Origin of the sequence: Parahaliea mediterranea, from assembly GCF_017255185.1 — a bacterium.
Taxonomy (GTDB): Bacteria; Pseudomonadota; Gammaproteobacteria; order Pseudomonadales; family Halieaceae; genus JAFKCZ01.
This window is the reverse complement of the sequence record NZ_JAFKCZ010000005.1, coordinates 346,029-403,699: the sequence shown is the minus strand read 5'-3', so window position 1 is coordinate 403,699 and position 57,671 is coordinate 346,029. Positions and strand designations below refer to the sequence as shown.

The window sequence follows — 57,671 nt, the reverse complement described above, 5'->3', positions numbered from 1 at the left end:
CCCGGGAATGCTCAAAACGCTCGAGGAGGCTGTCGCGAACGAAGCCGCCGCCGAGCTACAGCGGGCAGCCCACGCGCTGAAGGGCTCGGCCCAGCTGATCGGCGGCACAGCCGCCGCGGCCTCGGCGCTGACGCTGGAAAAAATCGGGCGATCCGGCGATCCGGCGGCGGCCCCGCCCGCGCTGCACGAGCTGCGGGACAACCTGGAGCGGCTGAAAGCGGCCCTGCACGACGCGCTCCCGGCGCGGGAAAGCTGACGCGCTCAGTCCTTGCCCGCAAGGTCGGAACGCAGGGAGTCCACCACCCCCTGAAACTGCGTGCGGTTCTCCTCGCTCAGCCCGGCCAGGGCCTCGTGCGCGCTGAGGATTCGCGCGCCCTGTTGTTGCGGGCTCAAGCTCGCGCCATCGATAAGCGCCATGTTTTCGGGCAACGGTCTGGCGTCCTGGCGAATGTGCGCCAGTACCGCGCGCATGCTCAATTCCTCGAACAGTCCGCGTACCGCGCCGGACACGCCCTGCAGTTCCAGCGCATCCGGGTTGGCGGTGACAATCTCATGCAGCGTGCCGAGACAAGTACTGTCAAGGCGCTCACAGCGCGCGAGGTCCAGCGTGAGGCGGTCATTCGCGGCCAGCAGCGTGTTCGCGGTGTCCAGCAGCGCCTGGCTGTAGAGCCAGGTCACGGCCCCCACCACGGCGATAAAACCGTGGCGCTCCACCGCGCCCCGCTCCAGGCAGGGGGTGGCTCCGCCAGGTGCGTAACTGACCGGCTCGTCGGCCTGCCGCTGTCGCGGGGGCGCCTTGTCGTCGAAGTGGCTGACCCCGTCGCACCGCTGAATCAACAGCAGGGTGATGTCGTCGCGATCCCCGCTCACCCCGCGTGTCGCCCGCTCAAACAGCCCGCCCAGCAGTTTTGCCCTGTCGGTCACCGTCGCCATGCCGGCGGCCAGGTCATCGGTACCCGGGGAGTCCGGCCCGCCCTCGAGAATGCCATCGGTGTACAGCATCAGGCGATCACCGGCCTCCAGGCGGAACGTGTGCTGCGCATAGAGCGGGTCGGCTTCCAGGCCCAGCGCGGGACCGGTCCGCTCAAGTTTTCGCGGCGCGCCGTTGTCCGAGCCCAGCAGGCAGGGAGGGTGGCCCGCCAGGGCGATCCGCCCCTCCCCGGTGCGCAGGTCCAGCAGGATATAGGCCGCGGTGATAAAGGCGCCCGACGCGGACAGCATGTCGTAGAGCCGGTGGTTGAGGCGCTGCAGCACCTCCCGGGGCTCCAGGGTGCGCCCGGTGCTACCAAATTGTTTCAGGCGCAACTTGAACAGCACCGAGAGCATCGCCGCGGCTACCCCGTGCCCCGCCGCATCGGCGATAACCAGGCCGAGGTGCCCCTCGTCGAGGACCACGGCGTCATAGAAGTCCCCGCCGACACGGCTGCCCGGCCGGTACAGGGTTTCGATGCACCAGCCGGGGATGGCGGGCGGGTCCTGCGGCAACAGCGCGCGCTGAATGGTCTCCGCCCGCTCCAAATCCGCCTGAATCACCGCGGCCTGGCTCTCCAGCACGCGGCAGACCTGTTGCAGCTGCTCCACATTTTGCGCCAGCTGCACATTGCGCTCCTCCAGCTCGGCGTAGAGCCGCTTGCGCTCGCGCACCAGTTCAATCTGGTCCAGGGCGTTGCGCACGGCCACACGCACCCTGGGCACTTGCGGCGGCTTGGCCAGGTAGTCGAAAGCGCCCAGTTGCAGCGCCTCCACCGCGGCGTCGAAGGTGTCGAGGCCGGACAGCACGATCCACAGCGGGCCCGGGCGGTGTTCCTGGGCCCATTTCATCAGCGCCAGGCCATCCAGCTTGGGCATCACCACGTCGGTGACGACAACGTCAACGGACCTTTCCCGCAGCACGTCCCGGGCGGCCAGGCCGTCTTCCTCCTCCAGCACCTCGGCCGGATTCAGCTGCCTCAGGCCCCGGGTGACAATCTTGCGTACCATGGGGTCGTCATCCACGACCAGGAACACCGGGCCACTGGACGGGTCCACGGGATCTTCGTCTGCCTGTTCGCTCGTCACCATCAATCTCACTACCCGGGGATCGCCTGCCCGTAGTGTAGGCTATCGTACCCTCCCTGGCCCGCTCTACCCCAACATAACGGGTGCCCGGAAAATCTCCTGTCGGCTAGTGCACGGCTTTCGGTATTCTGTGCGGTGTAAAGCCCTCGGCCGTCATCGCGCCAACGCTCACTCCGTTGCCGGCGGGCTTCGGCCGAATGCGAGCGTAATCCATCCGCACTTTATTGAGTGCTGTTACCGCATCGATGTCCGAAGTACCGATGGTGGTCCGTTGCCCATTGAGCGGACTGAACACTGTCAGCCTGGGCGACGAGAAGTAACTCACTGAATAGTCGTAATGAGGATCGGTACTCATGATGGTTCGGGCCAATTCCCCTTTAAACGCCTTACCGTACCGCATCAAACTCACATTGCCTGTGCCAATCTCATGCGACAGACCCAGGTTGTGTCCCAACTCGTGTGCGAGCGTGCGTATATCCTCGTGACACCGGGTCACGCCCACCTGATAGTTTTCATCGGTATCGATAACACTCAGGTAGGCGTGACCACAAAATTCATCGCCGTCCCTCCAGTTGGTCAAGGCGTGCACCAAGTCCGCCTCATGGAGCTGCTTGTGCTCCAGGAGAGATTCAAATGGCGCGCGCCCGTCTCTCATCCGCTCCAGGAGATCCAATGAGGACGGGGATTCGGCAATCGACAACTCAACCGGGACAATCCCCGCCGTGCGAAACTTGATCTTCACCCCGGACTGCCTGAAAACCCGATTGAGCAGCTTGATACGCGACTGCGCAAACTCGCCCGACTTGAAGCTGCCATTGCGAATATGGCTGATATTGCTATCGATGTACCAGAGGATATCGATGGTGTAGGTTTCCTCGACGTCCGAAACGTCGGTGAAGGAGTACGGCCTGGTTCTCTCCTCGCCATTGCAATCAAGGTACGGGTAGTCGACTTCAATGTCACCCATATAGTCCGTGCGGCAAATCGGTGCGAACCTGGGCTCCAGGAAAAAGGTCCTGTCGGGCAAGTCTTCGCCCATCACGGCGGCGTCCATCACCAGCGAGAGCTCGGTACTCCCCCCGAACAGGTAGTTGTCCCCGCGCCCCCAATGGGTGAAACGATAGCCCTCGCGCGGGCTGGAAGACACCACATGGCGGTCATCCCGACCAAATTCCAGGGCGACAGCGTCGCGGCAGTCTTCCACCCCATCCAGGGCCACGCAGCCCCTTTGGGTATCGGCGACCATCTCCACACGGCATCCAGAAAGGATGAGCCCACCGGCGAGGAAAACCACGCGTATGGCTTTTGTTAACATTGTCTCTCGCAACCCTTGAATCCGACGCACCCGCCACTACTCAGGAAGTCAATATACACAACAACGGCATGCAACTAACTTTCTTTAGCCGCAACTGCTGTTTTCCCGCAAGCCACGCACAACACAGGGCCGAGCCACCCCGGGAGCCGGCTGGGGGCAGCGGCTCGCCAGCAAGGCAGCCAAACCCACGCGAACCCGGCGCGTACTGGAAGTGTCAAGGCTCATCTTTCACCGCGTCGTCCGAATAGGTGAGCCCCAACTTTTTCCTGGCCTCAAAGCTGCCGGCCCGTGCGGCCTTGCCATAGAAATACTGCGCCCGCTGCTCGTCGGGATAGTCGCCATCCTCATCGAATGACTCCGCCAGCAACAGACTTTCAGCCGCCACCATTGACGAGAATTCCCCACGGGTGAAATCATTCAAGCCGAGTTTGCGGCGGATAAAGTCATCGATCAGCGCGTATTGATGTTGATCGCCATCATAGGTGGATTGGCCGTGCCCTTCGCCCGGGTAAAAGTGGTACTCAAAGTCTTTTCCCAGTGCCCGCAGCGTATACTTCATGCGGTTGCTGTGTTCAAAATCCGCTATTTCATCATCGGTGCCGGCGATCAAAAGAATCGGACGCTCCAGGCGATGGGCCAGGTACAACGGAGAACGGGCCCTCAGCTCGTCGAGGTCATCACCCAGGATTTCAGACATTGTCTTGCGAAAAGACTCCCCGGCCTTGAACTTGCTCGCGCTGTAGATCAATGGCAGGTCGTAAACGCCGTACATCGCCACCGCGCATCGGTAGAAGTCCGGGTCGGCCAATGTAAGCATCGTCGACGAGTAACCACCATAGCTGGATCCGACGGCACAGGCCCGGCTGTAGCCGAAACGATCCCGCACCTCGGAAACAACGGCGCCAATATCGCGCTCGATCAATTCGCCGAACTGCGCTCTACCCGCATCCGTGAAGGTTCGACCGTATCCCGCCGACCCCCTGAAATTGACGCGCAATACGGAATAGCCGCGGCTGGCGAAATATTGCAATTCCGCATTGTAGTCGTTGTAGTCACGCCTACCGATAGGCCCGCCGTGGGGCATGACCAGAAGGACGCCGTTATCCCCCGATCGCGGCCTGGTAAGAAAGCCCTCCAGGGGAACGTCACCTTCCGCAACCACCGAGATCACTTCGGTCTTCGCCAGCTTTGCATCGACGAGTGCCGGATTAATGTATTCAATGAGTTCGGCGCGACAAGTCTCCGGGTTGAACAGATAGATAGTTCCCGGGTCATCGTCCGCAAACACGCCAAGAACCCGCTGGCTGCTCGACTTGTCTTCCGACAGGGTGATGATCTGCTTGCCCGGGAAGGCGTTTTTCAACAAGCGGGATTCGCGGGACGCGTCACTGTACAGGTACTTCGTGCTGTAGCGTCCGTGGTCAAAAAACGATACCGAGAGCACATTGCCGGTCGAACGATCAATTTCCGCGTCGACCAGATCGTAGCGCTCGTGCTGGTAGAGCGGTTCCCCGAATTTACCGGCGCGCGCGTCGTAGCGATACACAGCGGTACGATCCGAGGCGATATTGGTCAGCACCGCGAACTGTTCGTTACCCAGATTGGCGAGCCACTTGAAATACAGCTCCCGGTCACCGCTACTGAACAGTTGCTTCCAGGTATCCCGTTTGCGCTCCAGGTACCAAACGCTTGAGGTCTCACTCTCCTCGTCCCAGTGGTAGGAGAAATAGGTCGACGAATCCGGGTCGTATCCGTAGCGCAAAGCCCCCTCGCGCGGATGCTCGAAAGCCGTTTCCGAGGTGAACTTTCCAATACGCATATCGCTGACCGATGCGGTAACGATTTCGCTCCCGCCGTCTTCATCGGTGCGCACGTAGAGTATTTGATCACTTTGATGCCTGAGGGGATCAAGCAGGTATCCCGGCTCGTGGATTCGACGGCCGTGCGATTTCCTGGCGAGGTTTGACGGCGTGAGATCGATAATTTCCTGCCGAAACAGGCGCCCAAAGACCATATAGCTCGCGTAGAGCGTGTCGCCATCGACCCAGGTAAAGCTCCGCAGGTCGGTGTTCCGGTCAAAATTCAGCAGCGGGTAGTAAATTCCTGTAGCCACATCGACGATGAATATGCCGCGCTCGTCGCCTTCGTTGAGGAAGGTGGCAAGGTATTTGCCGCCGGGGCTGATTACGGGTAGCGAGATCCTGCTGGGCCTGAAGAGGTCTTCACCGCTAATCGGCTGCGCCATCGCACCGGCGGGAAAAAGGCCGAAGCTTGCGACAAGCAGGAGTCCGTACAACAATCGTTTCACTCCGCAGCTCCCGAAGCCCCGGCGCGGAGGGACTGTGCGAACTCAAGAAATCCGTCGGTTCCGGGCCCGGCATAGGTGAGCGAGGTGGCAGACATCAATTGGGGAAAGTTCTCCTCCATGAACTCCAGCGCCAGCGAGGATTGGTTTATGAGCGAGAAATATGCGGTGCCGCCAAACCAGTTCGCGTTCCTGATCCTGAAATCGCCAACGTAGTTTACCGTTCCCGGCCTGACCTCAAAGGTGAACTCCGAACCGTGAACGCTGTAGTAGTAGGTACTGGTGAGCGAAACACGCGAAAACCGGTACTCGCCGGCTTTCAGTTCCACGAGAAGGTAGCGGTCCCCCTTCTGCAACTCCTCCCACGGCAGAAAAATATTCTCTTCGCCAACGACCGTTAGCTTGAGCAAATCGATGTTGGTTTCCACGCCAATCAGGACGAGCCCTTCGCCGGGCGCAAGGGAGTAGTCACCATCCTGTTTGATGCTGTTTGCCCGAAAAGAGCACGCGGAAACCAGTGATAACAGAAATACCGTCAACAGCCTAACCACAAGCCATCCTTGCCAACTAATTATTCTTCCTGCGATGGATTAGAGCAGTCGGGGGACGGGTGGTCAACCTGGCGATGCGGTGATATGCGCGCCATGTGGGATTCGCCACGGGCTATACACAACCCGGGCATCGGCGAGCACACCCATGCCAACACGACCGCAGCCAATTAATAACGCCACGGTCTTGCTTATCATACCGGAGCTGTCGCGCCGCCGGCCTTCTAACTGTTAAGGCAGCAGCGCCCGGGTAATGTTCTCCACGCCATCGGCATGCACCACGACGTTGTCTTCAATCCTGACGCCGCCATAGGGCAGCAGCCTGCTCACCAGGCCGAGGTCGACTTTCCGTTCGGCATCGTCAATTTGTTCCAACAGGCTCGGAATAAAATAGATACCCGGCTCCACGGTAAACACCATGCCGGGTTCAATGTCGCGGGTACAGCGCAACGCGGGAAACTGCCGAGGCGGAAGCTTCTCCTCACCCCAGCTATTCACGAGGTATCCGCCCTTGTCGTGGACATGCGCGCCAATCAGGTGCCCCACGCCGTGCGGCATGAAATGGTTGACCAAGCCCGTTTCCAGTGCCTCGTCCACGGCGACCTTCAGCAGCCCCATGTCCCGCATGACCCCGGCAATCGAGCGATACGCCGCCTCATGCAGCGCCGCATAACTGGAGACGCTGCCTAGCTGAGTGACAAGCCGGCGCTGGAGCGCGTCGACGGCGCTCACCAGCTCGGCAAACAAGGAATCGCCCTTGGCCATGGCGTAAGTGCGGGAGATGTCCGCGGCGTAGCCAAGGTGGGATGCCCCCGCGTCAATCAGCAAGGAGCGATTTTCGGCTGGCGCGTGGACCTGGAGCGCCATATGGTGCAGCACCGCCGCGTTTTCATTCAGCGCGATTATGCTGGGGTAGGGCAGCTGCTGGTCACGGCATTTCGTCGCGGAAAGATACTCCAGCAGCAGTTCGTATTCCGACAGTCCGCGCTCGAAACCATCCCTGACCGCGCGGTGCCCGAGCGACGCCAGCGCGTTGGCCGCGCGCAGGCATTCCAGTTCGTATTCACTCTTGACGGCGCGGGCAAAGTCGATGTGGGACAGCACAATGGCGGGATTGATATTCTCCGTTGACACCCCTTCCGGGGCTGACTCGGCGCGACCGATAAAGCCGACTTTCCCGCTGGATGCGACCAGCGCGTCCAGCTCGGCGGGCGTAGCGTATTCCCGGACCTCAACCAGGCCCAATACCCATTCGGGCAGCGGCGGGGGCGCGGTGTGCCACACATCCACACCCCCGGGCGCCAGCAGGGTTATGCTCTCATCCCCCAGGTCAATCCACAGGTAGCGATCGGGCTGGTCGATCACCGGCACCCATTCGGCGAAATACGGATTGACGCGAAACGGGTGACTGATATCGTCGCGAAACAGCATCGACTCGCCGCCAGAGGCGATCAGCAGGGCCTCGTAGCCGGCGGCGGCGCCAGCCCGCCGGGCTGTCGCCATTTTGTAACGAAGATGATCGGCGTAGGATTGCATGCTTTAGAGTCCGCGATTGATATCAGGCCTGGTATCCATAGTATTCCTTCGCCTGTGCCGGGGTCACGTATCCATTCTTGATATCACTCTCCAGCGCCTCCCGGGGCCGCTCCTCGGGACGGCCATAACCCCCCCCCGTTGCCGAAACCAGACGGATGACATCCCCCTGCCCGGCCCGGGCCATCGTACACATGTGATGGCGCTCGACGCTGCCGTCGGTTTTCAGTATCTGGGCGTAGTTGTTGGACCCGGCTTGCCCGCCGCGCATGCCCCAGGGACGCGACTGCGTGCGGCTGGCCGCGTAGGTAAGAAAGGCCTCCCGTGCCGTAACCTGGTAGTCCAGAATCACCCCCTTGCCGCCGCGGAATTCGCCGGCGCCGCCATCCTCGTCGTGAAACGCGTACTGCTGGACCTGGAGCCCGTAGCGGCTCTCGAACAGCTCCACCGGTATATTGAAGGTTTCGCCGTTCGCGCAGCAGAATTGCCCGTTGTCGCCGTCCTGCCGGTCCGAGGCGCCCCAGCCGCCCACCAGGGGTTCTCCCATGACAAACAGATCACCCGAATCCGGGTGCACGCCGGAGATAAAGGTCGCGCCAACACTGCGCTGGTGCCCCGCCGGCAGGCGATCCGGAAGCGACGGAGCCAGCGCTTTCCACATCACATCGATCGCCGCGATGAGTGGCTCGTAGTACAACGATACCGGCGCGGGATTCTGCGCGCTGAGGATGGTGCCCTCGGGACAGATGACTTCCAGCGCGCGGAAACAGCCGCCGTTGGCCGGTATTTCGGTATTGGTCACCGACTTGAACAGGCATCGCGCCCCTGTCACCAGGCCGGTGTAGGAGCAGTTGATCGGCCCCGCCACCTGGGGATCCGTGCCGGTAAAGTCGGCGACCATTCTGTGCCCGTCGATGGTGATTTTGACCTTCACCGTAAAGGGTCCGTTGCCGAGGCCGTCTTCTTCCACGATATCCTCGGCCTCGAAGGTCCCCTGGGGAAGCTTGCCCAGCTCCACCTGGGTCATCCTTTCACCGTAGTCGAGCAAACCCCGCATGGCATCGAGCACCGCGCCGCGACCGTATTTTCCTACCAGCTCCTCAATGCGCCGGGCACCGACCTTGGCCGCGGCGACACCGGCGTGCATATCCCCAATCGTGGAATCCGGCAGCCGCACATTGGTGCGTATCAGGCTGGTTAGCGCGGTGTTCTCCCGACCCTCGTCGTACAGTTTCAGGAAACGGAAATGGAGCCCTTCCTGGTAAATCTCGGTCGCGACGGTGGACACGCTGCCCGGTTGCGCACCGCCGACTTCGGTCCAGTGCGCCTTATTGACCGTCCAGGCAATCAGGTCGCCTTCACTGAATACCGGGATCATCAACACGACATCCGACAGGTGCGTACCACCACCTTCATAGGGCGTATTGCTGATAAACACATCCCCGGGACGGATGTCTTCCTTCCCATAGTGCGTAAGCAGGCTCTGCACCGCGGTATCCAGTGTCGCCAGAAAGGCGGTAACGCCGTTGCCCTGGGCCAGGAGGTTGCCTTCGGCATCCGTCGCACCGACGGCGAAGTCGGTGGTTTCATAGATAATGGGGCTCATGCTTGTCCGCACCATGGCGATAAACATCTCTTCGCCCAGCGACACGATGGCGTCCTTGATGATTTCAGCGGTAAAAATATCGGCAGTCATGGAATCAACCCTCCGCGGCGCCCTGTTCGGGAAAAATTTCAATGTGGTAATTGCCGTAGTCGTCTATGCCGGCGCGCTTGCCGGGCGGGATGACCAGGGTTACCGATTTTTCCTGGATTACCGCGGGCCCGGTGAAGGACATTCCCGGCTCCAGCCTGTCTCCGTCATAGATAGCCGATTCGTGCTCGCCGTGCTGGTCAAAATCCACCTTGCGACGGCCAATGAGGCACGCATCCAGCGCCAGGCCGTGCCGCGCCTTTTTCTGCAGATCGGGCTTCTCCACCAGCACCTTGCCAACCAGGTGGAAGTTGACGATCTGGACTCCGACATCCAGGCGATAGGTGAAGCGCTTCTCGTGTGCCTCATGGAAAGCCAGCGAGGTCCCCTCCACGTCCACGGAATCATCCCGCCAGGACACCGGCACCTTCACGGTGTGCTCCTGCCCCTCGTAGCGCATGTCGGCCAGGTACTCGAAGGAGTACTTGTCGGCCGATGCCTCGACACCGTCGGCCGCAAAACCCGTCTGCGCATCGTCCTTGAGCCGCTGGAACATGCGGTCAATGTCATCCCCGGCATCGTCACTCAGTGACATGGGAGCGGTGCGGATGTAGTCGCGACGCAAATCCGTCAGCAGCATGCCCCATGCGGAGAATACCGCCGAATTCACCGGAATAATGACCCGCGGCACCTTGAGCTCCTCCGCCAACGACACCGCGTGCATGGCGCCACCGCCGCCAAACGCCATCAGCGCGAAATCGCGTGGGTCATGACCTTTATTGGTCGATACCAGGCGCAGGGCATTGGTCATATTGGCGTTGGCGATCCTGACGATGCCGCGGGCCACCTCTTCCTTGCCCAGCTGCAATTCGTCGCAAAGCGGCGCGAAGGCCCTGTCAACGGCATCCCAGTCGGGCTCGACCTCGCCGCCGACAAAGGATTGCGGATCAATCCTGCCCAGCACCAGGTTCGCATCGGTCGTGGTCGGTTTGTCGCCGCCCTTGCCGTAAGCCGCGGGCCCCGGCATGGCCCCCGCCGATTGCGGGCCAACGTGGAGCTTGCGCCCCTCGTCGACCCAGGCGATGCTTCCCCCGCCATTGCCTATCTCAACGATCTCAGACACCGGCGTCTGAATGGGATAGCCCGGGTTGCGGCCGTCTCTCTCGATGTAGTACTCGGTGGTTATCTTGACCTCCGATTTCTCGATCAAGGTGCATTTCGCGGTGGTGCCGCCAATGTCCAGCACGATGAGATTCGGCTCGTCAATCACCTTGCCCATATAGGCGGCGGCGAAAATCCCGCTCGCCGGCCCCGACTCCACCATGGTAATCGGATTCGACTTCGCCGCTTCCACTGTCGAAATACCGCCATTTGACTGCATCATATACGGGGCATTGGCAAAGCCGCTTTCGGACAGGCGCGCTTCCAGTGACTCGATATAGGTCTTGGCAATGGGGTGAACATAGGCCGACAGCACCGTGGAACTGGTGCGCTCGTACTCCCGCCACTCGCGGCTGATTTCGTGGGACGCGAGTACCGACACGTCCGGCCAGAGCGCCTTGATACGCTCGGCGACCTTGATTTCATTGGCCGGCTCCAGATACGCATGCAGCAGGCAGACAGCAATCGCCTCGACACCTTCCGACTTGAAGTAGGCGACCAATTCATCCAGCGGCGCGAGATCGACCTCGCGCTCCACCACGCCCTTGAAATTCACGCGCTCGTCCACTTCCGCCCGCAGGTATCGATCGACGAAGGGACTGGGCTTGCGGAAGTTGAAATTGAACAGGTCGGGACGGTTGCCCCGGGCGATTTCCAGAACATCGCGGAAGCCACGCGTGGTGACAAGCGCCGTCCGCACGCCCTTGCGTTCGGTCAAGGCGTTGATCACCACCGTGGAGCCATGGGCAAAAAAATCAAACTCCGACGGCGACAACGCTGCCTTGTCAATGGCGTTCATCACCCCGCGCTCGAAGTTGGGGGGCGTGGTATCGGCCTTGACTGCCGCCACCAGGCCGGCGCCGCCGGCCTCGGAATCCGTATTGTAGTAAACAAGGTCGGTAAAGGTGCCACCGACATCACTGGCCGCTCTCATATTATGTATCCTCCGGGAGGGGTAATTGGTCTAGCCACAAAGGACCCAAAAAACCTTGCTGTCTTCCAGCGCCCGCGAAGCATGCAGTTCATTGGCTGCTATGCAGGCGGCATCTCCAGCCACGAGGGTCCGGGTTTGCTGTTCCAGCGTGACTTCCAGCCGGCCCTCGATAACGTAGGAAATCTCATGCTGGTCATGGCTCGACAACCCGCTTTCGGGTACTCGCGCACCGCGTGGAAATGCGGCAAAGCCCGAGGCGATGGGGCGCGTGCCTGTTGGCGCAACCTCCTCCAGGGTTTCGACCTGCAACTCGCGGACTTCGCGTTCTTTCAAATGGTAGATATTCATCGGTAGATCTCTGGTGTCACTGGCGCCATATACAGCCTGGCGGACCTAGCGGATCAAGTGAATGGTGTTTCCTATGGGCGCCGGCGACGCGAAAAGGCCAAAGGCTTCCAGTTCCGCCTCAGGCGGCGGACGCAGGCTTCCAACCCGGCTTGTGGCCCAGTTGAACTGCACATTGAGCGCCGCCATGTGCTCGGCGGCGCGGTAACTGGCGACAATGGGGTCGATAACCGGCACCCCCAGTTCCCGCTGAACGCGCTCGTACAGCCCGAAGGTGCAGGTGCACCCCAGGATCAGCGCCTCGGCGTGATCACGCTCCACGGCCAGGCGTCCCGCCTCGATGATCCTGTCCTCGGTATACTGGCAGTCGGCCTGGAGTTCGGGCACGGGAATGTCGATCGAGGGCATGGATGCCAATTTACTCGCATAGCCGTATGCGGCGACGCGCTCGGTCATTTGTTCAACCCACTTTTGCTGGCCGACAATAATGGAAAAGCGGTTGCTGAGCCGGGCCGCCACATCCAGGCTGGCCTGGCAGGGCGCCAGCACGGTACAGCCGCCGGATATTTCCATCGCGTCTTCCAGGCCCGGATCATAGAAACAGCCAATGACCATGGCATCGTAGGCAGACTCTCCCGCATGTCGGGCCACGCGCACGATGTCGCCGATAGCCAGTGCCTCGTAGGTGCGGTATTCCAGGTGCGCGGGCGAAGGTGACATATCGAACGAGACCACGTCGACGACAAAGCCCGGCGTCATGATGGACTCGATGAATTCCGCAATGGGCTGGTCGTATTCCTTGTAACCCAGGGGGTTCACCCAGAGTATTCGCGGCTTTTTGTTGCTTTCACTGCCAGTCATGACTCGCTGTCCTCGTTGTCTGTCAGGTTCTTGTGCAGCCATGCCGGGGCGCCGCACCACAGTAGTACCGTCGGTTTTTCACTGTGGTTGGCGGTGCCGATACCCGCCTGGTAGTCGTAGTGGATACTGTCCCCCGGCCCGAGCACGGACTCGTCACCGGCGACAGTGATAACCAACTCGCCTTCAAGGACGTAGATAAAGCCCTCGCCGTCGCGCTTCACAAAGGGAAACTGATAGCCGGGGGGTATCTCCATCGAAATCTGCTCCATACGCTGGTGGGGCAGACTGCTGCTCAGCAAGCGGTACTTGACCGGGCTGTCGATGTCCAGGTAATCGTTGGCGCCGGCTCGCTTGACCAGGCTTTCACCTTCCGGGACATCGATGAAGTAGCCGATATCGACGTCCAGCGCCTCGGCGATCGATTGCAGCGAAACCAGCGAATAGCTGCTCTTGCCGCGCTCGATCAGGGAGATGAAAGCGCCGGAAAGACCCGACTTACCGGCCAGCTGCACCACCGTCATACCCAGCTCCTTGCGCCTGGCGCGAATCGCGGGGCCAACGGAGTGGCCGTACTTCTCCTTCTTTTCAAGTAGTTCCTTAAGCACTGTAATCCCTCGGCAGGTAGGTTCTTGCGGATTAGAAGTTATACCTGAAATCCACCGACCAGGTTCTCGGGTCCGCCGGATTGGCAAAGCCACCCAGCACCCATTCCTCGTTGTACTTCTCGTCGGTCAGGTTGGCGACCGATGCGATGATAGACCAGGTCTGATCGATCGATTCGATCCCCAGCCTCGCCCGCACTAGGTCGATGGCCGAGCGGGCGGTACTGTTTTCCGGATCCCAATACTGCTCTCCGCGGTGCTCGTAATCCAGGCGAGTCAGAATTGCCAGGGAATCTCCAATCGGGAACCGGTATTGCCCACCCAGGTTAAAGGTCATTTCAGGCACGTAGGGCGCTTTGTTTCCCTTCGCATCGGGGTTCAGGGTATACGCCTTGATTTCGCTGTCGGACACGCCGAATCCGGAGTAGAGGTTCAGACCCTCGACAGGGCTCACTTGCAACTCAAGCTCACCGCCCATGACCTCGACTTCATCGATGTTTACCAGAACCTGGGCGCCGACTTCACCGACGAAAACAAAATACTGGAATCCGTCTATGGTGGTATCGTAAATCGCGCCGTTCAAGCGCACCCGGTTGTCCCACCACTCGCTTTTGAAGCCGATTTCAAAGGTTTCCGTTTCTTCCTGATCCACCACATCCACAACACCGACCACGCCGGCCGCCGCGGCGGCCTCCGCGACCCCGTTCTGGTTGAACTGGCCCGAACGAAAACCCTCGCCCCAGGAACCGTAGACCTGAACGTCGTCGTTGAATGCGTATCGCAGGGACAACTTGGGCTGCAGCTTGTCAAAGGTCGCCTTGTTCACCGCGCCCGGCGCACCGCTGGTATTGAGCGGCGAGACAAGCTGTTCGCGCTCATCCTCGTCATAGCGCGCGGCAAACGACGCCTCCAGGTTGTCGGTAATGTCGTAATTCAGGCTTCCAAAGACAGCCCAGGCCGTGTTGTCGTTGTCATCGGCAAGGAAGGACAGGGTCGGGTTGATGGCGCTGTCGAACCGGGGGGTGCTTTCGATCCTGACAATCCCCTCCCGCAAATCCATTCCCGTGGTCGTGGATACGAAACGATCGGTCTCCAGATAGTATGCCCCAACCATCCAGCGCAGCCGCTGGTCCTGCAGTGATGTCAGTCGCACCTCCTGGCTCCAGGCTTCGATGTCCGCATACTGGGTCTGCGTGCCATCGGTGGATCCGAAGATGTTGGTGGCGGCGGTATAGGGGAACTGGTCTCCAGCCGTGTACTCCGACACGCTGTTCCACGAGGTAATCGCGGTTAGATCGGCAAACCCCAACTGGTAGTCGAGTTTGAGCGACAGTTCGTCAATGTCCCTGTCGCCCTCGCCCAGGTTGTTGGCGCAGAAAGACCGGGTCGCCCGGTCGGCATCGCTACCACCCGCGAAAATAAGCGACTCGTTGGTATAACAGGGCCGCTCATCCTCGAACTGCGCGGGTTGGTACTGAAACGTAACCGCGCCGGTTTCCGAACGGCTGATGTTCGCACGAAAATCCACGGACAGATCGTCGGTGGCGTACCACTTGAGCATCCCCCGAACCGTCTTGTCCTCGTAGAAATCAACCGTCTCGTTGAGAAACTCGTTGTCGAGGACACCGTCGCCGTCGACATAGCTACCGGCCAGCCGGTACAACAACTTGTCTTCGATGATCGGGCCGCTTACCGAGCCCTGCAGGCGCACCTCGTTCCCTTTGCCCGCGCCGAGGCGCGCGTATCCCTCGAACTCGTTGCTGGGTTGCTTGGTACGGATCAGTATCGCCCCACCCGTCGCATTGCGGCCGTAGAGCGCGCCCTGGGGCCCGCGCAGCACTTCGATCTGCTCGACATCGAACAACTCCTGGGTAAACTGACGGGAGTTAATCTGCAGCACCCCATCCACGACAGTGGCCACCGGCGGTTCGCCATTGCGCACTTGCGACACGCCGCGGATGGTCATGAACGCCACGCCCTTGCTCTGGGAGTCCGCCAGTGTGACGTTGGGCGTCAGGGCGACGAAATCACCGACCTGGTCGATTTTCGCGTCCTCGATTTGGGTCGCGGTAAACGCGGTTTCACTCAGAGGCACGCTCTGCAGGCTCTCGGCACGCTGCCGGGCCGTGACGACAACCTCCTCCAGCATGCCCTGCGCCTGGCTCGCGGCCGGCGCACCGGCAATACCCATTAATGCAACCTGCACGGCAGCAGCCAGTTTTGTACTGTGATTCATGCCATTCCCCCACTTTATAAAGTTGTGTTTCGGGCTGTGCTTTTCACCAACAAGCAGTCAGTACTTATACTTTTTATATTACTTAAATTTTTAAGTAATATAATTTTTTTAAATTTGTGCCTCGGCGCCCCGGCTCGAAGGGGGCATTCACTTGTCTCACGCGGACGATCAGGATTGGAGGTGGCGGTTAAACCGGGGGATTTCAGCGACCGCGGCTCGGGACGCGCGTCGTCCGCGGCGCCCCGCGGGGACTGGCTCGAGGCCCGGCGGTGGTGCCGGGCTCCCTGGAAAATTGGCCGGGCAAAATGCCCGGCCACAAACGGTGCTAGCTGTCGGACTTGCGCTTGTCACGCTTTTCCCGACGCTTTTCCTTCAGGCTTTTCTTCGCCTCTTTTTTCGGTTTTTCCTTGCTCATATTCCAGCCTCACTGAAGAATCCGGGGCTGCCGCTGTCCCCCGTCGATGGATTGACAACGTAGCGGCAGGCTATGGGCTTCATGATCCTTTCCCCTCCTCGTCTGCAGTTAACGGTTGCTGAATCGAATTGATTTGCAGGATCAGGAAGTGGTGCGTGCGACAGCCCAACCTAACCTCTGCGATATCCCCAACCCTCAAGCCAACCAGGGCCGCGCCCAGGGGTGAAAACACCGAAATGTCCCCGGTCCCGGCCCTCGCTTGATCATCACCAACAAGACAAAAACGGCCCTTTTCGCGGTGGGCAAGATCCTCCACTTCCACCGCGCAGCCGGGGCCGGCGGACCCGGCCCGGGCCGTCCCGAGCTGCAATTTTTCAAGTAGATCGAATAAGCGCGCCAGCGCCATTGGCCGGCCGTATAGCTGCCAGACGCAGCTCATGGCGGAACGCTGAAATTCCACTCCCATTTTCATTGACACACACCACACGGATAAGCCCGGCGACAGGCATCACCGGGACTACAGGCAGATTAAAAAATTGACGGGTTAGCAAGCCAGGCGCCCAACGGCGCCTGGCCTAACAGGGGAAGATGAAGGGAGACTCGAGGAGTCCACGCACTAAACGACGCATCACGCAATACACCCGCTTAACTACGTTACAGGGAGAACAAGGGCACCATAGCCACTCCCAAGGGTAAAAGCAAATAACTGGAAATAACCGGGCAGAACCGCGCGACCAGGACTGAATGTGCCTGCTTACACCGGCCAACGCAACGATGCGCCAGCCAGCCAAAAACTAGTAGTCGTACACCCGATGAATAAGCTGCGTGCGGCTATTGACCCCCAGCTTGTCGTAGATCGCCCGCAGGTGGTTCTCCACGGTGCGAATACTGATGCCCAGCGCCGACGCCACCTGGGCGTTGCTCAGGCCGCTGGCCACCTGCTCCACCACGTCCTGCTCGCGCCGGGTGATGCCCACCTCTTGCCGTGGACGGGGCGGGAGTGCCGGCGGCTGGGCGCCATCGCGCCGCGCGTCGGGGACCACCAACACGAAGTGCGATTCCTCGCGGCCGCGCACGATGCGCAACTCCGCGCTCAGTTTGCCAGCCAGCTCGATCGGGGTGTGCACCTCCCCGCCGCGGGCCACGCGGCGCTCGAGGTCGCGGGCGGCGGCGCGCAGTTGCGCGAGCTGACGCGAACCCGCAGGCAGGTGGCGAAACAAGTCGCGCAGGCGCCGGCTGGCGCGCTGTACCCGCAGCCGCTGGTCGAGTACCGCGAACTCCACACCGGAATCGCTGCGATCCAGGGCCTGCACCAGCGCCGCCTGCTCGTTGATCGCGGTTTTCAGGCAGAGGTTTTGCAGCACCACGCGCAGCGGCCCGGAAATCGCCTCCAGCGCGGCGTTCTGCGGCTGGGTGAAGCGCGGACTCTGTTCGGAACGGTGCAGCCCCACGCAGAGCATCTTCGGGCCGTCGCAATCGATGGGCACCACCAGCCCCAGCACGTCGCCGAGATTGTTGGGGTGCAGGAAGTTGCGGAAGTAGTCGGTGCCGCGCAGCTGGGAGCGCTTTACCTGCCGGCTGAGGTGCAGCTTCATCGGCGCGTTGAACTGTTTCCAGCGCTGGGGACGCTCCATCATCGGCTTCAGCACCGGGTCCTCGGCGAAGAAGCCCGACATGTACTCGTCCAGTGTTTCCGGCCGCCGCCCGGTATAGCTGCTCTGGCAGATTGCCGGGCGCCCGTAGTCGTCGCAGTGAAATTGCAGGTAAACCGCGCTATCGGCGTTCAACAAGCGGGCGACGGGTCGCAGGATGCTGTCGGCGACAGCGGGCAGGCTCTCGCAATCGACAATGGAACGGATCGTAGCGGCCGTGGCGGCATTATGCACAGACATTGCGGGGGCACCTCCTGCTGCGTATGGGGTCATCTTATCGGTATGCAGCGGTCAGCCAAGATTAAGCCACGACGGGCGAGAGTACAAACCCCGCGCCCACGGAGGCTTCAAGTCATGGAGCGAACCGGGTCCTCTCCGTCCCAGCCGACGCTGGCGTGATGGATGGTGGTCCACAGAGTCTCGACCTCCGGCGTCATTTCCACCACCTCGATCATGCCCGCGAGGGCATCGTCGGTGTCGTAGTAGGCCGCGCGCGCGCCGACCGGCACCGAGCACTCCACCAGCCGCCGGTAGCCCTGTCCGCCCAGGCGCGCGCAGGTGCCGTCAAAATCCCTGGCCGCCACTGCGTAATGGTGGAATCCCCAGCCGCGCCGCTCGCGCGTCCGGCGATAGGGCGAGGGCTTGTCGTCCAGCGGCTGGATCAGCTCGAACTGCATGTGGCCCGAGTTCGCCAGCGCCAGGCCGATGCGGAAATCCGCGGGCTCGTCCATGTAGCGCAGTTCGCACAACTCGAATTCCTCGAAATGGAACCATGGCCCCACCCCCAGGCAGGCACTCATGTCGCGCATGGCTCGTTGCAGGTCGTCGGTGATGAAGGCCATTTGAATCACGCCTTCATCCGGCTGGCCAAAGTTCAGTACGGGCATTTCCTGGTTCCTTGTTCGCGGCGCGTGATGGCCGGGCGGATTTATATGGGCCGCCTAGGGTGCGGCGACAGGGGTAGCCAGGTGAATAGCGAAAACTACTCAGGGCCTGGGCTGCCGCCTAGGTATTTTCACTCTGTCGGGCCCGCGCGACCATCGCTACTCTGCCCGAGCATGCCGCCAGTGGGCGGCCCATCACCATCAGATTGGAGCGACAGCATGAATACCGCGGATACCTCGCAACCCAACCAGCTACAAGACCACAACCTGGCGGACGTGCCGGTGTACAAACACATCAAGAGCGCCTTTTTCAATCAAGAGGAACTCCCCTGGGCGCCCTGGGTCATGCCCGACACCTACTTCAAACTGCTGGCTATCAATACCCACTCCGGCGGCTTCACCATGATGCTGAAGGTGGGCCCCAACAATATCGCCCCGATTCACGGCCACGTCGGCGCCGTCGAGGGCTACATCCTCGAGGGCGGCTTTGCCTACGAGGATGACTGGGGGTTCAAGGACCACTACGTGTTCGAGCCCGCCGGGATCAATCACAAGCCGGTCACCGGGGACGAGGGTATGATGATGTTCGCGATCGCCCACGGCCCGCTGATGGGCTACAACGAAGACGGCAGCGTCGCCTTGGTGCTGGATGCGCGCAAGATGTACGACATGGCGGTTGAGCACAACGCAGCCGGGCATATCGACCTGCCGGACGAGTGGGACCAGTAAAGCCGGCGCCTACCCCCTTGAAAAAGCCTTGCGGGGCTTTTTCAACACCTTTTCAAGGGGCAGTTCATCACACAACAGGAGAGCACAGCATGAGCAACAGTGGACGACTGGCGGGCAAGCGCGCGCTGGTCACTGGCGCAGCTTCGGGACTGGGCCGGGCCATCGCCCGATCCTTCGTCCGCGAGGGCGCCGAGGTGATTATTACAGATATCAACGACAGCGCGGGACGGACCACGGCGGATGATATCGGAGCGCGGTTCATCGCCCAGGACGTCACCGACGAGGCACAGTGGGCGGACCTGTTCGCGACCATCGAAGCGGACAGTGGTCCGGTGAACATCCTGGTGAACAACGCAGGCTTTGCCGATGCAGGCCTCGGGACCCTGCTCGAAGATGTTGATCTCGAACACACGCGCAAAATCTTTAACGTCAACTTTGACGGCACACTGCTGGGTTGCAAATACGCCATCCGGCACATGCGCCAGGGCGGCGGCAGCATCATCAACATGTCCTCGATAGGCGGACTGTTGCCTGTTCCGTTTATCGCCGGCTACGGCGCGGCCAAGGCCGCGGTTCGCCACCTCACGCAGTCGGTCGCCCTGTACTGCGCGCAGCAGGGCTATCCCATACGCTGCAATTGCATTCACCCGGGACAAATCCGCACGCCGATGCACGACCGCCTGGTGGCCGCAACCGCGGCCCAGCATGGCATCACCCAAGAACAGGCAGAAGCGGGCTTTCTCACCCAGATCCCCACCGGGGAATTCGGCAGTGAAGAGGACGTGGCCAACGCCGCGCTCTACCTGGCCAGCGACGAAAGCCGCCACGTCACCGGTGATCGCATGCTGGTGGACGGCGGTATGCTGCTCAGTAACTAGCGTTTTCCTGGCGGGCGGTTTACCAACCACCCGCCAGGAGATGCCCTTCAGGAATGCCGGCCCGGCATCCCGGCGGTAGTGCCGCCATCCACGAGGAAGGTGCTACCTGTGATCATGGCGGAATCGTCACTGGCCAGGAACACCACCGACTTGGCGATATCTTCCGCAGTCGCCAGACGCCCCATGGGCACGTTCTCACGCATGGCGCCGAGCATGGTCTCTCGGTCGCCAACCTGTTCGGCTACCGGGTCGAGCATCTCGGTATCGACATAGGTGGGGTGAATGGCGTTGCAGCGGATGTCGTAGCCGAGGGCCGCACAGTTGAGCGCCACCGCCTTGCTCAGCATGGTGACACCGCCCTTGGTCGCGCAGTAGGCGGTAAGGTCCGGCGCCGCGAACACCCCGGCAATGGATGAAATCGCAATGATCGAGCCGGTGGTGGACTTGGCGGCGCGCATGGCGCGGATGCCGTGCTTGCAGGCCAGCATGGTGCCAGTCAGGTTGACCGCCACCACGCGCTCCCACTCCGCCATCTCGATATCCTCGGCGTTGCCGCTAACCCCGATGCCGGCGCAATTGACCAGGATGTCCAGGCGGCCAAAGCGCTCCTGTATCCGCGCCATAGCGCGCTCCCAGTCGGCTTCGCAACCGACGTCCATCACCACGCTGGCGCCGTGGTCACCCAGGCCCCTGGCGGTCGCCGCGGCGCCGTCCCCATTGAGATCGGCCACCATGACCCGGGCGCCTTCCGCGGCCAGCGCGATGCAACTCGCGCGGCCGATACCCGAAGCCCCGCCTGTCACCAGGGCCACTCGCTCTGTCAATTTCACTGTACTACCTCCTTTCGCCTGGATCGATGACACCGGCACTCAGAATTCATAGCGGGCCTCGACGCCAACCCAGCGGGCGACACCGAGACTCTGTTCGGTAAAGCCATTGCTGGCGATATCGAAGGCGTAGGTGTAGTACTCCTTGTCGAACAGGTTCCTGGCGAAGACCGACAGGTCGAAGCCGTGGCGCTCATTGATATAGCTGATACGCCCGTTGACGATGGTAAAGCCGGGAATATCGGTGTTGGGGGCGTTGGTCAGCTGGGAGTAGTAGCCGCTGTTGTAGTAGGCGTTGAGCTGCAACGAGATACGCCCGCTCTGGATCGGGAAATCCTGGGCCGCGCCAGCGCTCAAGGTAAAGTCCGGCGACTGCGGGGCCTCGCGATCGACCGATATGGGGTTGGCGGGATCGGCGCCGATGAGCACGTCCTCCACCTGGGTCTCCAGGAAGGCGGCACCCAGGGTCAAGGTGCTGTTGACGGTGGGACTGAAGGTAAACTCCGTGTCCAGGCCGCTGATCCGGGCATCGGTATTGTATAGGGTGAAGTTGATACCGCGCTGGTCGAAGGCCTGGTAGTCGCGGTAGTCGTAGTAGTAGGCGCTGATATTCCAGCGCGCGCGACGGTCCCAGAAGTCCAGTTTACTGCCCACTTCGTAGGCGTAGATGTCCTCGCCGTCAAAACGCAGGCCGTCGAAGGGCGCGTGCCCGGCAAACCCGGCGTTGTAGTTGAAGGCCTTGTAGCCCTTGTTGAAGCTGGCGTACAACAGCCAGTCCTCGCTGGCCGCGTAGTCCGCCTGCAGGCGGAAGGAATAGCCGCCCTCGTCGTGGGAGTCGCTCACCGGTCCGTTCGCCAGCACCTCCTCGATCAGGCTGCCCGGGGGCACGCCCAGCGGCGCGGCTCCGGGCACCTCAACACCGCCCGCCACCAGAAAGGGCTGGGCGTCGTAACCGTAGTCTTTCTCGTCGTAGGTCCAGCGCAGGCCCGCGGTGAGCATCCACTGGCTGTCGATATCGTACTCGGCCTGGCCAAACAGCGAGTAGGAGCGGGTGTCCACGCGCCACAAACCAGTTTGGCCGAGGTGCACCACCGAGGGATCGTAATCCGGCGGCGGATTGACCATCAGCGACTGGGAGTACTCGCCGTCGATGTCGAGGTAGTAGAGACCCGTGGTCCAGCGCCAGTCGCCGCTGTCCCCGACCACGCGCAATTCCTGGCTGACCGTGTCGCTGTCTCCGGTCTGGGCAAAGTCGATGAAGGGAAGGGGGCTCAGGTCGTTGTCTTCCAGGTAGCGCGACTCCACATGGTTGAAGTTGGTGATCGAAACCAGTGTCAACTCGCCCAATTGATAGGAGATATTCGCGGTGAAGTTGCTGGATTCGCGCTGCAGGTAACCCGGTTGGTCGTAAGCGCCGCTGTAGATATCGCCGTCGGCGTCAACATAGCCGGTGACGGTATTGGCGATGCCGGAGACATTCTCGCCAAGCCCGGTCACCGGATCGATGACCGCGCCCTGGGAATGGGCGGCGCCGACGTTGTCGACATCCATATCGTAGAAGTCGGCCGAGAGCAGGACGTCGAGGTTTTCCCCCGGCGTCAGGCGCAGGTGCAGGCGCCCGGCGAAGGTGTCGTCCTCGGGTTGATCGGGCCCAATTTCGTTCTCGATGAAGCCGTCCGCCTTGCTGCGATACAGCGCCAGTCGCGCCGACGCGGTATCGCTCAGGGGGCCACTGACCGCGGCCTCGGCAATCCGCGAGTTGTAGCTGCCCACGGAGAGGTTCACGTAACCCTCGAGCTGGTCCGCCGGCTTGCGGGTAATCAGGTGCAGCAACCCGCCGGTGGCATTGCGCCCGAACAGCGTGCCCTGGGGCCCGCGCAGTACTTCCACCCGTTCGATATCGAACAGTTTGATGGAATTGGTCGATATCGAGGACTGGTAGACCTCGTCCAGGTAGAGGGCATTGGGCGACTCGATATGTCCCGCGAAATCGTTCTGCGCCACCCCACGAATGGACACCAGGCCCACCAGGGGGGAGCCGCCGCCGTTCTGGAACATCAAGCCCGGCGTCACCATGGTGAGCAACTCGGTGTCGGTGATATTCATTTGCTTAAGGGCGTCCCCGGTGATCGCGGTGACGGAGATGCCGGTATCCTGGATATTCGCCTCCCGGCGGGTGGCGGTGACCACCACTTCCTCCAGCGCCACGGCGAGCGCGTCACTGACCATAAGACTTGCGGAGACAACAGCGCCGAGGGCGCGAAGCGGGCGTTTCACGATGACTGACCTCACGGTGATTGTTATTGGTTCGCAACACTGTGACGCGCTGCGACGCTAACGGACAATGTGCCAACCAGTCTAGGGATTCGGGCGCAAACCGGGATAGCGAGAACTACTCAATTTGCCGGGCATGCACTCCGGGCGGGTGTCCCACACCTGCTCCCAGGAGGGCGGGCAAGCCCCGATCTCCTCCTCGATGGTCAGGAGGGACATTCGCACCTTCACGCCCGAGGGCTTTCAGCCCACGTCGGAACCGCGGGCCCTGGAACCGGGCGAGATTCCGGACGTGGTGGCGCAGTTCGGGCCGGGGGGGGCCGCCGGGGCAGCAAAAGTGGGGAGACTGCGGCATCGCCGGCGACGCGGGCGCAAACCGTCAATTCGCCACGAACGTATCGCGGCGAAACGCCTACACGTAGGATCCGTCCAGATCCGGCGCATGGCGCGCAAGCCACTCGCCAAAGGGCGCCAGCTCCGCGTCGTCGTAGAAGTCCCGCAACTCGACGATCACACCGTCGCGCACCGTGGCCTCGGAGCGGCCGCGGAGTTCACCCGGGGGCGAGTCGTTCCTGGTGTAGGTAACCACCCACCGCAGCTTGAGCGTATCGCCCTCCACCTCCGGCGCCGCGGGCAGGTCGAGGCGGCGGCTGTCGAGGCGGCGATCGAAGCCGTCGATGGACTTTTTCAAGGCGCGGAGAATGTTATCCACGCCCTCGATGCGACAGGCCATGGGCCCGCCCACCACCTCGTAGATGGCGTCGGTGGCGAAATAGGGGCGCAGCCGCTCCCAGTCGTCATCCTCGTAGGTCGCTTCAAAAGCCGTGGCGTAGGCCAGGAATATCTCTTGTACCGAACTCATAGGCAGGTCCTCCCGCGATCGAAGTATAGACCAGGCGCGGGAGATCGCCCGAGCGGGTGACCACTACCCGCCCGCGGCCTTCAATTTTTCCTCGCCTGCCGCGGGGAAGGGTTCGACCCCGGCGGAGGCCGCCGGCGCCACACCCGCGGTCTCGTCACGGTATACGGCGAGGGCGTCGGCCACGCGCCGGAGCATACGGCGCAAATCCTCCGATGACTCGCGACTGCGCTCCACCAGTTCGGCATTCTGCTGGGTGGCGCTGTCCAGCTGCTCCATGGCGACCCCCACCTGGCCTACTCCCCGGGCCTGCTCCTCGCTCGCGCGGGTAATCTCATCCAGCAGGCTACTGACCTCGCGAATCCGCTGGACAAGGCCAGCCATGGTATCGCCGGCCTCGTCGGCCAGACTGGACCCCACCCGCACCCTCTCGACATTGGCGTCGACCAGCTCCCGAATCTGGCGCGCGGCATCGGCGCTACGTGCCGCCAGGCTCCGCACCTCGCCGGCAACCACCGCGAAACCGCGACCCTGCTCGCCAGCCCGCGCGGCCTCCACCGAGGCATTCAGGGCGAGGAGGTTGGTCTGGGCGGCAATGCTGTCGATCACCGCAACAATGTCGGAGATCCTGCCGGAACTGTCGGCGATCACCTGCATCGTGGCCACGACCCGCGCGACCGCCTCGCCGCCGTCCTCCATCGCCGCGCTGGCTGTTTTGGCCAGCGCGGCCGACTTGCTCGAGGCCTGCGTGTTTTGCGAGACCGTTGCCGTCAACTGCTCCACCGCCGCCGCGGTTTCGGCGACGCTGGCGGCGGACGCCTCGGTGCGCCGGGACAGCTCGCTGTTGCCCCGGGCAATCTCGCCGGACGCGCTACCCAGCCCCTCCACCTGGGCACCGACATCATCCACCAGTGCACGCAGGTTCAGGCCCGCCTGGTTGATACTGCGAAGAATCCTGCCGATCTCGTCAATGCGGTTCAGCTGCAGGTTGTCCGTGGCGCAACCGGAAGCCACGCGCTGGGCCTGCCGGGCAATCATCGCCAGGGGGCGCGCAATCTGCCATTCCAGCAGCCAGGCCACCAACAATGCGGCCGCGGCCGACGTACCGGTCACGATACCGGTGACCGAAGGCCCCAGGTTGAAAGCGGCCGCGACCACAAAGCTTGCCAGCGGCACCAACGCGACCGCCAGGCGAATGCGCCAGGCCACGCTCAGCAGTTGCGGCGACGACCACAGCCGACCCAGTATGCCGGTACGCACCAACAGCCCGTCGCGGAAAACCCGGTTGCCCATGGTTCCCTCGCGGAATCGGGCGTACAAACCCTCCGCGCGCCGGATGTCCTCCCTGGTCGGGCGCGTGCGCACGGACAGAAAGCCCCGGACCGCTCCCTCCCGAATCATTGGCGTGGCGTTGGCGCGGACCCAGTAGTGATCGCCGTTCTTGCGGCGATTTTTAACCAGCGCCGTCCAGGACTTGCCGGCCTTCAAGGTGCGCCACATGTCGGCGAAGGCTTGTGGCGGCATATCGGGATGGCGCACGACATTGTGCGGCTGGGCATCGAGCTCCTCCCGCGAGAAACCGCTGACGTCGATAAAGGCGGGATTGGCGTAGAGAATATGGCTTTGCAGGTCCGTGGTGGACAACAGGGTGAGACCGTCTTCGAACTCGTATTCTTTCTGGGTAACCGGCATGTTCCTACGCATGGCGGGACACTTCCTCTCAATTGATTATTTTTGTATCGGGATGGTTTCGATTCTCGCTTCTTTCGAGCGCGCCGCGGGCCCGCGCACGCCGTTGTGCAGCCATTGGGTAATCGCCGCGGCGGGCTGGGGCTTGCTCAGGAGATAACCCTGCCCCAGGTAGCATTGCTCACCGACCAGGAAGCCCAGTTGTTCGTCGTGTTCGATACCCTCGGCGACAACCGCCAGGCCAAGACTGTCGCAAAGGCGGATGATGGCGCGACAAATCGCACCCTGCTGTTCATCCTGGTGCGCATGCTTCAGGAAGGTGCGGTCCAACTTGATGATCTGCAGCGGGAAGCGGTTCAGGTAACCCAGCGAACTGTAACCGGTTCCAAAATCGTCGAGCGCCACCTGCACCCCCATGGCGACAAGCTCGCGTACAACAGGGAGCGCATTGTCGCTCTGATTAATCAACATGCTCTCGGTCAATTCCAGCACCAGTTTATCTGGCGCCAGGCCGGCCTCGACAATGATTTGCTGCAGGCGACGGGCAAAGTCCGGTTCGCGCAACTGGGGCACGGACAGATTTACACTGCCAATCAGGTGATGCCAGCCGTCCAGCTGCCAGCTGCGTACCTGGTGGCAAACCTGTTCGATGACCCAGTAACTGACCGGAATGATCTCACCCGACTCCTCGAGAACCGGAATAAACGCGCGCGGCGGAATGGAATCTCCGTTGTGACGCCAGCGCAACAGGGCCTCCACCGCCACCGGCGGTGCGTCCGGCCCCTGCCGAAGATCAAATACCGGTTGATAGACGATGCTGAATTCGTCCCTTTTCAATGCCTGAAGCGCAGCACTTTCAATATCAAGCCGCCAGCGCGAATGCTCTTGCATGACGCGGTTATATCGTTTGAACCGCGCCTTGCCGGCATCCTTGGCGCTGAACAATGCGAGATCGGCCGCCTGCAACATATTTTCCGGCGTCTGCCCCGGCTCCATTGCCGCCACGCCGATACTGGCGTTGACCACCAGGCTGCGATCGTTCAGAAACAGGGGCTCGCGCATGCACCGCAGCACCCGGCCCGCGACCTCCTCCGCATCCGATGGCTGTGCAAGGTCATCCAGGACCATGACGAATTCATCGCCGCCGAATCGCGCCACATGGTCGCCTGGACGCAAGCAGCGGCCGAGCCGGCTCGCCACCTGGACCAGGACTTCGTCGCCCAGCGCATGCCCCATGCTGTCGTTGATCAGCTTGAAACGATCGAGGTCAATGAACAGCAGTGCCGCGCGTCGCGCGCCGGGACGTTGCAGGCGGTGGGAGATATCCAGCAGGATGTCATTGAGTCGGGAGCGATTGATCAGCCCGGTCAGGGGGTCGTGCCCCGCGTCGCGCTCCAGTTGCTGCTGAATCTTGATGTAGTCACTGATGTCGGACTGAGAACCGGCGACCCGCTTATTGCCCTCGGTGTCGAGCTCCATAACTCCCCGGGCCAGCACCCAAAGATAGTCGCCACTCTGGTGCAAGATACGGTACTGGCAGCGAATCAGCTCGGTCCGGCCGCGGATGTGATCCACCACCGACTTTTTCAGCGCCAGCCGGTCTTCCGGGTGCACGCGCCTCAACCAGTCCCTGGCGCTGGTGCCCAGCTGTCCGCAGGACATGCCCAGCATCGCTTCCCAGCGCTCGGAAACATACATCGTGTCCGAGGCCAGGTCCCAATCCCACAGGCCGTCGTTGGCTCCGCGCATGGCATGGGCGTAGCGCGATTCGCTCTGGCGCAGCGCACGGTGCTTGGCCAGGACGTATGACTCGGCGGCTATGGTCATGTCGAAAAATACTTTTTTCAGCAGACTATTGTAGGTTTCAATATCTTCCGAGCCGAGCGAACCCCGCGAATGACCGCTCAACCGATTCAACATGTGGCAGAGATACAGTCGATAGGCGCCCAGGTACCACTTGAGCCGGACATCGACTTTTTCGTGAATCTGCCCAATGCGCGCGCGGTCACGCACATAGGTGGTATCGATCGTGTCGTTGATCAGGCGCGCGTAGTAGTCAGTCTGTAGTTTTCGTAAACGCGCCTCCACGCCACCCTTGTCCAGGATCGCGTTGGTATCGGGAAACTGGTGCAGGACTTCATACAGGCTGTTGACAAAATCGTGGTGGACATCTCCCATTGTGCCGCCAAGGGCGGTCAGGCGTTGCTGGTCCTCGGGCCCCCACTGCAGGAATCGCAGCCTTTCATCCACTTCCCTTTGCTCAAGACCCATTTGCTCAATAATTGAGTCGAGAAAGTCGGCTTTATCCATGTGCCTCGCTCCGAATAAAAAAAAACGCCACGGAGCTGCCATTTTTATGACAGTTCCGTGGCGCTTCGACTTTCAGACCCTTATGTTCTGACCGGCAAAGCCCTCAAACCCTTCCCGCTGGGCTAGAATTCCGAGGTATTGTTCAGTACATCAGTAAGGCGTTTTCGCAAACTCCCCAACTGTTTCGACTTAAAAGAGTGACGTGTTCTCTCAAGCACCCTAACAGCATCCATCAACGCGCCAGCGTATCGCCCGTCCCGGTTCAAACGCGTATCGCTAACCCAGCGACAGAGCGGCGCGTACTTGCAATCCGACGGCTCGCAAAGCAATTCATAGTCGACGCTGGTTTCTTCCAGCGCTCGCCTGATTTCGTCGATCTCCACTTGCGAGGCACAGCCCACCACAATTTTACGTTTTGGCGCCATTTCAGATATATACCAAATGGCTTTTCATAGTCAACATGTCGCCGATCTTATACTTTATTACAGCAGCTTGTGGAAAACAGGGACGACGATTGTGCCACAGCACAATGGCGACACCAAACAGACACTTGCTGATACTCATGACTTTTGCCGGCTTGTTCCGGTTTTGTGAGCCGGGTCATATTGCGTCCTTGCACGGACCGCCTCGCTGGGCGCACGGAGCAACTTATTGTACCCTTGCTGCTTTTTCGCAACCGAGGAATCCGCGCCATGATCCGCCCCCTTGTGTTATCGCTCTCTGCCGTGCTGGCCCTGTCCGCCCATGCCGACGACGCCCTTGATCGGGCCCAGGCAATATTGAAGAAACACCCGGTCATCGACGGCCACAACGATCTGCCCTGGGTGATTCGCGAGCAGGGCGGCCGCGACGTGGCGGGCTGGGACCTGCGGGGCGAGGTCCCGGGCGACACCGATATCGCGCGCCTGCGCGCCGGCGGCATCGGCGGCCAGTTCTGGTCCGTGTTCATCCCCGGCACCGCCGAGATGGGCGCCGAGGGCTTTGCCAAAACCCAGCTGGAACAACTGGATATCGCCAACCGCATGGTCGCCAGCTACCCCGACACCTTTGTCTACACCGGCACCGCCGACGAGGTGGAGGCGGCCATGGCCGCGGGCAAGATCGCCTCGCTCTACGGCATCGAGGGCGGGCACGCCATCGAGAACTCCCTCGGCGCCCTGCGCAGCTACTACGACATGGGCGTGCGCTACATGACCCTGACCCACTCACAGAGCGTCGACTGGGCCGACGCCGCGGGCCAGGACGAACACGGCGGGCTCACCGATTTCGGCCGTGAGGTGGTGCGGGAGATGAACCGCCTGGGCATGCTGGTGGACCTGTCCCACGTGTCACCGGCGGTGATGAACGACACCCTCGACATCGCCGAGGCGCCGGTGATCTTCTCCCACTCCAACGCCCATGCGATCACCCCCCACGTGCGCAACGTCCCCGACACGGTGTTAAAGCGGCTGCGTGAGAACGGCGGCGTGGTGATGCTGTCCTTTGTGAACGACTTCAACACCCCGGACTTCGCCGAGTGGGAGGCGGGCTTCAAGGCCTACCGCGGCGACCTGGAGTGGGGCGAGCCGGGTTACGACGAGTCACTGGAGGCCTACCGCACGGAGCATCCGGTGCCCAAGGCGACGGTGGCCGACGTTGCCGACCACGTCGAGCATATCGCCACCGTGGCCGGCAAGAGCCACGTGGGCATCGGCGCCGACCTGTTCGGCGATCCCATCTGGATGGTGCCCGAGCTCGACTCGGCGGAGGACTACCCCAAGCTGTTTGCCGAACTCCTGCGCCGCGGCTGGAGCGAATCGGAGCTCGCGGGCCTGGCCAACGGCAATGTGCTGCGCGCCCTGCGCACCGCGGAGCAGGTGGCCGCGCGGCTGCAGGGTGAGCGCGAACCGTCTCTCGCCAGACCCTGAGCCCCCGGGCCGGGCAATCGCAGCCCGGCCCCCTCCCCGACCCGCGCGGTCGACGATCCCGGCCCACGACGGAAAAACCGCCAACCACGCCTCTATACTGGTGATATGGCCGATAAAACCGCTATCACCAGTGAGCTTCAGATCCAGCGCGACCGCCGCCTGGCCAGGTGCATCCTGGCCGGCGACGACAGGGCCCTGCGGGAGTTTATCGACAACTACTTCCCCCGGCTCTACCGCTACGCCAACCTGCGACTGGCCAATCCGGCCGATGTCGAGGACATCGTCCAGCTGACCCTGGCACAGGCCGCGCGCCGGCTGGAGACCTATCGCGGCGAATCAACCCTGCTGACCTGGATGATCCATATCTGCCGCCACGAAATCGCGCGGCAGCTGAAGCACCGGGCGCGCGGCGAGGATGTCACGCTGCCCTTCCTGAACGATGACCTGCTGCGCTCCATCGTGGAGTCGATGGAATCGGACGGCCAGCTCTCGCCCGAGCAGGACAGCTCCCGTGTCGAACTCATTCACCTGATCCAGTTCGCGCTGGATCAGCTGCCCGAACGCTACGCGCTGGCCCTGGAACTCAAATACGTGGAGGGCTTCAATTCACAAGAGATCGCCGATCGCCTGTCGATCAGCGACGAGGCCACCCAGTCGCTCCTGGCCCGCGCCAGGCGCGCATTTCGCGAGGTGTGTGGCGAAGCGCTGCGCACCGCACTGTGAGGGACGTCATGCATCGCGACGACGAGAAGGACGAAAGGGACGTGGCGCGGCTGTTGCGGGCGGCTGGGCGTCGACCGGAGATGCCCGGAGCCATGAAAGCCCGCCTGGAAAGCCACTTCCGCCGCGAGCTGGCCGACGCGATCGCGCGGCGCAGGCTGCGCCGGCGTCGCCTGCTGATCGGCGCGGCGGCATCGCTGGCGGCCGGGGTGTTCGCAGTGGCCCTGCTGCTCACGCCCCCCTCCCCGCAACCCTCCATGGTCGCCAGACTCACCTACCTGGCCGGCACCGTGACCATCGACGGACGGGTCGCTGACGGCACCTCCGATCTGCGGCCCGGCGTGCAAATACACGTCGGCCGCGCCGCCGCGCTGGCCATTGATTTGGGGGGCTACGATGTGCGCCTGCGCGAGAACAGCCGCGCCCGGTTGTTGTCGCGCGGCATCGGCCTTGACAGTGGTGTTCTCTTTGCGGGAAGTGACCGCGCCCCTGGCCGCCTGCCCGGTCTCGAGGTTCGTACCCCACACGGCCGGGTCAGCGACATCGGCACCCAGTTCATCGTGGCAACAAACGCCAGCGAAACACGGGCCACCGTCCGCCGGGGAGCGCTGCGCATCGACCGCGACGGTGACCATATCGAGGTGGCCTCGGAAGGTGGCAGAGCCCGCTACGCCGCGTTCGACAAGGCCGGCAACGTGGAAGTGAACAGCGCCCCCGCCCGGGGCGAGGGATGGGACTGGATTCACCGCGCCGCGGCCCCCTTTGTCCTGGAAGGCGCCAGCGCCTTCGACTTTCTCGCCTGGGTCGCCAGGGAAAGCGGCCTGGCCCTGCGCTTTGCCTCTTCCGCCGCGGAAATCAACGCCCGTACCACCACCCTCCACGGCGATCTGGGGGAAATCGAGCCATTGGCGGCGCTCACCCCGGTACTGCTATCCACCGAATTATCAGCACAGGTTTCTAGCGGGGGCGAGCTCCGGGTCTCGCTCAAGGCATCCCGCTAAAACGACAACGTGACACCCACAGAGGGCACGGTACCGAGCACGTACTCCCTGTCGGGCAGCAATGCATAGCCGCCCTCCACCTCCTCGATATCAAAATCAATACCCGCCGCATTCCCACGGTCCGAGATATTGGCGATATCGGCGTATACCTCGAGCCGATAGCGACCCCAGACCCAGTGCTTGCGCACACTGGCATCCAGGGAAAAATACCGCGGCAGCTCCGTGTTGTTCAGCACCGCCGGCACCGCAATCACAGTGCCCTCGGGAACGAAACCCGGCAACGTGGTGCTGTGCCAGCCGGAGTGCCAGGTCAGGGCCAGCGCCGCGCTGAAGGTATCACCCCGCCACGCGATGCCCGCATTGACCGTGTGCCGCTGGGACCAGCGCCGATCCACCCACTCGCCCTCCAGGCGATCCCGCGCGTCCATGTAGCTGTAGCGCAGCGCGGCGCTGACGGCGCCCGCAATGCGCCAGCGCGCGTCGACGTCCACACCGCGGACCAGGGCCTTGTCCGGCCGCAGCGCCACCCGGTCCGGCTCCATCTCCGGCAGCAGTACAAAGGGATTGAAGATGTTCTCAAAGCGCTCTTTCTGCTCGCGATAGCGCTTGTAGTACAGCTCCACGCCCAGGTGGATGCGATCCCCCTCCCACTCCAGGGCGGTCACCAGCTGGTCGGCATACTGCGGCGGAAAGAACCGCGTCACCCCATCGAGCACCTGCAATTCCTGCACGCCCTCGGGCTGGTAAAAGCGGCCCGCGCTAACGCGCCCCAACAGGCTGTCGCTAAAGGACCAAGTCAGCCCGATCCGGGGCGACACCTGGTGCTTCGCTCCGGTATCGATGTAATAATCCTGGTAGTCCCAGCGCAGGCTCGGTTGCAGGCTCAGGCGCGGGTTGGGTGCCCATTCCGCCTGGACATAGGCACCACCTGACCAGCCCGAGGGATTCTCCTCAATGCGCCGGACGACCTCTTGCGGATTGCCCAGGATGAGCGCCAGTTCACCCCGGTCAATGAAACTGCGATGCCGGTATTCACTGCTGCTGTATTCCGCCTGCCAGCCGTACTCCAGCAGGGCGCTGTCCATCACAGCCGACCAGTCGTTGCGCAGCGCAAAGCGCTGAACCGACTGCCGATGATCCAGGGCGCCGCCCTTGCCGGGATCCTCCTCGTCCATTTCAAAACTGCTCAGCTGCTTTTCGCGCTCGAAATCCAGCCACGACACGGTGAGTCGGGTGTACAGGGTGGGCTGCAGGGCCCAGTCGAGCGCTCCCCAACCGTAATGGGTAGTGACCTGCGCGGAGGATCGCTCCTCCTCGTCGCGGAACAGCACGTCGTCCTCGGCGTAGGCCAGGCCTGCCGATGCGCTGATGGCATTGCTCATGGCCACGGTCACACGGGTGGCGACATCCGCGTACTCCGGCTCCCCGGAACGCGACTGAATATAGTCGGTGAGATCGCTCAAGTCCCCCTGGCGGAGCGACAGCAACCAGTTGCCGGGGCGCTGCTCGCCAAACCGGCCCCGCGTATGAAGGAAATTGGCGAATGACGACACCCCGATATCGGTATCGTAGCCGTCGCTCACCCACTCGTTACGGATGTCCATGACACCGCTCATGCGATTGCCGTAGCGCGAGGGAAAACCGCCGGTATAGACATCCAGCGACTCAATGGTGTGATCATCGAAGCTGCTGTAGGCGCTGTGGTAATCGGCCAGGTGAAAGGGCTCCAGCAGCTCGACCCCGTCCTGCATGATCAGCAGTTCGTCGTGCAGGCCGCCGCGTATACGCGGTTTGGCGGACACACCGATCGTCGACATGCCCGGAAGACGCGACGCCGCGCGAATCGCGTCCGAGGCGATATTGGGCCCGACGGTTAATTCCTCGGGCCCCAGGGAATACACGCTACTGGCTCGCCCCGGACGCGAAAGCCGGTGCACACTGCCGGTGACAATCACCGTTTCGAGTGGCAGCTCCGCGGTCGATAGGGGGGCGGCCCCCGCCGGAGAAACAGCCCCAGCGGGCACCGCGACCACGGTCAGAATATCGCCGATTTGCCGGTAGCCGAGACCGAGCCCGGCAAGGGCGACACGCAAGGCTGCCAGGTCCACCACCTCCGGCACACTCACCCGCTGATTGCCGTGCACCAGGCGGTCGCTGTAGATAATACGGTAGCCCTGGCTTTGCAGCTCGACGATGAGCTGCGCAAGCGTGACCTCGCGCTCCTGCGCGAACCCGGGTATCGCGGCCAGCAAGCAACCGGCCGCCAGCAAGCCGCGGATCGTCATACCTGCAAATCTAGGCGCCCCGGCGTGGTACGTCAAAACACCGCGTTCGATAAGGCCCCGCCTGGCGACAGATATTTCCAGCAGTCCCCCTCTAATTCAGGACAGAGGATGTGTGCGATCGACGCAGCACGCGCATCTCCATTAACCGGGATAAAGAGGAGCAAAGACCATGACGCCCACAACACGAATGACGGTGCTACCCATGGTAATTGGCGTCGCCGCCGGCCTGTCAGCGCTCAATGCCAGCGCGGTGGAGCCCTGCGGCGATTTTGGCGAATGCAAGGTGCTGATTGAAACCAACTCCACCGATGGTGACGTGGGTTTTCACTTTCTGGTCGACGGCGACGACCTGCGCAGCCTGGTAATGCGTGCCCCCAACAATGGCCGCTGGCTGTTCAGCTACCAGGTCTATGGCCCGTTGCGGGATCAGCGCCTGACCGAAGTTTTTGCCGAAAGCTCCGAACCCCTGTGTTGGTTTGATCCCGAGGAGGAGCCGGACGAGGTGGTCACCCTGGCGGACTTTCTCGAACGCTGGGAGTTCGGCGAGTACCGTTTTCTCGGATTTACCCACCGCTATCACCGTGTGCAAGGCGCAACGGTGCTAAGCCCGCTGTTGCCGGCCGCCCCCCTCGATGTGGAACTCGACATCGAGGTCGACGACGAGGACATGGGCGAGGAACCCGAGCTGGACTACACGGTCCACTGGGCCATGGCCGAACCCGGGGAGGGCCACCTGGGCCGCTGCAGCGGTATCGACGACGGGGGCGAAATTTTCGACAACGGCCTCTACAATGCCTTCCAGGCCATGAACGGTGACATTTTCACGATGGTCGAGCAGCCCGACAGCTGGGAAATCGTACTGGAACCCGACTTCAACGACGATCCCGAAGAGGCCTCGGCGGAGGAGATCGGCCTGGCGATGATCTACAACAGCCATGTTTTCTCCACGCGGATCGCCGGTAATAGCGAAGAGCTGGCGGTGGAAATCCCGGACGAGTACATCGCTGCCCTGCCGCCGAACACACCCGTGAAGGTCGAGGTGGGCGCCATCGCGGGGGACGATAACGCCACCTTTACCGAGGCCGCCGACTTCTGCGCCAACCCCGATGACGACGCCGACTCTTACTGCGAGGAAGAAGACGAGGACGAAGACGAAGACGAAGACGAAGACGAAGACGAAGACGAAGACAACGAGGATTAATCGTCGCCGCCCCCGCCCATAGCCAGGCAGCGGCCCCTATCAAGCCACTTGCGGCGCGGGCAGGGCCCTGGCGCCCTGCTCCGCGTCGCGCTCGCCGTGCCCCGCCAGCTTGCGCAGGGCCACATAGAACACCGGGGTCAGCAACAGCCCGAACACGGTCACCCCGATCATGCCGGTGAACACGGTCACACCCATGGCGTTGCGCACTTCGCTGCCGGCGCCACTGGCGGTGAGCAGCGGCACCACGCCGGCGATAAAGGCCACCGAGGTCATGACGATGGGCCGCAGCCGCAGGCGGCTGGCTTCCAGGGCGGCCGATACCGGACTGTGCCCGGCCTGTTCCAGCTCGAGGGCGAACTCCACGATCAGGATCGCGTTCTTGCAGGCCAGGCCCATCAACACCACCAGCCCCACCTGCACAAAGACGTTGTTGTCACCGCCGGTGAGCCACACGCCGAACAGGGCCGCCAGCAGGCACATGGGCACGATGAGGATCACCGCCAGCGGCAACACCCAACTCTCGTAGAGGGCGGCCAGCACCAGGAACACCAGCAGCAGGGCCAGCGGAAACACGATCAAGGCCGCGCCGCCCTGGCTGATCTGCTGGAAACTGAGGTCGGTCCAGGCAATGTCCATGCCCGGCGGCAGGCTGGCACCGGCCACCTTCGCCACACGGGCCAGAGCCTCGCTGGAGGACAGCAGCGCCGGATCGGACTGGCCGATCAAATCCGCCGCGGGGTAGCCGTTGTAGCGGATCACCGGGTCCGGGCCATAGCTGCGCTGGAGCTCCACCATAGTGCTGATGGGCACCATCTCGCCGCGGGCGTTGCGGGTAAACAGATGGTCGATGTCGCGGGTTTCGTCGCGGAAACTCGCATCCGCCTGGGCCATCACCCGGTAGGTGCGGCCGAAGAGGTTGAAATCGTTGATGTACAACGAGCCGAAGTACAGTTGCAGGGTGCCGAACAGGTCGTCGAGACGCACGCCCTGGGACTTGGCCTGCAGGCGATCCACCACCGCGTCCAGTTGCGGCACGTTGGCCTGGTAGGAGCTGATCGGCCGGTCGAGACCCGATTCCCGCGCCAGCGCGTCCGCCAGTCCGTTGGCGGCGTTCTGCAACTGGCCGTAGCCGAGGCCGTTGCGGTCCTGCACGTACAGTGAATACCCGGAGCCGGCGCCCAGACCGAAGATCGGCGGCGGCATCAGGGTGATGGCAAAACCCTCCTTGATAGCCATCAATTTGTCGTTGAGTTCGGCGGAGATCTCCCGGGCGCTCCGGTCGCGCTCGCCAAAATCATCGAACAGTATGAACACCGTGCCCACATTGGGGGTATTGGTGCGCTGCAGGGCATTGAAGCCGACGAAGGCCGCGGCGTTGGCCACTCCTTCGGTGGCCAGCGCCAGTTCGGTCACCTCCCTCGCCACCGCCTCGGTGCGATCCAGGGAGGCACCCTCCGGCAGGCGGATGCTGCCGATCAGGTAGGTCTTGTCCTGCACCGGGATGAAACCGCCGGGCACCTGCTTGAACAACACCGCGGTAAGGCCCAACAGCAGGAGGTAGACCGCGAACACGGCACCGCGGCGCCCCAGGCTCCAGTTTACGAAGCGCTGGTAGCGCCCGGCATTGCGCATAAAGAAGCGATTGAAGGGCCGGAACAGCCAACCGAACAACCGCTCGATGACCCGCGCCGGCAGGTCCGGCGCGGCGCCGTGGGGCTTGAGCAGCGCGGCGGCCAGGGCCGGCGACAGGGTCAGCGAATTGATCGCGGAGATGACCGTGGCGATGGCAATGGCGGTGGCGAACTGCCGGTAGAACTGCCCGGTCACGCCGTCGAGGAAGACCATGGGCACGAACACCGCGCACAGCACCAGGCTGATGGCGACAATCGGCCCGCTCACCTCGCGCATGGCCTGGTGGGCCGCCGCCAGGGGGGCGAGCCCCTCCTCGATATTGCGCTCCACGTTCTCCACCACCACGATGGCGTCGTCGACCACGATGCCGATGGCGAGCACCATGCCAAACAGGGTCAGTGTGTTGATGGAGTAGCCCAGCAACTGCAATACCGCAAAGGTGCCGACAATGGACACCGGCACCGCCAGCAGTGGAATCAGCGAGGCGCGCCAGGTCTGCAGGAACAGGATGACCACCAGCACCACCAGCAGTACCGCCTCCAGCAGGGTCTGGATCACCGCCTTGATAGAAGTGCTGACGAACACCGTGGGGTCGTAGGCCACCTCCCACGCCAGGCCCTCGGGAAAGGTGTCGTCCAGTTCCGCCATGCGCTCGCGCACTGCGCGCGACACGTCCAGGGCGTTGGAGCCCGGCGACTGGAAGATGGGCACCGCCACCGCCTGGCGCCCGTTCAGCAGCGCGCGCAGGGCGTCCTGGGAGGACTCGAGTTCCACCCGCGCCACGTCGCGCAGGCGGGTGATCTCGCCGCCGCTGCCGGTTTTGAGCACGATATTGCCGAACTCCTCGGCGCTTTCCAGGCGCCCGCGGGCATTGATGGAGATCAGGAAGTCGGATCCCTCGGGCATGGGCGACGCGCCGATCTGCCCGGCGGACACCTGCACGTTCTGCTCGCGCACCGCGGTGGCGATATCGCCGGCGGTGATACCCAGGGCCGCGGCCCTTTGCGGGTCCACCCACAGGCGCATGGCGTAGTCGCCGGAGCCGAACAGTCCGGCCTCCCCCACCCCCGGCAGGCGTGCCAGCTGGTCGCGAATGTGCAGCACGCCATAGTTGCGGATATAGGTGGCGTCGAGGCTGTTGTCGGGTGACAGCAGGTGCACCACCATCATCAGGTTGGGGGAGCGCTTTTGCGTGGTCACGCCCTGGCGCCGCACGTCCTCCGGCAGGCGCGGCAGGGCCTGCGACACGCGGTTCTGCACCTGCACCTGGGCGCGGTCGGGATCGGTGCCCAGATCGAAGGTCACGATCAGCGACAGGGTGCCGTCGCTGCCGGCCACCGACTTCATGTAGATCATGTCCTCCACCCCGTTGATCGCCTCTTCAAGGGGCGTGGCCACGGTCTCGGCAATGGTCTTGGGGTTGGCCCCGGGGTAGCGCGCGGTCACCTCCACGCTGGGCGGCACCACCTCCGGGTACTCGCTGACCGGCAGCACCGGGATGCTGATCAGGCCGACCACGAAAATAATAATCGACAGCACCGAGGCGAAGATCGGCCGGTCGACGAAGAAGCGGGAGACATTCACGGTGGATCCCCTAGAAACTGAAGTTTTGCGCCGAGGCCAGTTGGCTGCCCGGCACCTCGGGCACCATGCCCACCAGTTGCGGCAGCACCTCGACACCGGAGCCGGGCACGCGCTGCAAACCGTTGACGATCACCCGCTCGCCGCGCGACAGGCCCTCGCGAATCACCACCAGGCCCTCGAGTTCGCGCCCCGGCTCCACGTCGCGACGCTGCACCCGGCCCTCGCCATCCACCACGTAGACATAGCGGCGGTCCTGGTCGGTCAGCACCGCCTTGCGGTCCACCAGCAGGGCCTCGCGCACCCGCTCGGTGGGCATTTCCACCCGCGCGAACTGGCCGGCGCGGAACAGGCCGCGGCCGTTGTCCACCACCGCGCGGAACTGGATGGTGCCCGACTGGCTGTTGAGGCGGTTGTCCACGAAATCCAGGCGTCCCCGGTGCGGCAGTCCGTCCTCCCCGGCGAGGCCAATGCGCACCTCGGGCCGCTGCGCGAGGTCGAGCAGGTCGCCGCTGTGCAGCAGGGTCTGCTGGTCGCTCTCGAAATACACGTACATCGGGTCCACCGACACCAGGGTGGTGAGCAGCGTCTGATCCGCGCCCGCCAGGTTGCCGCGGGTAACCAGGGCCCGGCCCACGCGGCCGGTAATGGGGGCCTTGACCTGGGTGTATTGCAGGTCCAGCCGGGCGCTGGCCAGGGCCGCTTCCGCGGCGCGCACCGCGGCGGCCGCGGCGGCGCGGGCGGCGTCGCGCTGTTCGTGTTGCTCCCGGGAAATGGCCTTGCCGTCGAGCAACTGCCGCGCCCGCCGCGCCTCGCTGGTGGCCAGCTTCAACTGGCTGCGCGCCCGGGCCAGTTCCGCGCGGGCGGCCTGTTCCCGCGCCGCGTAGGGCCGCGGGTCAATCTCGAACAGCACCTCGCCCTGTTGCACCAGTTCACCCTCGGCGAAAGCCACGCGGTCGATATAGCCGCTGACCCGGGCGCGCAGGTCCACGGTTTCCGGCGCGGCCACGCGGCCGGTAAAGCTGTCCCAGAGCACCGCCGGCTCCACCAGCACTTCCGCCACGTCCACCGCCGGCGGCGACGCGACCTGCGCGCTGTCGCCGCGCACATTGCAGCCCCCCAGCACCGCGGCAGTCGCGGTCGCCGCGACCAGCGCGCGCCAGCGGCGCCGCGCCTGGTAGCGCCGAAAATAGTCTCCAATCCTCACCTTACTCCTCCCTGTGCAGGCCTGGCGCCCGCCACCTGTAAGTTGTCGGCGGACCCGCATGGCCCACCGCGACAATGCAGCAAATGATAGGGATCGGGCACGCGATGGCGGTAGCGCGTTTCTGGCCCTTGATTGCACAATTCTCCGAAAGAGGCCGGAAGCACGATTTCTGGAATATTCCAAAAACACCAGAGAACAGCTTTATTACACTAATATTTAATGGTTTTTTGGCATAACCTTATTCCAACCTGATTGCCAACGGCTTGCCGAATTGTCCATTCCTGCACAGTGCTTGCCCAATCCTGCAAAACTTGCCCGCCCCACCGGCGAGGAGACCGAGCGGGGCGTATACTGCCTGCAACCACTCGCGCAGCCCCGGAGGCCCGCACCGATGCCCAGCACCCCCACGCCCCTGAACCAGGAACAGGCCAACCTGGAAATCCTGCGCATGCAGCTGGCGCAGCGCATGCTGCGCTGGGTCCCCGACGCCGGACCGCTGGACTCCAGCCTGGAAGGCGTCACCCTGATCCGCAGCGACAGTCGCAGCCAGTGCATGTCCTCGGTCTACGAGCCGTCACTGGCCTTCATGGTGCAGGGCAGCAAGAGCGTGCAACTGGGCGACAGGGAAATCCGCTACGGACCGCTGTCCTACCTGGTGACCTCGGTCCACCTGCCGGTCCTCGGCCAGATCATCGAGGCCTCGCCCGAGCAGCCCTATCTGGGCATCAAACTGAAGATCGATCCGCGGGAGGTGACCGAGCTGCTGCTGGGCATGGGCGACCAGGCGCCGGAATCGGGCAAGGTACCCGAGTGCCCCAACAGCGCCTGCGGCATGTGCCAGACACAAATGGACGGGGACATGCTGCAGGCGGTGTCGCGGCTGGTGGGGCTACTGGATACGCCCGAGCATATCCCGGTGCTGGCGCCCCTGGCGCGGCGGGAGATTCTCTACCGCGCCCTGCTCGGCGAGCTGGGGCCGCGCATGCGCCGCTTTGCGGTCAGCGACGGTCAGGCCAGCCGCGTATCCCGGGTCATCGCGACGCTCCAGGACCGCTACGCGGAGCCCCTGCGCATCAGCGACCTGGCGGACGAGGCCAATATGAGCGAGTCCTCGCTGTTCCACAGCTTCAAGCAGATCACCCGCATGACCCCGCTGCAGTTCCAGAAGAAACTGCGCCTGCACGAAGCGCGGCGATTGATGGTCAGCGAGGGGCTGGAGGCGGCCTCCGCCAGCTACCGGGTGGGCTATGAAAGCCCCTCCCACTTCAGCCGCGAATACAGCCGCCTGTTCGGCGCGCCACCGCGGGCGGACGTGAGCCGCCTGCGCGGGGAGCAGCAGGGGGTGCCCGCCTGACAGCGAAGTCATCGTCTTCCCTGGCGCAGCCGGCGCGCGGCAATAGGACAGCGAAGCCAAAAGGATCAAAGGTGTACTTGATCGAGGCGTAAACAGCCCCGCCAAACATGGACTGTTTCCAACAACAGCCCAATTAAGGGACGAACTCATTTTACACTTCGCCATATGCACTGCCGCGGCCAGCACCAACCGGCCGAGCGCGGATGCACGGCAATGGACAAGGGGAATGGGATGGACGACCTGGAAAGGCTGGTGGCAATCGAGGAAATCAAGCAGCTCTCGGCACGGCGCGTGCGCTACATGGACCTCAAGCAATGGGACCGGTACGGCAGTGTCCATACCGAGGACGCGGTCTCCGAAGCCTACGGCAACGCGTCGCCCGGGCGACAAGGCGGGGCGCGCGGCGAAGGCAACAAAGTCGTCGGGCCGACGGCACTGACCGCGGCGATTCGCGACCTGATGGACGGCCCGGCGCCCATCACCTCCTGCCACCACTTGCACCAGCCCGAGATTGAATTCACCTCCGACACTAGCGCCACCGCCATCTGGCCCATGGAGGATCACCTGTGGTGGCAGAACGGCGAGACCCGGGAGTACCTCCACGGTTACGGCCACTACCATGAACAATACCGCAAGGTCGACGGCACGTGGCTGATCTGCTATCGCACGCTCACCCGGCTGACGCTCGACATGTCGCCCAACTTTCCCGATCGACCCGGGAACTAGTGGGCACTCGTCGCAAACGGCTCGAATACCGGCTGATGTATCAGCGGTGCGACTGGCCTGAGGACAGTAGCAAGCACGGGGCGGGCACCCTCGCCAGAAGGATTGAACCCTGATTCCGGTAACGTCGGCCCCAAACCGGCGTGCCAGGCACGCCTTGCTATGAATTGCTGCCCCTTCGTGTTTCCGCCGCAGCGGGCGCACACTCCATCAGCCAGTACACCCCGGCATCGACTGTGCGGAAAAAGCCCTTGCGCAGGTAAAGACGAAGCGCTGGGCTGGACTTTTCCACATAAATGCGCACGGGCAGTCCGGCACTGCGCGCCTCGGCGAGCACACTGTCCAAAACATGCCCGCCCAGGCCGGCATTGCGGTGGGATTCCGCCACAAGAATGTCAACGATACGCAACTCGTCGCGGCACCGGTCGAGGTACAGCCGCCCCGCCACGACGCCCTCCGCTTCAATGACCTGGAAAGCCGCGAGGGGGAAGCGCTCCCGGTAGTATTGATGCTGGGCCTCGAACTGCATCTCCAGGAATCTGTCGCGCTGCTCATTGCTCCAGTCGACTTGCTGCAACTCCTGCCAACGCGCCTCCCTATACATCGCGAGTAGCGCCTCGGTGTCGCTCTCGGTGATCGGACGCAAACAGTAACGGGGAGACCTACCGCCACTTGCGGAAAATGGCGCGCTCATACGCGGGCCGGATAAACGCGGAACAGCGAGTTAGCGAAGCCCAGGCAGAACGCGGGATGAATCGGCGTTGCGCAGGCCCCCAAGAGATTTCCAGCGGCGCAGGCCCCACGGCAGGCATGACTTAGCATAACAGACGCGCCCTCCCTGGTACTCGCGTACAAGTTTTAACAGCGAAGAATAATAACCCGCGCGGAATGTAATTGCAGCAACCCGAAAACTTGCCGTTCTCGACTGCCAGACCCAGAAGACAACAACACTCACGACCTCAACGATTACACGGCAAAAGGCACCCATGCCCGGCTGAAGTTGCGGCGACGGCTTACGCTATCCATAGCCGCGCCGCCACAGCGGGGCATTCTAGTGTGAGGCCAACAGGGGATAATAGTCCCTGATCAGGGAGGGTGTCGGCGCTACTGCCGCAACAGGGACGCCAGCGCCTGCACGTGCTCGTCGCGATCGTCGAGCTCCCGCAGGGCCTCGGCAAGCCGCAGCAGGTAATCGCGATTGCTGCCGCTGGGGCCGCGGGAACGCGCGATGTGCGCGGCTATTTCCTCGATGGGGGCGTCGCCGAGGAAGGCGTGATTGTCCGGCGTCGCGATGTAAAACACGCCGTCCGCGGTTTCGCCGTCACGCTCGAAGCGGATCTCGGTGGCGATGCGTTCGTAGCCGTTTTTTTCCCGGTGATCCAGGTGATCGAACACACTGTGCTCCACCAGGTAGGCCACGCCCTTGCACCGCCAGCCGGGCACGCGGGTGAGCGTCACCACACGGCCCGGCTGCTCGGGAGTGCCCCGGTGGTCGTGGGAGCCCTGCCAAAAGCGGCGCTGCCAGCCGGTGATGCTCGCCACCTCCCGCCGCAGCCAGGGAAAGTCCACTTTGTAGATCAGTGAACCGTAGCCGAACACCCAGGTGGCCGCGTTGCGCCCCTCAATCATTGGCGGACTGTCCCCCCGTCCCCGCGAGCACGACTCAGGCGGCGCTCGCCGCCAGCGCCTGGTCGATATCCGCCAGGATGTCGTCGATGTGCTCGATGCCCACCGAAATGCGCACCATGTCCTCGCTGACACCGGCCGAGGCCAGTTCCTCGGGGTTGAGCTGGCGGTGGGTGGTGCTCGCGGGATGGCAAGCCAGGGACTTGGCGTCGCCGATGTTCACCAGGCGCAGGATCAATTGCAGGGCGTCGATGAACTTCGCTCCCGCCGCCTGCCCGCCCTCGATGCCAAAGCTGAGGATGCCCGAGGCCTTGCCGCCGCAGATCTTGTCGCAGGTCGCCCGGTGCGGGCTGCCCTCCAGGCCGGCGTAGTTCACCCAGCTCACCCGCGGGTGCGCGGCCAGGTGTTCGGCCACGCGCTGGGCGTTGTCACAGTGGCGCTCCATGCGCAAAGCCAGGGTTTCCAGCCCCTGCATCAGCAGGAAGGCGCTGTGGGCCGACAGCGCCGCGCCGGTGTTGCGCAGGGGCACCACCCGGCAGCGGGTGATGTAGGCCGCCGGGCCCATGGCCTCGGTGTACACCACCCCGTGGTAGGAGGGATCCGGGGTGTTCATGATCGCGAAACGCTCGGGCTGGGCCGCCCAGTCGAACTTGCCGGAATCGACAATGGCGCCGCCCACCGTGGTGCCGTGGCCGCCGATGTACTTGGTCAACGAGTGCACCACGATGTCCGCGCCGTGATCGAAGGCGCGGCACAGCAGCGGCGTGGCCACGGTGTTGTCGACAATCAGCGGCACACCGGCGGCGTGGGCGATCTCCGCCCAGCGCGCGATATCGACGATATTGCCCGCCGGGTTGCCGATGGACTCGCAGAACAGGGCGCGGGTGTTGTCGTCGATCAGCGCCGCCACCGCGTCGAAATCGTCGGCGTCGGCGAAACGCGTCTCGATGCCCTGGCGCGGAAAGGTGTGGGCGAACAGGTTGTAGGTGCCGCCGTACAACTGGGAGGTGCTGACGATGTTGGTCCCCACCTCGGCGATGGCCTCGATGGCGTAGCGAATGGCCGCCATGCCCGAGGCCAGGGCCAGCGCGCCGATGCCGCCTTCCAGTGCCGCCAGGCGCTCTTCCAGTACCGCATTGGTCGGATTCATAATGCGGCTGTAGATATTACCCGGCACTTTCAGGTCGAACAGGTCGGCCCCGTGCTGGGTATTGTCAAAGGTATAGGAGGTGGTCTGGTAGATCGGCGCGGTGGCGGCGTGACTGGTCGGGTCGCCGTGATAACCGGCGTGGAGCGCGAGCGTTTCGGGTTTCATAAAGGGTATTTCCTGGGTGGTTTTGTTCTGCATTGTCGGCCGACCGGCCACGGGTTTGCCGGCGCCAGTGGCGAGCCTAGCAGAAGCCGACCATCGGACAAAGGCACACGCGCCACCGACAGCCATCGGCGCGCCCGTTCAGCAAATCAGACCGCGCCCCGTTTGTGCCCCCGACGGCCCCGGAAAGCACCCGCTCGCGTTGACCCCGATATAGCGCGCCCCCGGGATTCCCGCTACGGTAGTGCGGTGGCCGACGCAACAGGCCACGCCCGGGGCCCGCGACAGCCACGCCATGGCCGGCGAGGATGGCCCGGCGTGCATCGCGGAGCGTAGAATCGACCCGGCGGACACCGCAGACGTCACCCGAACACCAGGGAGAGCAAGCCATGAACACCCCCTACCAGATCCTCGGCGAGGCCGGCATCCGCGAGCTGTGCGCGCGCTTCTACGACATCATGGACAAGGCCCCCGAGGCCGCCACTATCCGCCGCATGCACGCGGCGGACCTGGGCCCGATGAAGGAAAAACTCGCCGACTACCTGATCGGCTGGATGGGCGGCCCACCCCTCTACGCCGACAAGTACGGCTCGGTGTGCATGACCGAGCCCCACGCGCCCTATCGCATCGGCCCGGTGGAGCGCGACCAGTGGCTGTGGTGCATGGACCGCGCCCTGGAGGAATCCGGCGCCAGCGAGGAACTCAAGCGGATGCTGGAAATCCCCCTGCAACGCATCGCCGCGGCGGTGCAGAACAGCGAGCACGGCGCGCGAGAACCGGACGGCACCATCATCGCCACCGGCTGAGGCGGCAGCCGGGACTCACTGGCGGAGACCGGGATTGCCACCGATAATGCAGGTAGGTTCCCAAGCTCGCCGAGGAGGCTTCCATGCCGACCCAGCCAAGAATTCTCGACCTGATCGGCCACACCCCGCTGCTCTACCTGCGGGAGGCCTCGGAACAGACGGGCTGCCACATCTACGGCAAGGCGGAGTTCATGAACCCCGGGGGGTCGGTCAAGGACCGCACCGCCCTGGGCATCATTCGCGCGGCTGAAGCCTCCGGTGAACTGCGGCCCGGCGGGGTGATCGTCGAGGGCACGGTGGGCAATACCGGCATCGGGCTCACCCTGGTCGCCAACGCCCTGGGGTACCAGTCGGTCATCGTGATGCCCCAAACCGCCAGCCAGGAGAAGATCGATCACCTGGAGATGCTGGGGGCGGACCTGATCCTGGTGCCATCGGTGCCCTACAGCAGTCCCGGCCACTACATCCACACCGCGGAAAACGTCGCCCGCGGGCGCGCCCACGAGGAACCCAACGGCGCCACCTGGGCGCGGCAGTTCGACAACCCCGCCAACTGGCGCGCCCATTTCGACACCACCGGACCCGAGATCTGGGACCAGACCGAGGGCACCGTGGACGGCTTTATCTGCGCCGTGGGCACCGGCGGCACCCTGGCCGGGGTGTCGGCCGCGCTGCGCGAGCGCAACCCGGCGGTGAAAATCGGCCTCGCGGACCCCGTGGGCTCCGCCCTGTACAGCCACTTCCACGGCGGCGAACCGGAAACCGGAGACCACTCCATCGCCGAGGGCATCGGCGTGTCCTTCGTGCCCGGCAACCTGGAAGGGGTGGAGGTGGACTTCAGCTACCGCATCGACGACGACACCGCCCTGCCCCTGGTCTTCGACCTGCTCAAGCACGAGGGCATCTCGGTGGGCGGTTCTTCCGGCATCAACATCGCCGGCGCGATGGCGATGGCCCGCGACATGGGCCCCGGCCACACCATTGTCACTGTCCTGTGCGATTCCGGCAGCCGCTACCACAGCAAGCTGTTCAATCCCGAATTCCTGATGCGCCACAAACTGCCCTTCCCTGCCTGGATGGCCAGCTAGGCAAGCCCAACCACACAAGCATTCCCAAGCTGTTACAGGCGCACCACTATTGTGCGCCGGGTTTATTTTTTTATACCACCCGATTGGCTCGCAACCCACCGAAGTCTATGCTTGCTGGATGCCGTCCGCATATAAGGAGAAAAAAATGCAACGCAAGTCATCGTTCCCTTTGCGCCACCCGGCGCTGCGCATGCTACCGCTACTGCTGGCCATGGGGCTCGGCGCCGGCTGCAGTGACAGCAGCGACCACAGCGGCGGCGACGCCGGTGGCGGAGAAGCGCCGACGCCACTGGGCGAATTCGTACTGGCGGTGCTGTCCAGTGCCCCGGACCAGGTCAGCGGCGGCGAGGCCCGGATTGCCATTGAGGTGCCGGAGGGCTTGTCGCTGGATGATGTGAACGTAGCCCTGGACGGTCGCGATGTATCAGGGGCCTTCACTGGAATGGCCAGCGGACACGGCCTCGAGGGACGCGTGGACGGCCTCGTCGAGGGCGGTAATGCGCTGACTGTCAGCAGTGCCGAGGGCAATGTGCCGGAAGCGGAACTCACGCTGACCAATTACCCCGCCACCGGACCGATCTTTTCCGGCCCGCAGCAAACGCCGTTTTTCTGCTCGGTGGACGACGACCTTGCCAACCTGGAACTGGGACCAGTACTGGATGAACAGTGCACGGTGGAACGGGTCATCAGCTACAAGTACCGCACCGTGGACGGCGACTGGGCGGACTACGAGCCCGGGCAGGCTGCCCCCGGCGACATGGCCACCACCACCACGATAGACGGCGACGAGGTCGACTTTATCGTGCGCTGGGAAAGGGGCAGCCTGAACCGCTTCCTCTATTCGATCGCCATGCTCTCGCCCGCCCCCGGCGAGGACGATGAACCGGACCTCAGCGCCTGGAACAAGCGCCTGATCTACTACTTCCAGGGCGGCGTCGCCATCGGCCACTACCAGGGCGACCCGAGCCGCCGCCGCGCCCTCTACGCCGACGGCCTGGCGGCGGGCTACGCCGTCGCCTACTCCACCGGCACCAAAACCGGTACCCACTACAACCTGGAGCTGGGCGGCGAGACCGCGCTCATGGTCAAGGACCGCTTCGTCTCCGCCTACGGCGCGCCGGATTACACGGTGGGCGTCGGCGGTTCCGGCGGCGGCATCCAGCAATATGTCTACGGCCAGAACCACCCGGGACTGATCGACGCCGGCGTGCCGCAGTACGCCTACCCCGACATGGTCACCCAGACCATCCACATCGGCGACTGCGAACTGCTGGAACGGTGGATGGACATGAAAGTGCTGGACGACCCGATGTCGAAATGGGCCAACTGGGAAAACCGGACCTGGCTGATCGGCCTCAACGCCAGCAATACCGTGCCCAATGACGTGGTGGACTTCGGCCTCACCCCCTGGCTCGCACCGGGCTCGACCGAATGCACCGCCGCCTGGCGCGGCCTGTCGGCGCTGGCGCTGAACCCGAATTTTGGCCAGGCGCCGGGCATCACCGGCGAGCAACAGGCGTCCGTTGAATGGTCCCACTTCGCCGACCTGATCAACATCTACGGCACCGCCGAAGACGGCTTTGCCAGCGCCACCTGGGACAACGTGGGCGTGCAGTACGGCCTGCAGGCCCTGCGCGAGGGCAATATCACCCCGGCGGAATTCCTGGACCTGAACTGGAACATCGGCAGCTGGAAAAACGAACCGGAGATGGTGCAGGAGGGCTGCCCCTATATCATCGAACTGTGCTTCGCACTGAATGACAACCTGCCCCTGTTCCCCGACCAGATCGACCCCTGGAGCTGGCGCAACGCCAACGCCCCGGGCAGCGCCGGACAACCGGCGCCGCGCAAGGCCGCCGACCCCGGCGCCATCGGCGCCGCCTTCGATTCGGGCATGGTCAATCACGGGGCCGTGGAAATCCCGCTGATCGACGTGCGCCACTACCTGGAGGAGGAGCTGGACATGCACAACTCCCACCAGTCCTTCGCCGCCCGGCAACGCCTGCTGAACCACGATGGCGACGCCTCGAACCAGGTGATCTGGTTTATCGACCGCAACCCGGACGGTGGCGACCACGACAACACCATGGACGCGTTCGCGGTCATCGACGAGTGGATGGCCAACATTCGCGACAACCCCGGGGCCTCGGTGGGCGATAACCGGCCGGCGGAGGCAGTGGACAGCTGCTTCGACAGCGGCGGCGCCCTGATCGCCAGCGGCGAGGACGTGTGGAACGGCATCCTCGACGACGCGGCGCCGGGGAGCTGCACCGAGCGCTTCCCGATTTACAGCACCTCGCGCATCGTCGCCGGCGCGCCGATCACCGGCGACGTGTTCAAGTGCGCGCTGCAGCCGCTTGGCGAGGCGATCGACAGCGGCCTGTACGGCGGCTGGGAGCCCAGCTCGGAGGAGCGCGCCACGCTGGAGGCGATCTTCCCCGAGGGCGTGTGCGACTACAGCCAGCCGGGCGTCATCAACTAGCGCCGGCTCCGCGCATCGGGACGGCCGCCGCTCAGGCGGCCGCGAAAGGCAAGCGCCGCACCCGCTTGCCGCTCAGGCGGTACATGGCGTTGGCCACCGCCGGCGCCAGCGGCGGCACCCCCGGCTCGCCCACCCCGGTGGGGTCGAGGCGGGAGTCGACGATGTGCACCGCCACCTCGGGCATCTCGTCGATGCGCAGCACCCGGTAGTCGTGGAAGTTGCTCTGTTTGGCCTCGCCCTGCTCGATATCGATCTCGCCGTAGAGCGCGCCGGCGAGGGCGAAGCCGATGCCGCCCTCCATCTGCGCCGCCACCTGGTCCGGGTTGATGGCCACGCCGCAGTCCACCGCGCAGTGCACCTTGTGCACCCGCGGCAGGCCATCCGCCCGCAGGCTGACCTCCACCAGCTGGGCGACATAGGAGCGGAAGGAGTAGTGCACGGCGATGCCCTGGGCGCGGCCCTCCGGCAGCTCCCGGCCCCAGTTACCTTCCTCGGCAACCCGTTTCAGGACACCCGCCATGCGCGGATCCCCGTCCAGCAGCGCCAGGCGAAAGGCCACCGGGTCCTTGCCGGCGGCCTCCGCCAGTTCATCCATCAGCGTCTCCACGGCGAAGGCGGTGTGGGTATGACCCACCGAGCGCCACCACAGGGGCCGCACCGGCTGCGCCGGGGAGTGCAGTGCCACGCTGTGGGCGGGAATGCTGTAGGGCGTGGGCTCCACACCCTCCACACTGGACTCGTCGACCTGCCCGTCCCGCAACATGCCCGCGCCGGCCATGATCGACTGCCCGACGATGGCGTGCCGCCAGGCACTGAGCGCGCCGTTGGCGTCCAGGCCGATCTCGGCCTTGTGCACGTACAGCGGGCGGTACTGCCCGGCGCGGGTGTCGTCCTCCCGGGTCATCTGCATGCGCACCGGGCGCTCCCAACCGTGTTTGTCCTTGAGCGCCTTCGCCACCTGCACCGCGGCCACGGTGAAGTCCGCCCAGGGGTTGGCCCGGCGCCCGAAACTGCCGCCGGACACCAGGGTGTGCAGGGTGACCTGCGAGGTCTCCAGGCCCGCCGCGCGGGCGGCGGAGGGGTGATCGATGGAGGGAAACTGGTGCCCCGACCAGGTTTCCAAACGACCGTCGTGCAGCCAGGCCACGCAGTTCATCGGCTCCATGGCGGCGTGGGCCAGGTAGGGGAAGTGGTAGGTCGCGGTAACCTTGCGCGCGGCCTTTGCCAGCCGCGGCGCGGTGTCGTCGCTGGCCACCACCGCCTGGCCCGGCTGGTCGGCCAGGGCCTCGTACTCGGCATACAGCGCCTCGCTGGAGGCCGGGCCCGCCCGCGCGGTGTCCCAATCCAGTTCCAGCGCCCGCCGGCCCTTGATCGCCGGCCACATGCCCTCGGCCACCACCGCCACCCCCTCGGGGATTTCCACCACATCGACCACGCCCTTGACCTGCAGCGCCTTGTCGGCCTTGTAGGACTTCAGGGTGGCGCCGAAGGCCGGCGGCCAGGCGATCACCGCGGTCAGCAACTCCGGCAGTCGCACATCGATAGTGAAGGTGGCGGTGCCGGTGGATTTGGCGCGGGAATCCACCCGGCGGGTGGATTCCCGGCCAATGTAGATGAAATCCCCGGGGGCTTTGAGCGACACGGTCTCGGGCACGGGCACCTCGGCCGCCGCCGCGGCCAGCTCGCCGAAAGTGGCGCGCCGGTTTCCGGCGGACACCACGCCGCGGGACACCGCGATCTCAGCCGCGGGCACCCGCCAGCGTTGCGCCGCCGCCTGCACCAGCATCGCCCGGGCGGTGGCGCCGGCGCGGCGCATCTTGGTCCAGGAATCGGCCATGGCGCTGGAGCCGCCGGTGCCCTGGGCGCCACCCAGCAGCGCGTTGCCGTAGAGCTGGGCATTGGCCGGGGCGTACTCGATGGCCACGCGCTCGATGTCGGCGTCGAGTTCCTCGGCGAGTAAGGTCACCAGGCCGGTGGTGCTACCCTGGCCCATCTCGAAGTGTTTGATAATCAGGGTGACCGTGTCGTCCGGGGCGATGCGCACGAAGGCGTTGGGGGCGAATTCCGCCGCCGCCCGGACTCGCCCGGCCAGGGGCAATTGCAGGCCCAGCATCAGCCCGCCCAGGGCGGTGGACTGCAGGAAGGTGCGACGGGAAAGACCACCGGTGGTGGCTGTGGATGGCGAAGCTTTCATGGTCGACCTCCTTATGCGGCGAGCGTATCGGCGGCCGCGTGGATGGCCGCGCGAATACGCTGATAAGTGGCACAGCGGCAGATATTGCCGCTCATGGCGCTGTCGATCTCATCGTCGCTGGGTGCGGGGTTGCTCTCCAGCAAGGCCACGGCGGACATGATCTGGCCGGACTGGCAGTAGCCGCACTGCACCACGTCGAGGCGAATCCAGGCCTCCTGCACCGCGCGGGCAACCCGCGAATCGAGGCCTTCGATGGTGAGGATGTCCCTGTTCTCCAGCGCCTGGGCGGGCATCGAGCAGGAGCGGATGGCCTGCCCGTCCAAGTGCACGGTGCAGGCGCCGCACTGGGCGATACCGCAACCGTACTTGGTGCCGGTGAGGCCTAACTCGTCCCGCAGTATCCATAACAGCGGCGTATCGGCGTCGACGTCCACCGCGTGGACTTCGCCATTGATTTTCAGTTCGGGCATGGGTGATCTCCTGACTGCGACCGGGGCAAATCTCGGACGCCGCGGCACTGGCCCCACAGTATAGGCAACTGGCCGGCGGCTGACTTGCCCGATCCGCACCAAACCCGGCACAGCGCCGGTTTTAGGCAATAAAACCGTAGTTTTCGACAAGGGCGCGCAGGGGCCGACTGGCGACGCTTTGAACATTGCGCGGCCGCCGGGGTCTGAGCCCATATTGAGCAGCCGCTACAATGACAGCGACGCAAGCGACGGGAACAAGGCATGAAACACATCATCCCACTACTGGCGGCCCTCGCCGCCGCGTCCTCCGGCGCCGCCGCCCTGGCGGGGGATACCTTAAACAGCCGGGAACAACAGCGCCTGGCACCCTTCCTGGGCTTCTACCAGGGCGCCTTCGACACCGCCGTCACCGCCACGCCGCTGGACGACATGAACGTCAACCCCTGCCGCGACTGCGACACCCACGGCGACCCGCTGAAGGACATCTACCTCAAGCTCGGCATCGACGGCGACCGGCTGCGAATCAGCTTCCACCGAACCCCCGACGCGCCGCCTTTCGACCTGCTGGGCAAATACTGCCACAGCGACATCGGCGCGCTGGAATCGCTGGAATCCGCGGAAGGCAAGGGCAAGGACAGCGGCGATGCCTACCGGGTCACCACCGCGACCTTTGCCTTCGACGCCGGCCGCTGCCCGCGCAACATCACCGAGAACAAGGCCCCGGAGTTGACCCTGTCGCTGATGGAAAACCGGACCCAGGGCATGCACTTCGCCAAGGTGGAAATCGACAAGGACCTGCGCCGGGTGGTGACCCTGACCGCGAAAAACCGCGAGGGAGAGCGGGTACCGGTGAAATCCAACCCCAACGACTACGGCAAGGACCGGCGCGAAACCCGCACCTATGTCTACGAAGACGAGATGGGCGCGGACGACGACTACCTGCGCAGCAACACCACCGAGACGCGCTATTTTGCCATTCCGGTGGTACTGAACGGCTATGTGGGCGCCAACCTGACCTGGTGGCCCCACAAAATCCTCGACGTGGAGGCCGAGACCGAGGAGGTACTCAGCCGCCACACCGGGGTGTTCATGCCGGTTCCGGCTGAGCTGCCGCCTCCGGACTAGCCAAGGCGCCGGCCTGTCCGTCGGCGAGCAGCAAGAAGCCCTCTTCGTTCAGGCGCGCGCGCAAGCCCGTGTTCAGCCAGCGCAGGCCGCTGTCGTCGGTGCTCACCGCGCCGGCGTCCTCGTCCGCCGGTCCCGCCATCACCTGGGAGCCACCGATCCACAACTCGCCCTCCTCGCCCAGGGGCCGCTCCGTCCCGGTCCGCGCATCGACGATGCGCAGGCTGGTGCCCGGCAGGGGCATGCCGGCGCTGCCGGGCAGGTCGCCCTGCTGCACCTTCCAGTCCTTGAGGTCCAGGGCGTCGGGGATATTCAGCGTGGCCAGGGCGGTGGTGGCGGGACCGCCGAGGCCCTCGTACACGCGCCGCCCGAAACGCAGCTCGAAGGCCTCGCGCAGCGCCGGCGCCACCGGCCCCCCGGTACACACCACCATGCGCAATGACGCCAGCATCAGGGGATGCGCCGCCGGCTCCGCGGCCAGGGCCTGTAATTGCCCTGGCATCACCGGCAGCAATGTGGCCTCGAAACGCGCCGCGGCCCGGGCCAGCGACAGCACGTCGTCGCGATCGGCCTGCGCGACCACCGGGATGCCCTCCACCAGGGGCATCACGGTCCCCAGCACAAAACCGTCCGGGTGATCGATGGCCCGGCTGCCCAGCAGCACATCGTCGACCCGGGTGTTGAGGACGTCCGACAGCTGCTTGCAGTTGGCCATGAGGTTGCGGTGGGACAGGACCACCGGCCGCTCGCGCTCGTCGAACAGCACCACCGCCGGCGCCCCGCCACTGGCCTTGCCGCCCAGCAGCCGGTGGAACAGGCTGCCGGGTAGCAGGCGGAACTGCCACTGCCGCCACCAACCGGAGCCCGTCGCCCGCAGCTCGTCGAGCCACAGCCACTGGCTGCCGGACAGCGCCTCGCCGGCGGATTCGGCGGCTTCCGCTATCGCGCGGGTACTCAGCACCCGGTCGATGCCCGCCGCCCGTGCCCGGGGCTCCCAGGTGTCCGGGCGCGCCGGGTCCAGGGGCACCACGGTATATCCGCGCCACAGGGCGGCGAGCACCGCGACGGCGGCGTCCGGCCCGGGCGGCAACAACACACCCAACCGGCCGGGCTTGCGCCCCGGCAGGCCGCCGGCCACCCGCGCCGCCGCGACGGCCAGCGCCGCGGCGCCCAGGGATTCGCCGCTGGCGTCGGCACAGGCCAGCTCCGCCCCGCGGCGTTTGGCGGTGCGCAGGAAGGCCAGCGGCACCGTTTCCAGCTCCTCGCTGTAGGCCTGCCAGGCCCGCAGCGACAGTTCGATGACCTTCTGCTTCAGGGCCTTGGCCCCGGTTTGCAGCGGCAGCGACTCGCCGAAGGCGACGATCAAATCGCGGCGGAAATCCGGGGCGCGGGCCACCCGCAGGCCCTCGTCGGCCCGGGACAGGCTGCTGCCCCACAGGCCGTGGAGGTAAAAGGGCACGATGACCCCGTCCTCCACGCCCTCCAGGGTGCGCTCGTAACCGGTGTGGAATTTGCCCAGGTGGCCGTTGCGGCTGATCGCCCCCTCGGGGAACAGGCACACGCACTCCCCGGCCTTGAGCAGGCCGTTGATGGTGCGCAGGGCCTCCTCGCTCTGGCCGGCGGCGATGGGTACCACGCCGAAGGCCTTCAGCAGCGGCTTGAGGTACCAGGTGTCGTAGATGCGCCGCAGCATCACGAAACGGATGGGCCGCGGGCAGGCGATCTGCACCAGCGCCCAGTCGATCCAGGAGATGTGGTTGCCCAGCAACAGGGTGGCGCCGGACTGCGGCAGGTTGTCGAAACCGATCACCTCCACCTTGTAGCGGCGCTTGAGGATGGCCATCACCAGCAGGCGCGCCAGGGAGTGCGGCAGCTTGCGCACCGTGTAGCCGGTGCCGATCACGGCGACCCCGGTGAGTATGTAGAACAGGCCCACGCTGTCGATACCCACGGTGGCGAAAACCACGGTCAGGGCCAGGGCGGTCATCATCGCCACGTTCTGCACCCAGTTGTTGCCCGCCAGCACCGTGCCCAGCTGCTCCCGGCGCGCCTGGAACTGGATCAGCGAATTCAACGGCACGATGAACAGGCCGCCCATCAGGCCCACGAACAGGAAGGCCAGGCCCATGGCGACGGCGCCGCCCAGCCCCGGCAAGATCGCGATACCGATGGCAATCCCCAGCGCCCCCACCGGAATGAAACCGGTCTCGATGTAGTTGCGCGAGGCGCGGCCGGCGATCATCGAGCCCAGCACGATACCGATACCGGAGCAGGCCAGGACCCCCTGGATCACCACCGTGTTGGTGACCCCCAGGGACTCCTTGGCAAAGGCCGGGAAGGCCGCCAGCATCACCTGGGAAATAGCCCAGAAGGTGGCGAGGCCGATGATGGAAAGCCAGATGGCATTGCGCTCGGACAGCACCTTCAGGTTGCGCCGCAGGTAGTCGAGCCGGGCGTAACGCTTCAGTTCGAAGCGGTTGTCCGGCGCGCCCTGGCGGCGGGCCGGCAGCAGCGCCGTCGCCAGCCATTCCACCAGCGCGAGGGCGACCAACACCCAGCCAATAGGCGCGATGTGGTGCATGATCTCCCCCGGGCCGGCGGCCGTGGCGCCGCTCAGCAGGGCCTCGAAGGCCATGGAGAACACCAGGGTGCCGAGCAGGATGCCGGCGATGGTGATCGCCTGCACCGCGCCGTTGGCCGAGGCCAGGTTCCTGGCGCCCACCAGCTCCTTGATATAGCCGTACTTGGCCGGGCTGTAGATGGCGCTTTGCACCGCCAGGGCCAGGGTCAGGGCGAAGGCCGCCCAGAACCAACCCTGGTAGTAGCTGAAGGTGATCAGGCCGGTGGCGATCACCGCCACCAGCGCGGAATGGCGGATCACGCGGTGCTTGGCGAAGCGGTCGGCGAGAAAGCCCGCCGGTGAAAACAGCAGGATAAAGGGCAGCAGGATCAGGCCGTTGACGATGGCGGTCAGCACCACCTGCTGCTGGCCGTCGTAGCTCTTGAAGATGGCGTTCTGGATCACGATCTTGTGCCCCAGATCGACAAAGGCGTTGAGGAACACCACCGCCAGGTAGGCGTAGTAGCCCTTCTTGTTGCTGTTCATGTCTTTGTTCTCTTTGCCGGAAATTGTCGCGCAGGCTATGTCCCGGGCCCGCTATTTACTACCTGTACGCCAGCTGTAGCGATTACCGCCACCTTTGGTACTATTTGGCGATACCCGACGTTCGTCGCACGGGATTATTCACCACACCGCATCGCGGTGCATTCGCAAGGAGTCACCCCATGGCCCAGGTCAGCGCCCTGGTCGAGGCCCTCAAGGCCGCCCTGAAGGCCGCCCGCATCAACTACGCCCAGGTGGCGCGGGCACTGTCGCTGTCGGAGTCCTCGGTGAAACGCAAGTTCTCCCGCGAGGAATTCACCATAGCGGAAATCGACCGTATCTGCGCGCTTTGCGCGCTGGATTTCGGCGATCTGGTGCAGTTGATGGAACAGCGTCACGACCGCCTGCAACGGCTGACGGTGGCACAGGAGCGGGAAATCGCCGACGACCTGGCGCTGCTGGTGGTCACCGTCTGCGTCCTCAATCGCTGGCGCTTCGAGGACATCCTGTCCTTCTACGTGTTCGACCAACACCAATTGGTGCGGATGCTCGCGCGCCTGGACCGCCTGCGCCTGATCGAGCTGCAGGCGGACAACCGCATCAAGCTGCTGGTGGCGCCCAACTTCGGCTGGCTGCCGGGCGGGCCGATCCAGCAGCGTTTCCTCAAGACCATCCAGAAGGACTTTTTCGCCGCCAACTTCGAGCGCGAGGAACACAGCCTGATCGTGCTCAACGGCATGCTGTCGGACGCCTCCAACGCCGAGTTCCGCCGCCGGCTGGAACGCCTGGCCCGGGAGTTCGACCAGCTCAACCGCGAGGACGGCGGCCTGCCCTTCCCCGACCGCCACGGCTACACCGCGGTGTTGGCGCTGCGCGACTGGCGCTACGCGGGTTTCGCGCCATTGCGTTCCGACGGGGATTCCTAACACGGTATCACCCCGCGCTACCGCCGGTGGCGCGCGGTAGCGCTTCGCGCGCCGGCGTTGTCCGCCGCCCTCCCCGCCGCCAATACTGATCCGCGTCGAGACAACCACGGGAGGATTCGACATGGATCAATACGAACTGAGCAGCACTACCTCGGCCTGGGATTTTTTCGTCCGGCTGTCCTTTGGCATCGCGGTGACCGCCACGGCCGTCGGGGTGTACATGATTCCCGGGGAACTGGTGGTCAAGGGCTACTTCCTGATCAGCTCGCTGTTTCTGGTGTTCTCCACCATCACCCTGTCCAAGACCACGCGCGACAAGCACGAGGCCGACCGCCTCTATAACCGTATCAACGAGGCGCGCACGCACAAGATCCTGCGCGAAATGGATAGCGAATAGGAGGCCAGACCATGAATGTGTTTCGCAAATTGAACACCCTGCTGCGGGCCGGCGCCCGCGAGAGCGCCGAGCGCGTCACCAACGCCAACGCCATTCGCATCTACCGCCAGGAGATCGCCGACGCCGAGCACCTGCTGGAGCGGCGCCGGCTCTGCCTGGCGGGCATGATCGCCAGCCGCCGGGACCTGGAGCGCGAGATCGATGGCTGCGAGCAGCGCATCGCGCGGCGCGAGGCCGAGGTCGGCGGCATTCCCCACGAACGGCGCTCGGAGGAAGTGCTGCAACTGGCGGCCCGGGACATACGCGCCACCGAGTCGCACCTGGTCGACCTGCGCCGGCGCCTCGCCGCGCTGGGCGGGCGCATCGACAACGAGGAACTGACCCTGCGCAAGTTGCGCAGCGAAATCCGCGAACACCGCCGCGAGG

Annotated in this window: 44 protein-coding genes (2 of these 44 cut by a window edge); 16 read left to right on the top strand and 28 right to left on the bottom strand. The window is 64.0% G+C overall.

Going from position 1 to position 57,671, the window contains the following annotated elements; translation table 11 throughout:
- Positions 1-256, top strand: partial view of a YfiR/HmsC family protein gene (locus JYP50_RS08565; RefSeq protein ID WP_206560079.1) — the final stretch only. The gene continues 2,801 nt to the left of window position 1, outside the view; 256 of the gene's 3,057 nt are visible here — the last part of the coding sequence; the start codon falls outside the window, past its left edge; it ends in the stop codon at positions 254-256.
- Between the two features lie 5 nt (positions 257-261).
- Here the strand turns inward: JYP50_RS08565 and JYP50_RS08560 are convergent, their stop codons facing one another.
- From JYP50_RS08560 to JYP50_RS08495, 14 genes are all read right to left on the bottom strand, one after another.
- A complete protein-coding gene (locus JYP50_RS08560) occupies positions 262-2,028 on the bottom strand; it encodes a SpoIIE family protein phosphatase (protein ID WP_206560078.1) in 1,767 nt (588 codons plus the stop codon).
- Positions 2,029-2,164: 136 nt separating this feature from the next.
- Positions 2,165-3,373, bottom strand: a complete 1,209-nt coding sequence (locus JYP50_RS08555) for a zinc-dependent metalloprotease family protein (protein ID WP_206560077.1) — start codon at positions 3,371-3,373, stop codon at positions 2,165-2,167.
- A gap of 214 nt (positions 3,374-3,587) precedes the next feature.
- The gene (locus JYP50_RS08550; protein WP_206560076.1) at positions 3,588-5,681 is read right to left on the bottom strand and encodes an alpha/beta fold hydrolase; all 2,094 of its coding nucleotides are present in this window, start codon (positions 5,679-5,681) and stop codon (positions 3,588-3,590) included.
- On the bottom strand, positions 5,678-6,229 hold the full coding sequence (locus JYP50_RS08545; protein WP_206560075.1) for a hypothetical protein: 552 nt from the start codon (positions 6,227-6,229) through the stop codon (positions 5,678-5,680). The genes JYP50_RS08550 and JYP50_RS08545 overlap by 4 nt, the downstream gene beginning before the upstream one ends.
- 228 nt (positions 6,230-6,457) lie before the next feature.
- A complete protein-coding gene (pepQ, locus tag JYP50_RS08540; RefSeq protein WP_206560074.1) occupies positions 6,458-7,762 on the bottom strand; it encodes a Xaa-Pro dipeptidase in 1,305 nt (434 codons plus the stop codon).
- 22 nt (positions 7,763-7,784) lie between these two features.
- Positions 7,785-9,455: a hydantoinase B/oxoprolinase family protein gene (locus tag JYP50_RS08535; RefSeq protein ID WP_206560073.1), complete on the bottom strand. Its 1,671-nt coding sequence runs from the start codon at positions 9,453-9,455 to the stop codon at positions 7,785-7,787.
- Between the two features lie 4 nt (positions 9,456-9,459).
- Positions 9,460-11,547 carry a hydantoinase/oxoprolinase family protein gene (locus tag JYP50_RS08530; protein WP_206560072.1) on the bottom strand — a complete coding sequence of 696 codons (2,088 nt, stop codon included), beginning with the start codon at positions 11,545-11,547 and terminating at the stop codon, positions 9,460-9,462.
- Between the two features lie 30 nt (positions 11,548-11,577).
- On the bottom strand, positions 11,578-11,895 hold the full coding sequence (locus tag JYP50_RS08525) for a cupin domain-containing protein (protein ID WP_206560071.1): 318 nt from the start codon (positions 11,893-11,895) through the stop codon (positions 11,578-11,580).
- A gap of 45 nt (positions 11,896-11,940) precedes the next feature.
- Entirely contained in the window at positions 11,941-12,753 is an 813-nt protein-coding gene (locus JYP50_RS08520) for an aspartate/glutamate racemase family protein (protein ID WP_206560070.1), read from the bottom strand.
- Positions 12,750-13,358, bottom strand: a complete 609-nt coding sequence (locus tag JYP50_RS08515; RefSeq protein ID WP_206560069.1) for a cupin domain-containing protein — start codon at positions 13,356-13,358, stop codon at positions 12,750-12,752. Before JYP50_RS08515 ends, JYP50_RS08520 begins: the two co-directional genes overlap by 4 nt.
- A gap of 31 nt (positions 13,359-13,389) precedes the next feature.
- Positions 13,390-15,591 (bottom strand): TonB-dependent receptor, encoded by a 2,202-nt coding sequence (locus JYP50_RS08510; RefSeq protein ID WP_206560068.1) that lies wholly within the window; start codon positions 15,589-15,591, stop codon positions 13,390-13,392.
- A 494-nt stretch (positions 15,592-16,085) separates the two neighbouring features.
- Positions 16,086-16,478, bottom strand: coding sequence for a GreA/GreB family elongation factor (locus JYP50_RS08505; protein WP_206560067.1), 393 nt, complete (start codon positions 16,476-16,478; stop codon positions 16,086-16,088).
- Positions 16,479-16,800: 322 nt separating this feature from the next.
- Complete coding sequence (locus tag JYP50_RS08500) at positions 16,801-17,898, bottom strand: helix-turn-helix transcriptional regulator (RefSeq protein WP_206560066.1); 1,098 nt, start codon at positions 17,896-17,898, stop codon at positions 16,801-16,803.
- Positions 17,899-18,005: 107 nt separating this feature from the next.
- Complete coding sequence (locus tag JYP50_RS08495) at positions 18,006-18,545, bottom strand: VOC family protein (RefSeq protein ID WP_206560065.1); 540 nt, start codon at positions 18,543-18,545, stop codon at positions 18,006-18,008.
- Between the two features lie 216 nt (positions 18,546-18,761).
- Between JYP50_RS08495 and JYP50_RS08490 the strand changes: the two genes are divergently transcribed.
- Together JYP50_RS08490 and JYP50_RS08485 are read left to right on the top strand one after the other, a co-directional pair.
- Positions 18,762-19,271, top strand: coding sequence for a 2,4'-dihydroxyacetophenone dioxygenase family protein (locus JYP50_RS08490; RefSeq protein WP_206560064.1), 510 nt, complete (start codon positions 18,762-18,764; stop codon positions 19,269-19,271).
- 89 nt (positions 19,272-19,360) lie between these two features.
- Complete coding sequence (locus JYP50_RS08485; protein WP_206560063.1) at positions 19,361-20,149, top strand: glucose 1-dehydrogenase; 789 nt, start codon at positions 19,361-19,363, stop codon at positions 20,147-20,149.
- A gap of 47 nt (positions 20,150-20,196) precedes the next feature.
- Here the strand turns inward: JYP50_RS08485 and JYP50_RS08480 are convergent, their stop codons facing one another.
- From JYP50_RS08480 to JYP50_RS08460, 5 genes are all read right to left on the bottom strand, one after another.
- The gene (locus JYP50_RS08480; RefSeq protein ID WP_206560062.1) at positions 20,197-20,979 is read right to left on the bottom strand and encodes a glucose 1-dehydrogenase; all 783 of its coding nucleotides are present in this window, start codon (positions 20,977-20,979) and stop codon (positions 20,197-20,199) included.
- A 39-nt stretch (positions 20,980-21,018) separates the two neighbouring features.
- A complete protein-coding gene (locus JYP50_RS08475) occupies positions 21,019-23,253 on the bottom strand; it encodes a TonB-dependent receptor domain-containing protein (protein WP_206560061.1) in 2,235 nt (744 codons plus the stop codon).
- A gap of 409 nt (positions 23,254-23,662) precedes the next feature.
- Complete coding sequence (locus JYP50_RS08470) at positions 23,663-24,112, bottom strand: nuclear transport factor 2 family protein (RefSeq protein WP_206560060.1); 450 nt, start codon at positions 24,110-24,112, stop codon at positions 23,663-23,665.
- Between the two features lie 63 nt (positions 24,113-24,175).
- A complete protein-coding gene (locus tag JYP50_RS08465; protein ID WP_206560059.1) occupies positions 24,176-25,813 on the bottom strand; it encodes a methyl-accepting chemotaxis protein in 1,638 nt (545 codons plus the stop codon).
- Between the two features lie 24 nt (positions 25,814-25,837).
- Positions 25,838-28,108: an EAL domain-containing protein gene (locus JYP50_RS08460; RefSeq protein WP_206560058.1), complete on the bottom strand. Its 2,271-nt coding sequence runs from the start codon at positions 28,106-28,108 to the stop codon at positions 25,838-25,840.
- Positions 28,109-28,800: 692 nt separating this feature from the next.
- On the opposite strand from JYP50_RS08460, the gene JYP50_RS08455 reads away from it, so the two are divergent.
- The 3 genes from JYP50_RS08455 to JYP50_RS08445 all read left to right on the top strand — a co-directional run bounded on the left by JYP50_RS08455 (position 28,801) and on the right by JYP50_RS08445 (position 31,736).
- A complete protein-coding gene (locus JYP50_RS08455) occupies positions 28,801-30,015 on the top strand; it encodes a dipeptidase (RefSeq protein ID WP_206560057.1) in 1,215 nt (404 codons plus the stop codon).
- A 105-nt stretch (positions 30,016-30,120) separates the two neighbouring features.
- Positions 30,121-30,738, top strand: coding sequence for an RNA polymerase sigma factor (locus JYP50_RS08450; protein ID WP_206560056.1), 618 nt, complete (start codon positions 30,121-30,123; stop codon positions 30,736-30,738).
- Between the two features lie 8 nt (positions 30,739-30,746).
- Positions 30,747-31,736, top strand: coding sequence for a FecR domain-containing protein (locus JYP50_RS08445; protein ID WP_206560055.1), 990 nt, complete (start codon positions 30,747-30,749; stop codon positions 31,734-31,736).
- Here the strand turns inward: JYP50_RS08445 and JYP50_RS08440 are convergent.
- Complete coding sequence (locus JYP50_RS08440) at positions 31,733-34,021, bottom strand: TonB-dependent receptor domain-containing protein (protein ID WP_206560054.1); 2,289 nt, start codon at positions 34,019-34,021, stop codon at positions 31,733-31,735. The two genes, JYP50_RS08445 and JYP50_RS08440, sit on opposite strands and share 4 nt — an antisense overlap.
- Before the next feature lie 169 nt (positions 34,022-34,190).
- On the opposite strand from JYP50_RS08440, the gene JYP50_RS08435 reads away from it, so the two are divergent.
- Positions 34,191-35,222, top strand: a complete 1,032-nt coding sequence (locus JYP50_RS08435; RefSeq protein ID WP_206560053.1) for a hypothetical protein — start codon at positions 34,191-34,193, stop codon at positions 35,220-35,222.
- 39 nt (positions 35,223-35,261) lie between these two features.
- Here JYP50_RS08435 and JYP50_RS08430 read toward each other — a convergent pair whose 3' ends face one another.
- Together JYP50_RS08430 and JYP50_RS08425 are read right to left on the bottom strand one after the other, a co-directional pair.
- Positions 35,262-38,438, bottom strand: coding sequence for a multidrug efflux RND transporter permease subunit (locus JYP50_RS08430; RefSeq protein WP_206560052.1), 3,177 nt, complete (start codon positions 38,436-38,438; stop codon positions 35,262-35,264).
- A gap of 10 nt (positions 38,439-38,448) precedes the next feature.
- Positions 38,449-39,642: an efflux RND transporter periplasmic adaptor subunit gene (locus JYP50_RS08425; protein WP_347136747.1), complete on the bottom strand. Its 1,194-nt coding sequence runs from the start codon at positions 39,640-39,642 to the stop codon at positions 38,449-38,451.
- Between the two features lie 391 nt (positions 39,643-40,033).
- Between JYP50_RS08425 and JYP50_RS08420 the strand changes: the two genes are divergently transcribed.
- Both JYP50_RS08420 and JYP50_RS08415 read left to right on the top strand, forming a co-directional pair.
- Entirely contained in the window at positions 40,034-40,996 is a 963-nt protein-coding gene (locus tag JYP50_RS08420) for an AraC family transcriptional regulator (protein WP_206560050.1), read from the top strand.
- Between the two features lie 213 nt (positions 40,997-41,209).
- Positions 41,210-41,722 carry a nuclear transport factor 2 family protein gene (locus tag JYP50_RS08415; RefSeq protein WP_206560049.1) on the top strand — a complete coding sequence of 171 codons (513 nt, stop codon included), beginning with the start codon at positions 41,210-41,212 and terminating at the stop codon, positions 41,720-41,722.
- Positions 41,723-41,879: 157 nt separating this feature from the next.
- On the opposite strand, the gene JYP50_RS08410 is transcribed toward JYP50_RS08415, so the two are convergent.
- From JYP50_RS08410 to JYP50_RS08400, 3 genes are all read right to left on the bottom strand, one after another.
- Positions 41,880-42,323, bottom strand: coding sequence for a GNAT family N-acetyltransferase (locus JYP50_RS08410; RefSeq protein WP_206560048.1), 444 nt, complete (start codon positions 42,321-42,323; stop codon positions 41,880-41,882).
- 500 nt (positions 42,324-42,823) lie between these two features.
- The gene (locus tag JYP50_RS08405) at positions 42,824-43,348 is read right to left on the bottom strand and encodes a gamma-glutamylcyclotransferase (protein ID WP_206560047.1); all 525 of its coding nucleotides are present in this window, start codon (positions 43,346-43,348) and stop codon (positions 42,824-42,826) included.
- 34 nt (positions 43,349-43,382) lie between these two features.
- The gene (locus JYP50_RS08400; protein WP_206560046.1) at positions 43,383-44,660 is read right to left on the bottom strand and encodes an O-acetylhomoserine aminocarboxypropyltransferase/cysteine synthase family protein; all 1,278 of its coding nucleotides are present in this window, start codon (positions 44,658-44,660) and stop codon (positions 43,383-43,385) included.
- Between the two features lie 386 nt (positions 44,661-45,046).
- On the opposite strand from JYP50_RS08400, the gene JYP50_RS08395 reads away from it, so the two are divergent.
- The 3 genes from JYP50_RS08395 to JYP50_RS08385 all read left to right on the top strand — a co-directional run bounded on the left by JYP50_RS08395 (position 45,047) and on the right by JYP50_RS08385 (position 49,033).
- On the top strand, positions 45,047-45,463 hold the full coding sequence (locus tag JYP50_RS08395; protein WP_206560045.1) for a group II truncated hemoglobin: 417 nt from the start codon (positions 45,047-45,049) through the stop codon (positions 45,461-45,463).
- 83 nt (positions 45,464-45,546) lie between these two features.
- Positions 45,547-46,551: a cysteine synthase A gene (locus JYP50_RS08390; protein WP_206560044.1), complete on the top strand. Its 1,005-nt coding sequence runs from the start codon at positions 45,547-45,549 to the stop codon at positions 46,549-46,551.
- Positions 46,552-46,696: 145 nt separating this feature from the next.
- Complete coding sequence (locus JYP50_RS08385) at positions 46,697-49,033, top strand: DUF6351 family protein (protein ID WP_206560043.1); 2,337 nt, start codon at positions 46,697-46,699, stop codon at positions 49,031-49,033.
- 31 nt (positions 49,034-49,064) lie between these two features.
- Here the strand turns inward: JYP50_RS08385 and JYP50_RS08380 are convergent, their stop codons facing one another.
- Both JYP50_RS08380 and JYP50_RS08375 read right to left on the bottom strand, forming a co-directional pair.
- Positions 49,065-51,227: a xanthine dehydrogenase family protein molybdopterin-binding subunit gene (locus JYP50_RS08380; RefSeq protein ID WP_206560042.1), complete on the bottom strand. Its 2,163-nt coding sequence runs from the start codon at positions 51,225-51,227 to the stop codon at positions 49,065-49,067.
- An 11-nt stretch (positions 51,228-51,238) separates the two neighbouring features.
- Positions 51,239-51,697: a (2Fe-2S)-binding protein gene (locus JYP50_RS08375; RefSeq protein ID WP_206560041.1), complete on the bottom strand. Its 459-nt coding sequence runs from the start codon at positions 51,695-51,697 to the stop codon at positions 51,239-51,241.
- Between the two features lie 261 nt (positions 51,698-51,958).
- Between JYP50_RS08375 and JYP50_RS08370 the strand changes: the two genes are divergently transcribed.
- Positions 51,959-52,822, top strand: coding sequence for a hypothetical protein (locus JYP50_RS08370; protein WP_206560040.1), 864 nt, complete (start codon positions 51,959-51,961; stop codon positions 52,820-52,822).
- Here the strand turns inward: JYP50_RS08370 and JYP50_RS08365 are convergent.
- Positions 52,785-55,925, bottom strand: coding sequence for an MFS transporter (locus JYP50_RS08365; protein WP_206560039.1), 3,141 nt, complete (start codon positions 55,923-55,925; stop codon positions 52,785-52,787). The genes JYP50_RS08370 and JYP50_RS08365 overlap by 38 nt on opposite strands.
- A gap of 179 nt (positions 55,926-56,104) precedes the next feature.
- Between JYP50_RS08365 and JYP50_RS08360 the strand changes: the two genes are divergently transcribed.
- From JYP50_RS08360 to JYP50_RS08350, 3 genes are all read left to right on the top strand, one after another.
- Positions 56,105-56,848: a helix-turn-helix domain-containing protein gene (locus tag JYP50_RS08360; protein ID WP_206560038.1), complete on the top strand. Its 744-nt coding sequence runs from the start codon at positions 56,105-56,107 to the stop codon at positions 56,846-56,848.
- A gap of 121 nt (positions 56,849-56,969) precedes the next feature.
- Positions 56,970-57,245, top strand: a complete 276-nt coding sequence (locus JYP50_RS08355) for a YiaA/YiaB family inner membrane protein (protein WP_206560037.1) — start codon at positions 56,970-56,972, stop codon at positions 57,243-57,245.
- Between the two features lie 11 nt (positions 57,246-57,256).
- Positions 57,257-57,671, top strand: partial view of a PspA/IM30 family protein gene (locus JYP50_RS08350; RefSeq protein WP_206560036.1) — the 5' portion only. It continues 278 nt past the right edge of the window; 415 of the gene's 693 nt are visible here — the first part of the coding sequence; its start codon is at positions 57,257-57,259; the stop codon falls past the right edge of the window.

What these genes read in the sequence shown, in the direction of transcription:
- JYP50_RS08535 (WP_206560073.1), bottom strand. Translation starts at nt 9,455, where the DNA reads ATGACTGCCGATATTTTTACCGCTGAAATCATCAAGGACGCCATCGTG.
- JYP50_RS08375 (WP_206560041.1), bottom strand. Translation starts at nt 51,697, where the DNA reads ATGCCCGAACTGAAAATCAATGGCGAAGTCCACGCGGTGGACGTCGAC.
- JYP50_RS08405 (WP_206560047.1), bottom strand. Translation starts at nt 43,348, where the DNA reads ATGATTGAGGGGCGCAACGCGGCCACCTGGGTGTTCGGCTACGGTTCA.
- JYP50_RS08400 (WP_206560046.1), bottom strand. Translation starts at nt 44,660, where the DNA reads ATGAAACCCGAAACGCTCGCGCTCCACGCCGGTTATCACGGCGACCCG.
- JYP50_RS08520 (WP_206560070.1), bottom strand. Translation starts at nt 12,753, where the DNA reads ATGACTGGCAGTGAAAGCAACAAAAAGCCGCGAATACTCTGGGTGAAC.
- JYP50_RS08470 (WP_206560060.1), bottom strand. Translation starts at nt 24,112, where the DNA reads ATGAGTTCGGTACAAGAGATATTCCTGGCCTACGCCACGGCTTTTGAA.
- JYP50_RS08455 (WP_206560057.1), top strand. Translation starts at nt 28,801, where the DNA reads ATGATCCGCCCCCTTGTGTTATCGCTCTCTGCCGTGCTGGCCCTGTCC.
- JYP50_RS08460 (WP_206560058.1), bottom strand. Translation starts at nt 28,108, where the DNA reads ATGGATAAAGCCGACTTTCTCGACTCAATTATTGAGCAAATGGGTCTT.
- JYP50_RS08500 (WP_206560066.1), bottom strand. Translation starts at nt 17,898, where the DNA reads ATGTCTGTGCATAATGCCGCCACGGCCGCTACGATCCGTTCCATTGTC.
- JYP50_RS08555 (WP_206560077.1), bottom strand. Translation starts at nt 3,373, where the DNA reads ATGTTAACAAAAGCCATACGCGTGGTTTTCCTCGCCGGTGGGCTCATC.
- pepQ (WP_206560074.1), bottom strand. Translation starts at nt 7,762, where the DNA reads ATGCAATCCTACGCCGATCATCTTCGTTACAAAATGGCGACAGCCCGG.
- JYP50_RS08355 (WP_206560037.1), top strand. Translation starts at nt 56,970, where the DNA reads ATGGATCAATACGAACTGAGCAGCACTACCTCGGCCTGGGATTTTTTC.
- JYP50_RS08415 (WP_206560049.1), top strand. Translation starts at nt 41,210, where the DNA reads ATGGACAAGGGGAATGGGATGGACGACCTGGAAAGGCTGGTGGCAATC.
- JYP50_RS08385 (WP_206560043.1), top strand. Translation starts at nt 46,697, where the DNA reads ATGCAACGCAAGTCATCGTTCCCTTTGCGCCACCCGGCGCTGCGCATG.
- JYP50_RS08510 (WP_206560068.1), bottom strand. Translation starts at nt 15,591, where the DNA reads ATGAATCACAGTACAAAACTGGCTGCTGCCGTGCAGGTTGCATTAATG.
- JYP50_RS08410 (WP_206560048.1), bottom strand. Translation starts at nt 42,323, where the DNA reads ATGTATAGGGAGGCGCGTTGGCAGGAGTTGCAGCAAGTCGACTGGAGC.
- JYP50_RS08365 (WP_206560039.1), bottom strand. Translation starts at nt 55,925, where the DNA reads ATGAACAGCAACAAGAAGGGCTACTACGCCTACCTGGCGGTGGTGTTC.
- JYP50_RS08435 (WP_206560053.1), top strand. Translation starts at nt 34,191, where the DNA reads ATGACGCCCACAACACGAATGACGGTGCTACCCATGGTAATTGGCGTC.
- JYP50_RS08360 (WP_206560038.1), top strand. Translation starts at nt 56,105, where the DNA reads ATGGCCCAGGTCAGCGCCCTGGTCGAGGCCCTCAAGGCCGCCCTGAAG.
- JYP50_RS08420 (WP_206560050.1), top strand. Translation starts at nt 40,034, where the DNA reads ATGCCCAGCACCCCCACGCCCCTGAACCAGGAACAGGCCAACCTGGAA.
- JYP50_RS08490 (WP_206560064.1), top strand. Translation starts at nt 18,762, where the DNA reads ATGAATACCGCGGATACCTCGCAACCCAACCAGCTACAAGACCACAAC.
- JYP50_RS08525 (WP_206560071.1), bottom strand. Translation starts at nt 11,895, where the DNA reads ATGAATATCTACCATTTGAAAGAACGCGAAGTCCGCGAGTTGCAGGTC.
- JYP50_RS08380 (WP_206560042.1), bottom strand. Translation starts at nt 51,227, where the DNA reads ATGAAAGCTTCGCCATCCACAGCCACCACCGGTGGTCTTTCCCGTCGC.
- JYP50_RS08465 (WP_206560059.1), bottom strand. Translation starts at nt 25,813, where the DNA reads ATGCGTAGGAACATGCCGGTTACCCAGAAAGAATACGAGTTCGAAGAC.
- JYP50_RS08395 (WP_206560045.1), top strand. Translation starts at nt 45,047, where the DNA reads ATGAACACCCCCTACCAGATCCTCGGCGAGGCCGGCATCCGCGAGCTG.
- JYP50_RS08495 (WP_206560065.1), bottom strand. Translation starts at nt 18,545, where the DNA reads ATGCCCGTACTGAACTTTGGCCAGCCGGATGAAGGCGTGATTCAAATG.
- JYP50_RS08445 (WP_206560055.1), top strand. Translation starts at nt 30,747, where the DNA reads ATGCATCGCGACGACGAGAAGGACGAAAGGGACGTGGCGCGGCTGTTG.
- JYP50_RS08390 (WP_206560044.1), top strand. Translation starts at nt 45,547, where the DNA reads ATGCCGACCCAGCCAAGAATTCTCGACCTGATCGGCCACACCCCGCTG.
- JYP50_RS08440 (WP_206560054.1), bottom strand. Translation starts at nt 34,021, where the DNA reads ATGACGATCCGCGGCTTGCTGGCGGCCGGTTGCTTGCTGGCCGCGATA.
- JYP50_RS08450 (WP_206560056.1), top strand. Translation starts at nt 30,121, where the DNA reads ATGGCCGATAAAACCGCTATCACCAGTGAGCTTCAGATCCAGCGCGAC.
- JYP50_RS08370 (WP_206560040.1), top strand. Translation starts at nt 51,959, where the DNA reads ATGAAACACATCATCCCACTACTGGCGGCCCTCGCCGCCGCGTCCTCC.
- JYP50_RS08485 (WP_206560063.1), top strand. Translation starts at nt 19,361, where the DNA reads ATGAGCAACAGTGGACGACTGGCGGGCAAGCGCGCGCTGGTCACTGGC.
- JYP50_RS08505 (WP_206560067.1), bottom strand. Translation starts at nt 16,478, where the DNA reads ATGAAAATGGGAGTGGAATTTCAGCGTTCCGCCATGAGCTGCGTCTGG.
- JYP50_RS08530 (WP_206560072.1), bottom strand. Translation starts at nt 11,547, where the DNA reads ATGAGAGCGGCCAGTGATGTCGGTGGCACCTTTACCGACCTTGTTTAC.